Raw genomic sequence first — 56271 nt, 5'->3', positions numbered from 1 at the left:
ATAAGCGAAAACGCGGGCTCGTCAATGGGGTCCCGTGCAAATTGACCCGCCTGTGAAACGGCTCGGTCTCGCGCTACCATAGTACAGTTGAGCGCCCGCCGCCGACGCACCACTATGCGCTGGCAAAGGACGTGCGAGGAGGACGCATGGCTGGCGAACGCGAGCATATACGCGAAATCGAACAGGTATTGTCCGGCGCCCGATCGGCCCGCGACGATATCGTGGTTCAATCCTGGCTGCGCTGCATCGACACGCATCGGCTCGATCCGGCACGGCCGACGGAAGCCTACATCGTTCCCGATACCCAGCTGCGCGAGCACCGCGAGCAGTCGGAGCGGCTGATCGCCATTGCCCGCAGCGGGCTGGAGACATTATTCAAGCAGGTGGCGGGCCAGAACTATGTCTTGCTGCTGGCCGACGCCAAGGGCGTCACCGTCGACTTCCTCGGCGACCCGCTGTTCATGGACCAGTTGCGCACGGCCGGTCTCTACCTCGGCTCCGAATGGTCGGAGAGCCGCACCGGGACCTGCGGAGTCGGTTCCTGCATCGTCACCGGCGAGGCGATGACCATTCACCAGACCGACCATTTCGACACCACCCACACGCCGCTCTCCTGCACCGCCGCGCCGATCTTCGACACCAAGGGCGAATTGACCGCCGTGCTCGACATATCGCTGCTGCGCTCGCCGCAGCCCAAGGTCAGCCAGAACCTTGCCCTTCACCTTGTGACGTCGTCGGCCCGGCGCATCGAGCTCGCCAATTTGATGGCGCAGATGCATTCGGAATGGGTGCTGCGCTTCTCCCGCTCGCCCGAATTCCTCGACGTCGATCCGGAAGCCGCCATCGCGCTCGACGCGTCGGGCCGCATCCTCGGCACCACGCGCGGCGCGGCACTGCTCCTGGCACAGGCTGGCGGTGTCGACTGGCGTCGCTCCTCGCCGGTCGGCCAGCCGATCTCGCGTTACCTCGACATGGATATCGACGACTTGCCGAATTTGACGCGCGGCCGCCCGACCGAGGAGCGGCTGGTGTTCGGCCGCAACGGCAGCGCGCTGTTCGCGCATGCCATCGAACCGCAGCCGTCGAGCGGACGCCGCGCCCCCGTCGAGGTGCTGCCTGGACCGATCGCCGAGCTTTCTGGCGGCGACCCGGTCATGGCGGCAATGCAGCTCAGGGCCGCCAAGCTGGCGCGCACCACAATCCCGATCCTGATCCACGGCGAGACCGGTTCCGGTAAGGAACATCTCGCCCGCGCGCTGCATGACAGCTCCGGGCGCTTCGGCCCGTTCGTGGCCATCAACTGCGCGGCCATCCCGGAACATTTGATCGAGAGCGAGCTGTTCGGGCACGCCGCGGGCGCCTTTACCGGCGCCACGGCCAAGGGACGCAAGGGCCTGATCGAGAGCGCCGACGGTGGCACGCTGTTCCTCGACGAGATCGGCGACATGCCCTACGCGCTGCAATCGCGGCTTTTGCGTGTGATCGCCGAGCGCGAACTGGTCCCGGTCGGCGGTATCGCGCCTCGGCCTGTCAACATCAAGATCATCTCCGCCTCGCATCATGACTTGCGCCAACTGATTGCCGAGGGCCGTTTCCGCGAGGACCTGTTCTATAGGCTGAACGCCGCCTCGCTGAGTTTGCCGGCACTGCGAGAACGCACCGATTTCGAATGGCTGCTGGAACGGCTGGTCGGCGAGCGCGCGCGCCTTGCCGGCCGGTCGGCACGGCTGTCGCCGGCGGCGCGGCTGGCGCTGATCCGCCATGACTGGCCCGGCAACATCCGCGAGCTCGTCAACGCCGTGGATCTGGCGATGGCGCTTTGCGACGATGAGACGATCCAGCCTTCCGACCTGCCTGATTTCGCCACGTTCCGCGCCGCGCCGACGGCCCCATCCGCCAGCCTGGTCGCGCTGCGCGCGCCCTCGCCCGAGGAAGAGCGTGGCGCCCTGCTGGCCGTGCTGGCGGCAACCGGCTGGAACATTTCCGAAGCCGCGCGGCGTCTCGGCGTCGACCGCACCACGGTGCACCGCCGCATGAAGCGCCTGCGGCTGGAAGCGCCCAACTAAGCATGTCGCCCAAAAGTGCGCAGCGGTTTTGGGACAACGACATGCGTCGGAACAGGGACTTAAAGCGCGCCGCCTGAATCCGCTTCATTCGGCGCGCTTTAATATTGCAAGGCTGTGGCGCGCCGTGGCGCCTGCAACAGGAAACGCAACAGGCAAGACAACGCAAGAGCATCCTAACAGATTGATTTCATTGCAATCACGAACAAGCGCCACGGTTGGCACGCCGCTTGCTGCTCATGGCGCACTCTAGCAAGTGGAGGAGAAAAAATGCTCGAGAGAACACCCACCACCAAGGCGCAGGCGCTGCTCGACAAATTCGGCAAGGCGCTGGAAGCCGGCGACATCGGCAGCGCCGTCAACTGCTTCCAGGCCGACTGCTACTGGCGCGACCTCGTCACCTTCACCTGGAACCTGAAGACGATGGAAGGTCAGGGCCAGGTCCGCGACATGCTGCAGGCGACGCTGGCCAGCACCAAGCCGACCGGATGGTCGGTGGCCAAGGGCGAGGAAGCAAGCGAGGACGGCGGCGTCATCACCGCCTGGATCACCTTCGAGACGAGCGTGGCGCGCGGCTTTGGCCTTGTGCGGTTCAAGGGCGACCTGATCTGGACCTTGCTCACCACGATGGCGGAGCTGAAGGACCATGAGGAGAAAGCGGGCTTCAGCCGCCCACTCGGCGCCAAGCATGGCCACGGCAAGGGCCGCAAGACATGGCGCGAGGAGCGCGACGACGAGATCGCCGAGCTCGGCCATTCCAGGCAGCCCTATGTCGTGATCATCGGCGGCGGCCAGGGCGGTATCGCGCTCGGCGCGAGGCTGAAGCAGCTCGGCGTGCCGGCCATCATCATCGAGAAGAACGAGCGTCCGGGCGACTCATGGCGCAAGCGCTACAAGTCGCTCTGCCTGCACGACCCGGTCTGGTACGATCACCTGCCCTATATCGACTTTCCGAAGAACTGGCCGGTGTTCGCGCCGAAGGACAAGATCGGCGACTGGCTGGAGATGTACACCAAGGTGATGGAGCTGAACTACTGGTCCTCCACCACGGCGAAATCCGCCAAGTACGACGAGAAGACCAAGGAATGGACCGTCGTCGTCGAACGCGACGGCAAGGAGATCGTGCTCAAGCCGAAGCAACTGGTGCTGGCGACCGGCATGTCCGGCAAGGCGAACTGGCCGAGATACAAGGGCCAGGACATCTTCAAGGGCGAGCAGCAGCACTCCTCGACCCATCCCGGCCCGGACAAATACCGTGGCAAGAAGGTGGTGGTTATCGGCTCGAACAACTCGGCGCACGACATCTGCGCAGCACTATGGGAAGGCGGCGCCGACGTGACCATGGTGCAGCGCTCCTCCACCCATATCGTCAAGTCCGACACATTGATGGATATCGGTCTCGGCGCGCTCTATTCGGAGCAGGCGGTCGAGAACGGCATGACGACGCGCAAGGCCGACATGATCTTCGCTTCGCTCCCCTACCGCATCCTGCACCAGTTCCAGATCCCGCTCTATGAGCAGATGAAGGAGCGCGACGCGAAATTCTACGCCGACCTGGAAAAGGCCGGCTTCATGCTCGACTGGGGCGATGACGGCTCCGGCCTCTTCATGAAATACCTGCGCCGCGGTTCCGGCTATTATATCGATGTCGGCGCCTGCGACCTCGTCATCGACGGTTCTATCAAGCTGAAGAGCGGACCGGGTGCGACGGTGCAGGAACTCACCGAAACCGGTGTGAAATTCGTCGACGGCACGGAGTTGCCGGCCGACCTGGTGATCTATGCCACCGGCTACGGCTCGATGAACGGCTGGGCCGCGGACCTGATCTCACAGGAGGTTGCGGACAAGGTCGGCAAGGTCTGGGGCCTCGGCTCCGCCACCACCAAGGATCCGGGTCCCTGGGAAGGCGAGCAACGCAACATGTGGAAGCCGACGCAGCAGGAAGCACTGTGGTTCCACGGCGGCAACCTCCACCAGTCGCGGCACTACTCGCAGTATCTGTCCCTACAGCTCAAAGCCAGGCAGGTCGGCTTGCCGACGCCTGTCTATGGGCTGCAGGAGGTCCATCACAAGAGCTGACCCACGGGGCTCGCAGAAGACAGAAGCCCGGCCAACCGGGCTTCTGTCATCTAAGCCGCCTTTTCCGCCGCGAACTTTTTCACGACGCGCTCAAGCAACGGCACATAGTCGCGAAAAGCCCGCGTCTTCATGTCGGCGACCTTGCCGCCCTCGTCCCAGATGCGCACCCGCACCGCTTCGTCGTGGAACGGATTGCTACGGAACTCAGCCACTTCCTCCGCGCTCATCGGTCCGCCCTGCAGCGACAGCGTGTGCACCGAAGCCGGCGACAGCTTGCCGAAATAGCTCGGATCGGTGGCGCAGAGATAACGCTTGGCCGAGACATGCAGCCGCACGCACTCGACGATGACCGGCGGAAAGAACGGCGCAAGCACCTCGCCGCCGGCCTCGTCATGGTGCTTGTCCTCGACGTCGTCGGGCGAATAGGTGCCGAACTCGCTGGTGTAGTGGCCGATGTCGTGCAACAGCGCCGCCGCCACAAGCTCCTCCGGCGCGGCGTCCTGCTCGGCCAGCCACGCGCCCTGCAGCATATGCTGCGACATGGTGACGGGTTCGCCGAGATAGGATTCCGCCCCGCGGCGCTCGAAGATATCGGCGATGAACTCTACGATGTTGCCGGCGTTCAATTCGTTCGGATTCATTCCGCCGCCTCCTTGAAACCATGCTCGATCGCCGCAAGCGTCGACAGCAAGCCATCCTTGTCGGCGTAGCAGCCCTGCAGCCAACGCTTGCCGCTGCCGGAAAACGCCTTGCGCGCATGCATGACGCGGGTGTTGTCGACGATGAAGGATTCTCCCGCCTCGAGCTTGAACGTCACCTCGAAGACCGGATCCTCGATCAATTCGGCGAACCGGCGGTAGGCTGCATAGTATCTGTCCATCTCGGTGAACGGCACGTCGACGATCGGCGCCAGCGAGCGATTGTTGAAGCGGATGCAGATGAGTTCGCCATCGGGTCCGAGCTCGATCATCGGCCGCTTGGACTGGAGCCGCACGCCCGACGAGCCGGCATATTCGAAGCGCGCCGGATAGGAAGAGAGCAACCGGAAGCCGTCCGGGTTTTCCGCCTGCAGTGCCGCCGCCACCGCGAACCCGTCGACGACACTGGATTCGCCGCCATCGACCGTGTTCTCGATGCAGGCGAGGATCTGCAGCGTCGGCACCGGATCGCGGTAGGGATTGTCGGTATGCGCCTGCAGGCCGAGATTGGTGTAGGCGAGATTGTTCGGATTGACCTCGGCGCGCACCTCGAACCAGCGTCCGTAATTGGTCTCCCTGACATAGCCGAAGAGGTCGGCCACCTTGCACAGCGAACCGGATACGGCAGGCAATCCGTCCATGACGGCAAAGCCGTAGCTGCGCACCGCGGCCAGCCATTGCCGCAGCACATTGCTGTCGCGGCTGGCGTCGGCATAGGCCGCGCGCGGCACGGAATTCTGCATCGTGGCTTTCGTCCAGCGCCGTATGTCGCCTGCCGTCCAGCCGAGCTCGCGTGCCTCCTGGCGATCATAGGCATGGCCGCGCAGCCAGCCGGCGGGAAAGCCGACGGTCTTGCCTTCGGGAGCGAACGTGACTTCGAGCAACTCGCCCTTGATCGAGGCGGCGGCGATCCGCGCCTCGGCCGGAATGTCGAGGATGGTGATCAGCCTCTGGCCGTTGCCGGCGCTGCGCGTCTTGTCGTCCAGCGCATTGTCGCGCAGCCACATGGCGTGGAAGCGGCTCACCGTTCCGTCTTTCCAGCCAAGCTCGATCGTTCGTCCGTCGTCGCCCAGCGTTACTGTCGTCAGCATTCCCGAAAGCTCCCATCCTCGACCCGCCACTGCGGACACGGATTGCATGGTGGCTTCGCCGAAGGCATAATTCAAATTATCGTTTTGTGGGTAATGACGCTAGATTTCTGATGGCTGGAAAAGCTTTCGACATGATGCCTCCGCTCGACTGGCTGCGCAGTTTCGAGGCCGCTGCCCGCCTGTCGAATTTCACCGCCGCGGCCGCCGAGCTCGGGCTCACCCAGGCAGCGGTGAGTCAGCACATCCGTTTTCTGGAAGAGCGGCTGAAGACGCGATTGTTCGCACGCCTGGCGCGCGGCGTGGCCCTGTCGCCGGAAGGCGCGGCCTACCTCCCCCACATCCAGTCGGCATTCGCGACCATCGGCAACAGCACGAACGAGCTGTTCGAGCCGCGCGCCGTGCAGTCCGTCAGCATCCGTGTTCCCATCTCCTTCGCGATGCTGGTTCTGGTCCCAGCTCTTCCCGACCTGGCAAAGGCGCTGCCACGGGTGAGGCTCGATCTGGTGACCATCCATCGGCCGACCGACTACGACCAGCCGGGCTCGGCGCTCGACATACGCTTCGGCAACGGGTCGTTTCCCGGGCGAGAAGCCGACCGGTTGACCGTCGAGCGGCTCGTCCCGGTCGCCGCTCCAACACTCGCGCTCGGTGGCGATTGGACATCGTTGCCACTGCTCCTGGTGGCCGGCGCGCGCGAGATGTGGGCGGAATGGTTCGCCGCCGCGGGGCTTGCCGGCCATTCCCGGCGCTCGCATCGCTTCGACAGTTTCGTCGCCGCCCTGGAAGCGGCAAAGACCGGCGCAGGAGCGCTGCTCGGTTCCCGGCCTTTGGTCGACGCCGCGCTCAGGGACAAGGCGCTGGTCAGGCTTTCGGATTTCGAGCTTTCGAGCCCATCGGGCCATTTCCTGACGAGGCCGTCATCGTCGCGACTGTCCGGCGCCGAGCAGGATTTTCGCCGCTGGCTCCTGTCACGCATCGCCAGAGTTTCAGGATAGCGCTCCGGCCGTCGTTCCGATCCGTTTCCAGTAGATAAGGGTGCCGGTCAGCCCGCCATGCGGCTTGAGCGCGAAATCGGGGATCTCACCGGTCAGGGTGAAACCAAGTTTCTCATAAAGCCCGGCCGCGCCTTCCTCGCTCGCCGTGTCCAGCACCAGCAGCGTGCGGCCTTTTTCGACAGCCAGTTCCTCGGCTGCCCGCATCAGGCGGGTCGCGACGCCTTTGCCGCGATGGTCCCGACGGGTCATCAGCTTGGCGATCTCGGCGCGGTGCGGCTGATTGGGCGGAAAGTCGAGAAGCAGCGTGACGGTGCCGGCAAGCGCCCCGCCCTGCCATGCGCCCAGCACCGCCCTTTCGCCGCGCGCGGCCGCGGCAAGCGACTTGCGCCAGAAATCCCGCGCTGCTTCCGGCGACAATGGGTGCATGAAGCTCACCGACCCGCCGGCGGCGACCGTCTCGATCAAGAGATCGCACAGCATGGCCTCGGTTGCCGCGTCGTCGGTCAACGCCCGGATTTCAAGGGGGTTCATGCCGGTGCTCTCCAGAGGTATCGGGAACGAGGTCATTCGAAATGGCTGATGCGCTTGCGTCGTCGCGCCCGCCTGATTTCGGCGACACGGTCGTCATCGTCCTCGCCGAGGTGGCGCCCGCGCTCCAGGATCTCGAGCGTGTATTCCTCATAGGTCAGCCCGAGCCGCTCGGCTCGTTCCAGCCGCATCAGCATGACGGCGTGGCCTGGCGCCTTCCAGGCCTTGTCGTGGGCGGCGCGCCAGGCGAGGAAGACATAGGCGTCGCCCTTGCCCCAGGGCGGGCCGTCATAGTCGTCGAGCGGCGGCCCGCCATTGTGCGAGCGCTTTGGCCGGCGGGACATCAGGGTCATCCCTTAACCAGCGCCACGAGATACTCCGCTGCATCCGGCCCCGGAGCATGAAAGACGCAATCCGACGGCGCGCCGAGCGCCAGGCAGTCGCCGGGTTCGAGCCGGTGCACCACATCACCTTCGGTGAACTCCAGCCTTCCGTCGATCAGCCATATCTGCTGCTTGATGAAAGCGTAGGAGGCGGCCGGAAGGCTGACCTTGGCGCCCGCGGGCAGACTGACCCTGATCAGTTCGAGCGGCATCTGCGATGCCGGCGACAAATGCCGCCTGATGTAACCGGTTGCCGGATCCTGCCAGACCGGCTGCTCGTCCTTGCGCGAAACGCCGCCGCCTTGCATCTCGGCTCGTGCGATCAGTGTCGACAGCGTCATGCCGAAAGCCGCTGCGATACGCACCAGGAGCGCCGCGGTCGGACTGGTCGTGCCGCGTTCGATGGCGCTCAGCATCGCCTTCGAGACGTCCGAGCGCTCGGCCAGTTCGGCCAGCGACCAACCCCTCACCGTCCGTTCGCAGCGTATTCGTCTGCCGATGGTGGCGCTGATGTCATTCGATATATTATCCATTCGTCCAATATATCGGAATTTCGCGAACTGAGAAGAAGCTGTTCGATCGAATTGTCACGGCTGGCTTAACGCTGCCTACACCATCCGACCTCACCTGACTTTAACCCCGATTGGATAGGGTTCCCGCTCCAGGGGAATGGGACCAGGGCATTATGTTTGTTGAACGCGAAGCCTCCGTCGGAGAACCGACCTCGCAGGAACGCCGCAACATCCAGCAGAACGACAAGCGCATTCTGGGCAATGTCGTGCAATGCGACGGCGCGCGCGCCACCATCAGCGCCTATGCCGAAGACGCCGACGGCATCGTCAGCGGTCAGTGGACCGTCGGCAGGATGATCTCCATCAATCTCGGCGCGGCGCGAACTGTCGGCCTTGTCTATGCCATCGGCAAATCGGACCGCGCCTGGAACACCGAAGGGCAGAACCCGATCGAGGTCAGCGTCGAACTGGTCGGCGAAGTGCGCGACGGCGCCGAGCCCGGCTCCAAGCCGGTGTTCGACCGCGGCATCACGATTTATCCGCATATCGGCGCCATCGCTCACCGCATCCGCAGCCGCGACCTGCAGGCGGTCTACGACCTGGCCGGGCGCCATTCGGTGACCATCGGCACGCTGTCGCAGGATGAGTCGATCGATGCCAACATCGCCATCGACGACACCCTGGCGCGCCATTTCGCCATCGTCGGCACCACCGGCGTCGGCAAATCGACCGCGGTCTCACTGCTCTTGCGCAAGACCATCGAGGCGCGCCCGGACCTGCGCGTGCTCATTCTCGACCCGCACAATGAGTTCGCTGCCTCGCTGCCGGAATATTGCGTCAAGGTCGATTCCGCGACGCTCGACCTGCCGTTCTGGATGTTCAGGCTGGAAGAATTCGCCGAGGTCCTGTTTCGAGGGCGCGAGACGGTACCGGAAGAGGTCGACGCCCTGCGCGACCTGATCCCGGCCGCAAAGAACCTCTACCGCAACCCGAATTCCGGGACTTATATCAGGCGCGGCAGCGACGCGCTGACGGCGGACACGCCGGTGCCTTACCGCATCGCCGACCTCATCAAGCAGATCGACGAGCGCATGGGCCTACTGGAGAGCAAGAACGACCGCCCGATCCTGAAATCGCTGAAGACGCGCATCGAATCGGCCGCTGCCGACCCACGTTACCGCTTCATGTTCAATTCGCGCCTGATCGAGGACACGATCCACGAAACGATCGGCAATATTTTCCGCGTTCCGAGCCACGGCCGCCCGGTCACCTGCTTCGAGATGGCGGGCATGCCGTCGGAAGTCGTCAATTCGGTCTGCTCGGTGCTGGCGCGCCTGGCCTTCGACCTGGCCTTGTGGAGCGAGGGCCGGCTGAGGCTGCTCCTGCTTTGCGAGGAAGCCCACCGCTATATGCCGGCCGATCCGCGTCTCGGATTCGCGCCGACCCGGCACGCGCTGTCGCGTATCGCCAAGGAAGGCCGCAAATATGGCTGCTATCTCGGCGTCGTCACCCAGCGCCCGGGTGAGCTCGACCCGACCATTCTGTCGCAGTGCTCGACCTTTTTCGCCATGCGCCTCGCCAACGAGCAGGACCAGGCGATCATCCGCTCGGCGATCGCCGACTCCTCGGCCTCGACGCTGGCCTTCCTGTCCTCCATGGGGCAGCGCGAAGCCATCGCCTTCGGCGAAGGCGTGGCGACGACCATGCGGCTGAAATTCGAAAAGCTGGCGCAGGAATTCATCCCCGGCACCGCAAAGAGGGAGCAGGTAGAACCCTCCGTGGACGGCAACGACGTCGACCTGGCCATGATCGTCGAGCGGCTGCGCAACGTGCCGAAGCCGCAACAGGCCATGGCTTTTGCCGAAGCCGTGGACTCGAGCCGCCAGGCCGGCGACCCGGACTATAAGAAGCCGGCCACCACCGCCGCCCGCGCTCAGCCGGACGACGACTTCGACACACGCTACGGCCTGAAGCCCTCGACCTTCGGCATGCGCCAGCTGAACGATTGAGCCAACGACCTCGAACGGCTGGTAAATCCCGCCAGGAAATTCGTCAGGCTGAGTCGAACGGTGCCGTTTGCGAGAACCGGCCTACGCCGGCCGTAGCCTTCATAGAGCGGAAACACATATGAGGGCTTCGGCCGGCGAAGGCCGGAAGCGCAGCAAACGGCGGCATACGGCCAGCCTCACGAATTTAGTAGCGGGATTTTAGGCGCAGACCCGGTTGCGGCCCTGCTTCTTCGCCTCGTAAAGCTGGCGGTCGGCGCGGCGATAGAAATCCTCCGCGCTCTCCTTGTGGTCCCAGACGGCAAGGCCGACGCTGGTGGTGACCTTCAGCCGCACATTGCCCGACATGATCGACATGTTGGCGATCGCCTTGCGGATGCGCTCGGCGAACCTGGCGAGCAATTCGACATCCATGTTGGGGGTGACGACGGCAAACTCCTCGCCGCCCAGCCGCGCCACCACGTCGTGATAGCGCGTCATGCCCCGCAGGCAGGTGGCGACGGCTCTCAGCACCTCGTCGCCGACGTCATGGCCATGCGTGTCGTTGACCTGCTTGAAATGATCGAGATCGAGGATCATCAGCCCGACCGGCCTGTCGATGCGGCGAAACTCTTGGAGATATTCGCGAAGCGCATCGTCGAAATAGCGGCGGTTCTGCATTCCGGTGAGACCGTCGGTGAGCGCCGCCTGCTCGAGCGTCTGCGAACGGGCGCTGAGCGAAACCGTCATGGCCCTGAGCTTGCCCTCTTCCCGCACCTGGCCGCGGATCAGCGGGTAGATGAAGAAAGTGCCGAAGAACAGCGCGGTCGCCAGCAGCGCGCCGGTGACGAACAGCAATTTGTTGAGATAGACGATTTTGTCGACGCGCGACGCCGCATCGAGATCGGCGGCGATGTCCTGCAATTGGCCATAGGCGTGGAAGGTCACCAGGCCCGCGGCCAGGATCACGAAAATAAAGACAAAGAATGCGGATTCCGCCTTATGGAAACGCATCTACTCCCCGCGGCACTGCAAGCCCTGAGGTTATGGCATGGCGGACCTTACGGACCGTTAACCCGGACAACCTTGGCGAGAATTAGAGCTAGGGATTTTAAGGTGCTGATTGAAAAAGCTTTTCGTCAGTCCGGGAGCGCCGGTTCGTCGCCCGGCCGCAGCCTGCGCCACTCCGCGCCCAGTTGGTGTCTGAACCATGTCGACTGACGCTTGGCATACTGCCGGGTCGCGATCTTGGCGCGTTCGATGGCTTCAGGAAAACCCGACTGGCCGGCCATTGCCGCCTGGAGCTCGCGCACGCCGATCGCTTTCATCGCCGGCAGGTCCGGGTCGAGGCCGAGCGCGATGAGCTGGCGCACTTCGTCGAGTGCGCCCTTGTCGAGCATCTGGTCGAAACGCGCCTCGATGCGCCGCACCAACTGCTCCCGGTCCGGCTCGATCACCAGGAAGCGAGCGCTGTCGCGATCGATCAGCGGGCGGCCGCGCGCCGCCTGCCATTCCAGGATCGAGCGCCCCGAAGTGTCGAGCACTTCGAGCGCCCGCACGATACGCTGGCCGTCGGTCGGCCTGAGCTGCATGGCGACAGTCGAATCCTCGCGCATGAGCAGGCGATGCAGCCTTTCGGCCCCTTGTTCCTTGAGCTCGTAGCGCCAGCGCTCGCGCACGGAGGCAGGGATATCCGGCATATCCGAGATGCCTTCGGCCAGCGCGCGGAAATAGAGCCCGGTGCCGCCGACGAAAACGGCCGGTCGGCCCGACAGCAGGCCGTCTTCCATCAGCTTCGTCACGTCGCGTAGCCAGGCGCCGGTGGAATAGGCCGTAGAGGGATGCACATGGCCGTAGAGGAAATGCGGAACGCGCGCCGTTTCGGCAGCGCTCGGTCGCGCCGTCAGGACATCGAGCACCGAATAGCCCTGCATGGAATCGGTGTTGACGATGACGCCGCCATCGCGTTCGGCGAGATCGAGCGCCAGCGACGACTTGCCGCTGGCTGTCGGCCCGGCTATCAGGATCGCGTTCTTGACGCGGCCTTCGCCCGCCTGCCTGCCGGAATTCTCAATGCCGCTGATCGCCACGCTAGTTTCCCGTCCAGAAGCCCGCGCCGTGCCGGCCTCGCTTGCGAATATGGCCTTGCGGGCCGCCGGCGCAAGCGCCGTTCATTGGCTGGCTGAGGACATTGCCTGCGATCTCGTTTTGCCGCGGACGCCCGATATCGGCGAGATGACCGCCAATCTGCGCGCCGCCTTGGCTTCCGAGCCGGTCGACGTCATCGTCCAGCCCGCCGAAACCAGGCGCAAGAAGATCCTGCTTGCCGATATGGATTCGACCATGATCGACCAGGAATGCATCGACGAGCTTGCCGACGAAATCGGCGTCAAGGACCATGTGGCGGCGATCACCGCGCGCTCGATGAATGGCGAGATCGCTTTCGAGCCGGCCTTGCGCGAGCGGGTGGCCTTGCTCAAAGGCCTCGACACAGCCGTGGTCGATCGCATCATCGCCAACCGGCTGACGCTCGCCGCCGGCGGCCGTGCCCTGGTGCAAACGATGCGCGCCAATGGCGCCTGGACGGCGCTGGTCTCCGGCGGCTTCGACGTCTTCACCAGCCGCATCGCCGCCATGCTGGGTTTCCAGGAGAACCAGGCCAACCGCCTGATCGAGGACGGCGGCGCATTCACCGGCATGGTGGCCGAGCCGATCCTCGGCCGCGCCGCCAAGGCCGAAGCGCTGCTCGACATCGCCAAGAGGCTCGGGCTGACGACCGAGGACGCCATCGCGGTCGGCGACGGCGCCAACGATCTCGATATGATCCGTCTCGCCGGCACCGGCGTCGCGCTTCACGCCAAGCCGGCGGTGGCGGAGCAGGCCCGCATCCGCATCGATCATGGCGATCTGACCGCGCTGCTCTATCTGCAGGGCTATCGCCGGGAGGAGTTCGTCTCGTGAGGTCGCTCGAATGAAGCCGATCCGCACCGAGCGCCTGATCCTGCGCAATTGGGAGGAGCGCGACCGCGAATTGTTCCATCGCATCAACTCGGATGAACGTGTGATGGAATTCTTCCCGTTCCGCCGCGACCGCGCAACTGCGGACGCCAAGATGGACGAGGTCCGCGCCTGGATCGATGAGGATGGCTACGGCTTCGCGGCGGCCGAGATTGCTGCGACCGGCGAATGCATCGGCTTCGTCGGATTATCCGGAACGGAAGACATCGACGTGCTGGCCCCCGGCACCATCGAGATCGGTTGGCGGCTGGCGCCGGAATTCTGGGGCAAGGGCTATGTCACCGAGGCATCTGAAGCCTGGCTCGCATTCGGCTTCGAAACGCTTGCCGTCGACGAAATCGTCTCCTTCGCGGTCGCCGATAATCATCGTTCGATCGCCGTCATGAAGCGGCTCGGCATGCGAGCCGATCCGGGTGCCGATTTCGACCACCCCGCCGTCCCCGACAGCCACCCGCATCTCAAGCGCCATGTCATGTATCGGCTGTCGCGGGAGGATTGGCAGGCACGAAAAGGGTGGCTCGCTAGAGCAATTCCAGGAAAAGTGTAAGCGGTTTTCCGTCCGGAATTGCGTAAAAACAAAGAGATAGGGCGTTTCACCGGTTCCGTGAAACGGTGAAACGCCCTAGCCGCCCTATTCACTGAACCATCGATCGGCGATGGACGATCCGGACTCAATCCATCCGGATCGTCACGAAGCGCAGTTCGCCGGTCTTCGAGGCCAGCATCAAAAGCGCGTTCTTGCGGCCCTGCTCCTTCAGCGCGCCGATCCGGTCCATCACGTCCTTCGGCGTGCCGACCGATTCCTGCGCGATCTCGGTGATCACCTCGCCGGGCTGGATGCCACGCTCGGCCGCGGCCGAATCCTTGGCGACATCGGTGACGACCACGCCGGACACATCCGCCGCGATGCCGAACTTCTGCCGCGTCTGGTCGTTGAGCTCGCCGATCGTCATGCCGAGCACCGAAGCCGTCGATACCGGAGGCGTTGCCTTGTCGCCCTTGTCCTGGTCAGTGTTGCCGTTCTCGCCGCTGGCGAGCTTCTCACCGTCCTCGAGCCGGCCGAGCGTCACCTTGACGGTCTGCTCGACGCCCTTGCGCACGATGACGACGTCGACCGCCTTGCCGACCGGGCTTTCGGCAACGACGCGCGGCAGGTCGCGCATTTCGTGGATGTCCTTGCCGTCGAATTTGATGATGACGTCGCCGGCCTGCACCGTACCGTTGTCGACCGGCCCGCCCTTGATGACGCCGGCCACCAGCGCGCCCTTGGCGGTCGCCATGCCGAGGCTTTCGGCGATGTCGTCGGTCACCGGCTGGATGCGCACGCCAAGCCAGCCGCGCCGCGTCTCGCCATACTGGCGAAGCTGGTCGACGACGCCGGCGGCAAGCTGCGAGGGGATGGAGAAACCGATGCCGATCGAGCCACCCGACGGCGAGATGATCGCCGTGTTGATGCCGATGACTTCGCCTTGGGCGTTGAACAGCGGGCCGCCTGAATTGCCGCGGTTGATGGCGGCGTCGGTCTGAATGAAGTCGTCATAGGGGCCGGAATTGATGTCGCGGTTGCGCGCCGAGACGATGCCGACCGTAACCGTGCCGCCGAGGCCAAACGGATTGCCGATCGCCATCACCCAGTCGCCGACGCGCATCTTGGTGGAATCGCCGAATTTCACCGCCGTCAGCTTGTGGCCTTTCGGATCGACCTTCAGCACCGCGACGTCGGTCTTGGTGTCGGTGCCTACCAGCTTCGCCTTCAACGTAATGCCGTCGGAGAAATTGACCTCGATATCGTCCGCGTCAGCGATGACGTGGTTGTTGGTCACCACGATGCCTTGCTCCGCGTCGATGACGAAGCCGGAGCCGAGCGACTGCACTTTCTGGGCGGCACCGCCCTTGTCGCCGCCACGGTTCTTGAAGAAATCGTCGAAGAAGTCCTGGAACGGCGAGCCCTCGGGCAGTTGCGGCATCGGCACCGCGCCCGGCCCTTCCGTGCCTTTGACCGTCTGCGAGGTCGAGATGTTGACCACCGCGCCGAGCAGACGCTCGGCCAGATCGGCGACCGAAGGCGGTCCGTCGGAGGCGATCGTCGGCGTGACGAAGGACGGAACGGCAACAATGCCAACCACGAATGCCGTGGCGCCGGCGAAGAAGGTGCGGCGCGCCGCGCGCAACAGGGTGTCGGATATCATCGTGGCCTCCCGGCGTTTTCAGAAAAGGAAAGGCGCTTACGCAAAGACGCCTGTCCCGTTCATGTTGGCAAGAAATACGGCACGTTTGCGGCTACAGCTATCGACCAAGGATAAATCGTCAATCGCTTCGGCACCAAGGAATTCTTCAGCCGCGGACCAGCCAGACGATGGCAACGCCGACGGCGATCGCCACCAGCCCGCCGATCCGCAGCACATTTTCCGGCACCGACAAAACCTCTGTGGCGAGCTTCCGGGCCAAAGCCGGAAACCCTCCATAGACCAGCCCTTCGATCACGAGGACCAGGCCGATTGCCGCCACAAAATCCTGCACCGCCCGCTACTGGGCGGTGCTGGGTTGCGCGGCCGGAGCGGCTGGCGCCGCCAGCTGCCCGGGCTGAGGCTTGCTGTCCGGATCGCGGAAGTAGCGGAAGAACTCGGACTCGGGCGAGAGCACCATCGTCGTTCCGGTGCTGTCCAGCGCCGTGCCGTAGGCGTTCATCGAGCGATAGAAATCGAAGAAGGCCGGATCGCGCTTATAGGCGTCGGCGAAGGTCGCGCTGCGCTGCGCCTCGCCCTCGCCGCGCAGGATTTCCGATTCCTTTTGCGCCTCGGCGACGATCTCGACGACCTCGCGGTCGGCTCGTGCTCGGATGCGCTGCGCCGCCTCGTTGCCGCGGGCTCTCAGACGCTCGGCTTCCGCCAGGCGCTCGGCCTTCATGCGGTCATAGGTCTGCTGCGAGACCTCCGCCGTCAGATCCGTCCGGCGGATGCGCACGTCCTCGATGTCGAGGCCGAGCGAGGTCGCATCGGGGCGAAGCTGGTCGCGCACCTCGCGCATCATGACGCCGCGTTCCTCGGAGAGCGCGGCCTCGAAGTCGCGCAGGCCGTAGACACGGCGCAGCGCCGCATCGAGACGCGTCCTTAGCCGAGCTTCGGCCAGTTCGACCTGACCGGATACTGCCGCGCGGAAGGTGCGCGGATCCGAAATGCGGTAGGCGATGAAGGCATCCACCTCGTAGAACTTGCCGCCCGAGACTTGGACGCGGATGTTGTCGAGGTCGAAGCGCATCACCCGCTTCTCGACCATTTGCACGCTGTCGGCATCGAAGAAGGCGAACGGCGCCTTGAAGTAGATGCCGGGCTCGTTCTTGACGTCGATGATCTCGCCGAACCTGAGCACGATCGCCTGCTGGCCGGCACTGACCACGAACACCGAGGAGTAGAGCAAGAACAGAAGGACTGCCGCGATGACGGCGATGATGGGAAGACGGTTGGCCATCACTGGTTACCTCCCGTCGTGCCGCCGCCCAGGGCCGGCGCCGGCTGCGCTTTCGGCTGCAATGCCGGCAGCGGCAGGTAAGGCAGCACGCCCTGACCGTTGCCTTGCTCGACGACGACCTTGTTCGAGTTCTTCAGGATCTTCTCCATGGTTTCGAGATAGAGACGCTTGCGCGTGACGTCGGGCGCCTTGGCGTATTCGCTGTAGACGGAGATGAAGCGCTGCGCCTCGCCTTCCGCCTCCTGCACGACGCGGTTCTTGTAGGCCGCCGCATCCTCGCGGACCTGCGCCGCCTGGCCGCGTGCCTGGCCGAGCTTCTGGTTGGAATACTGGTTGGCCTGCTCGACGAACTTGTCCTCGTCCTGCTCGGCGCGCTGCACCTCGTCGAAAGCGTCGGCCACCTCACGCGGTGGTGCTGCATCCTCGATCGAGACCGCGTTGACCTGCAGACCGGTCTTGTAGCCGTCGAGCGTGCCCTGGATGATCTCGCGCACCCCGGTTGCGATCCCCTGGCGGTCGTCGCGGAAGATGTCCTGCGCCGGACGCCGACCGACGACTTCGCGCATGGCGCTTTCGGCGACCTGGGCCAGCATGCCGTCGGGATCGGAAACGTTGAACAGATAGGCCTTGGGATCGGACACCTGGTAGGCGACCGAGAACTGTACGTTGACGATATTCTGATCGCCGGAGAGCATCAGCCCGGAGCCGCTGCTCGAGCCACCGCCGACGCTGACGAGCTGCTCGGATATCTTGGCCGTTTCGACCGTCTCGATCGGCCACCAGTGGAAATGCAGGCCAGGCTGCGAAAGCTCTGCTTTCGGCTGGCCGAAGCGCAATTCGACCGCAACCTCGTCGGGCTGCACGGTGTAGATCGCCTTGAAGGCCCATAGCACGACGAGGGCCAGCGCGATCAGCCCGAGCACGGCCGGGCTGGTGCCGCCGCCGCCCGGAAGCGCGCGCCGCAGCCTGTCCTGGCCGCGGCGGATGATATCCTCAAGATCGGGAGGCGAGCCTTGCGGGCCGCTCGGCCCTTTCGGTCCCTGCCCCCAGGGCCCCTGATTGCCGCCGCCGCCCCATGGGCCGCCGCCGCCGCTCTTGTCGTTCCAGGGCATGAATGTCCTTTCGCTCCGGTTCCCTCAGGCCTTGCGGCGCAATCCTAGCGCATGACCCTGAAAACCCATATCGGTTTTCGAAAAGGGAATCATGCGCCAAAATCAAAGTATTACGGCGGCCTCCTGTGCGTCCGGTTGGACGCGAGCCGCTGCAACACTGTTCTTCTATAGGGACGCCTTGACCCGCTTTCAACGCGATGCGCCATCGTCACCGTGCGATTTGGATCGGTAGCGACCCTTTGTCGTCGTCAACGATCGTCGCGTCGGCGCTCGTAAACCGTATAACGCGTGGCGTGGCTGTCCTTCTCGCCGGCGGGAAAACCCTCGGCGCTGACGACTTGCCAGGTGTTCGGGTCGATCGGCGGGAAATGCGCGTCGCCATCGACGCTGGCCAGCACATGCGTCACATGCAGCCGGTCTGCGAGCGGCAAGGCCTGGGCATAGATCTCGCCGCCACCGACCACGCAGATCTCCCGTGCTCCCGCCATGCAGCGGCCGCGAACCTTGGCCAGCGCGATCGCGTCATCCAGCGAGTGGGCCACTTCTATGCCCTCGGCACGCCAGGTCTTGTCGCGCGTCACCACGATGTTGAGACGACCGGGCAGCGGCCGGCCGATGCCTTCATAGGTCTTGCGGCCCATGACGATCGGCTTGCCCATCGTGTCGGCCTTGAAGCGCTTGAGATCGGTGGAAAGCCGCCACGGCAGGCCACCTTGGCGGCCGATCACGCCGTTTTCGGCAATGGCGACATAGATGGCGACGTCCATCAGTTGGCGTCTCCACCATTGTTGTCCGAAGGCTCCAGCAGCAGAATGTCGATGTCGTGCTCGGGATAAAAATCCTTGGCCGTCACCTCGAACGTGGTGGCGCCGACTTTTTTGACATTGTCACCGCAGAAGGAAACCAGGCTGTTGGGGTTGCCCTTGTCGATGGTCAGCTTGAAATTGCCGATCGTCCCGGCCGCCCAGTTGCCGCCGGTGGTCAGGATATAGGCGATGCGGCTCTCGTAATATTTCGGATAGCCGTCCGGATTTGCCTTGGCCGCCTTGCGCACCGCGTTGTCGAACGTCTCGTCCATGCAATAGCGGGTCTTGTAGGTATCGTATTGCGGGCTCTGGAACTGGCCGTCGGAGAAGAAGCTGACCGAAGAGGTGCCGCCGACGCTCGGCTTGTAGCGGTGCGAAACGTGGACCTCCTTCTTGGCCGGGAAGGTCGAGCGCCACCAATAGGTCGAGCGCAACTGCCAGAACGGCGAGTATCCGGGGTTCAGGCCGGATCCGTTATCCGCTTCCGGGTCCTCGATGATGATGCCGCGGTTTTCCCAGTCCTGAGCGACCTCTTTCGGCAGTTTCGCCAAAGCCGCCTTGGCGGCATCGCCGAACGGGTTGAACGGCACATTCTGCGCTTTCAGGTCGGCGCTGATGTCGATACCCAGCGCGAAAACCTTCTGTTCGAGCTGCGGTTTGGCCGCGACGCCATCGATCGTCACCTCGAAACCGAGGAAATTGTCGCTCTGGTTTTCCGGGATAGCCGGCATCTCTTCGGGATCGCCCGAAATGTCGGGCATCGGGAAGGCGACAATCGCGTCGACATCCTTGTCGGTGTTGTTGCGGAAGACATAGTCAACCGTCACCTTCTCCGGCGAGATGAAGAGATCCTCGCTTTGCATGGCGACAGCATCGCTGCGCGACAGGATCAGCCCGCCGGTGCCAAGCTCGGCCACGGAATCATTGGCGAAGGCCGGAGCGGCGATGACTGCCAGCGCTGCGGTCAGTGCGGTGCGTAACATGGAGCCCTCCTCTGTGCCGCGATACCGGAACCAGCCGGATGCGCGCTCCCATCTAGCCGTTTAAAGACGGCGTTTCAAAGCCCTTCATCACCGGATACGGGTACTTCTGGACACCGCGCCGCCGATCGGGCAGGAGAGCGCCATGCGCAAGCTTCTCGTCATCGGCATCGGCGCCGGCAACCCCGACCACATGACGGTTCAGGCCATCGATGGCCTGAACCGCGCCGACGTGCTGTTCATTCCCGACAAGGGAGCGAAGAAGAACGATCTTGCCGATTTGCGCCGCCAGATCTGCGACCGCTTCGTCACCAATCCGAAATCGCGCCGCGTCGAGTTCGATGTGCCGGTTCGGGCCGAGCCGACATCGTCTTACCGGATAACCGTCGACGACTGGCACGAGGCGATCGCCGAAATCTACGAGACCTTGATCCGCGACGAGCTTGCCGAAGACGGCTGCGGTGCGTTCCTGATCTGGGGCGATCCGTCGCTCTATGACAGCGCGCTGCGTATCCTCGAGCGTGTGCGCCTGAGGGGCAATGTCGGTTTCGAGCTCGAAGTCATCCCCGGCATCACCGCGATCCAGGCGCTGGCCGCCGCCCACGCGACCGCGCTCAACCGCATCGGCGATTCGATCCTGGTCACCACCGGCCGGCGGCTGACCGAGGAAGGCCTGGCGGCCAATGCCGGCTCGACGGTGGTCATGCTCGACGGCAAATGCGCCTTCAACACGCTGGCCGACCAGGATGTCCTTATCCAGTGGGGCGCCTATCTCGGCACACCCGACGAGATCGTCATCTCCGGTCGCCTGGGGGACGTAGGGGCCGAAATCGAGAAAGTCCGCGAGGAAGCCCGGCTAAAGAAGGGCTGGATCATGGACACTTATCTGCTGAGGAAGGCGGAGTGAGTAGCGAGTAGTGAGTAGTGAGAGCACCGCAAGCTTGTGACGCCCACTATTCACTATTCACTATTCACTATTCACTACCCAGCATCGATCTCCGACTGCAGCGCCTGCATATGCACCGCCGCCGCCGAAGCCGCCGCGCGCTCTATAGCGCGAAACCGGCTGACGACCGCCAAACCCACCGATGTCAGTTGCGCGCCGCCGCCTTTGCGGCCGCCGGTCTGCGCCGCGACCAGCGGCTTGCCGAACACGCGGTTCATGTCTTCGACCAGGTCCCAGGCATGCTTGTAGGACATCTCCATGCCGCGCGCCGCGGCCGAGATCGAGCCGAAGGCGGCAATCTGCTCCAGGAGTTCGATCTTGCCCGGGCCGATCCGGCCGTCGGGGTCGAGATTTATCCGCAGGCTGAGCGACGGCATGTCCTGTCCTCCGCAATCATGTCGAGGTTAGCCCTTTTGCGGCCAAAGCGCTATTCCAAAGCAACATAGCGACATACGCATCCGTCATCCATCGGCCTCCGCCGGCAGTCCCACGCCTGTCGTCGCGCTGTCGAAGCTCACCGTCTTGATCACCGCGAAGACCTTGTGGCCAAGCGCAAGGCGCAGGGTTTGCTTTGACTGTTCGGTGATGCGCGCCAGCACGGTCGCGCCATTGCAATCGATGGCGATTTCCACCGTAGGCCCGATACCCGGCCTGACGGCGGAAATCGTTCCCGACAAAATGTTGAGCGCGCTGAGGCCTGTCGGCTGCTCGGTCGCAACCATGACGTCGCGGGCCCGGACGCGCAGCCGCACCGAAGCTCCGACCGGATGCGCAAGGCGCGGCACGCGGATTTCGCCGGCCTGCGAGCCAAGCACCGTCATGCCGAAGGCCTCATCGTGGCGCATGACCTTTGTGTCGAGCACGGCACCACCCTCGCCGCGCTCCTCCGCCGGCAACAGGTCGAGCCGCTGCATGATTGCCACCGTCGGGCCCGAGGCCGCGACCTTGCCTTGCGAAAGCACCACGACGTCGCTTGCCAGCCGCGCCACCTCGGCGACGGAATGGCTGACATAGCCGATCGGGATATTCGTCTCGTCGCGCAACCGCTCGATATAGGGCAGGATCTCGGCCTTGCGCGCCTCGTCGAGCGAGGCGAGCGGCTCGTCCATCAGAAGCAGCTTCGGACTGGCAAGCAGCGCGCGGCCGATCGCGACGCGCTGTTTTTCGCCGCCCGACAGTTTCGCCGGCCGCCGGTCGAGCAGGTGACCGATGCCGAGCAGGTCGACCACCGCATCCATCTTGGCGTAGCGTTCGGAGGCCGGCGTGAACCAGCGGCCGTAGCGCAGATTGCCGGCAACGCTCATATGCGGGAACAGCCGCGCATCCTGGAACACCATGCCGATGCGCCGCTTGTGCATGGGCACGAAGATCCGCGCGGCGGTGTCGACCAGCACGTTGCCGTCGACAGAGATGCGGCCCTTGTCCGGACGGATCAGGCCCGCGATCAGGTTGATCAGCGTCGACTTGCCCGAGCCGGACGGCCCGAACAGCGCAGTCAGCCGGCCGGCGCTCTCGAAACGCGCTTCCACGGCGAAATCGCCAAGGCGATGGCTGATGTCGACCGAGAGCGTCATTCGATGTCCATCCGCCGGCCGACCCGCCGCGCCAGCACTTCCGAGGCAACCAGCGCAACCATCGAGATGACGATCGAGATCAGCGTCAGCCTCAGCGCGCCTTCATCGCCGCCGGGCACCTGCGTGAAGGTGTAGATCGCCGAGGGCAGCGTCTGCGTCTCGTTGGGGATGTTGGAGACGAAGGTGATGGTGGCGCCGAATTCGCCCATCGCCTTGGCGAAGGAAAGGATCGCGCCCGCGATCAGGCCGGGCAGGATCAGCGGCAGCGTGATGGTGGCGAACACCCAGAGCGGATTGGCGCCCAACGTGCCGGCCGCCGCCTCGATTCTGCGGTCGACAGCCTCGATCGAGAGCCGGATGGCCCGCACCATCAGCGGAAAGCCCATGATCCCGCAAGCCAATGCCGCGCCAGTCCAGCGGAACGAAAAGACGATGCCGAAATGCTCGGCAAGGAAGGCGCCGGCCGGCCCGCGCCGGCCGAAGGTGAGCAACAGCAGATAGCCGGTCACCACCGGCGGCAGGATCAGCGGCAGGTGCACCAGCCCGTTGAGCAGGGTCTTGCCCCAGAAACGCCCCCGCGCCAGCAGGAGCGCGATCAAGATGCCTGGCGGCAGGCTGGCGATCATCGCCACCGTCGCCACCTTGATGGACAGCCGGACCGCATTCCATTCGTCGGGAGTGAGGTCCAGCAGCCAGTTCATGGTAGCGTTGCGCGGTCTTTCTCAGTTGCTGGGCGCGAGCACCGTGAAACCCTGCTCCTTGAAGAGCTCGGCGGCCTTGGCCGACTCGACGCATTTCAGGAAGGCAGCCGTGTCCTTGTCCTTCGAATCCGCGGTCTGGGCAATCGGGTAGATGATCGGCGGATGCGAATCTTCCGGGAAGGTGCCGACGACCTTGACGCCCTTTTCGGCATGCGCGTCGGTGGCGTAGACGATGCCCAGCGCCGCCTCGCCCGTCGAGACCAGCTTGAGTGCCGCACGCACATTCTCGGCCTGCGCGACCTTGCCCTCGACCGACGACCAGACGCCCAGCGATTCCAGCGCCGCCTTGCCGTATTTGCCGGCGGGCACGGCCTTGAAATCGCCCATGGCAAGCTTGCCGTCGCCGATCAGCCTGGCGAGGTCGAAGCCCTTCTCGATCTTGGTCTCAACCGTGGAATCCTTGGGCGCCACCAGCACGATCTGATTGCCGAGCAGCTTCACTTCGGTATCCGGCTTGGTCAGCTTCTTGTCGGAGAGATACTTCATCCAGTCGAGGTCGGCAGAGACGAAGATGTCGGCCGGCGCGCCGCCTTCGATCTGCTTGGCGAGCGCCGAGCTCGCCGCGTAGGAAATGGTGGCGACCTCGCCGACTTCCGGCTCGCAGGCCCTGTTGACCGCGTCGAGCGCGTCCTTGAGGCTTGCCGCGGCAAACACGACCACCTTGGCGTCGGCATGGGCCGCCGGCACCGCGGCCATCAGCATTGCCGTAAAACCTCCAACAGCGATCGCCTTCAAACCAAAACCCTTGCGCGTCATGAAAATCTCTCCCTGGTTTCAAAATCCGTATGGCCCAAAGCCTCGGACCGATATATCCGCATGAACATAACAAGGGAAGGGTTTTCGCCTGCGATAGCATTGTGCGCCGTCGTGGTCTCAGCCTACGGTGAATGCGAAACGGAACGGCGAAGTTCAAAGGAGAGACGCATGAAGATCAGCGCCCGCAACATCCTCAAGGGCAAGGTGACCGAGATCGTCAAGGGAGCCACCACTTCGCATGTCAGGATCGACATCGGCGGCGGCGTCATCGTCACCTCCTCGATCACCAATGAAGCGGTCGCCGACCTCGCGCTCGAAAAAGGCAAGCAGGCCTATGCGGTGATCAAGGCCTCGGACGTCATGGTCGGCATCGACTGAGAGAGCTAGACGGCGATCGGCGCCTTGATGCTCGCATCCGCGAAGTAGTTTTCGAGGCGGAAATCCTCGAAGCGGAAGGCGAACAGGTCCTTCACCTCCGGATTGATCCACATCGTCGGCAAGGCCTTGGGCGTGCGCCGCATCTGCTCGCGCGCCTGCTCGAAATGGTTCGAATAAAGATGCGCATCGCCAAGCGTATGGACGAAGTCGCCGGGCTTCAGCCCGGTCACCTGCGCCACCATCATAGTGAGCAAGGCGTAGGACGCGATGTTGAATGGCACGCCGAGGAAGATGTCGGCCGAGCGCTGGTAAAGCTGGCACGAGAGCCGGCCTTCCGAAACATAGAACTGGAACAGGCAGTGGCAGGGCGGCAGCGCCATCGCCTCGACTTCGGCCGGATTCCAGGCCGAGACGATCAGCCGGCGCGAGTTAGGATTCCTGCGTATCTCCTTCAAAAGATTCGCGATCTGGTCGATCCCGCCGCCATGTCCATCCGGCCATGAGCGCCACTGCTTGCCATAGACCGGGCCGAGATCGCCATTCTCGTCGGCCCACTCGTCCCAGATGGAGACGCCGTTGTCGTTGAGATATCTGATGTTGGTGTCGCCGGCCAGGAACCACAAAAGCTCGTGGATGATCGACTTCAGATGCAGCTTCTTGGTGGTCGTGACCGGAAAGCCGCGCGAAAGATCGAAGCGCATCTGGTAGCCGAACACCGAGCGCGTGCCTGTTCCGGTACGGTCGCCGCGGTCGGCGCCGTTCTCCAGCACATGCTTCAACAGGTCGAGATATTGGCGCATCGGCTCTGCCTCGATTCGGGTAACAGGCAATCATACCCGACCGGCAGCCGGTCGAACACCGCAAAGCGGGCGGCAAATGTGGACCGCGCCGGAAATCCACGGTGCCGGCACGGTTTCGTGCCGACTGCCGGGTGGCCGTGCCTTACAGGGAGCCGAGTTTGCCGAGGTCCTTCGCGACCAGGTAATAGAAGGTCACGCGGCTCTTGGTGTTGTCGGCATGCATCGCCTTGCAGGTCTTCTCGATCGAGGCGTTGGCCTTGGCGGCATCCGCGATGCCGAGCTTCTTGCCGATCCAGTTCTCCCGCACGCGGTCGAGTTCCTTCGGGTCCGTGCAGGACACCAGCGAGGAATCGCGGTTCCTGAGCGCAATGCCCAGATGCTTGACGATCTTATCGACAGCGTCGGCGCTGGCGCCGGCATCGTATTTCTTCACATCCGCAAGATAGTCGGCCATCGAACTTCCCCTCGTCGGCGCCACGGATCCGGTCGATGAGGGTTGTGGCGCGCCGCGCAACCTGTGCGCTAGGTCAGAGACTCCTCACCGGGGAGCGAGATTTGATTGTGTGGGCGCGCAAGTCAACCCTTGGCTGTGCAGTTTGGCATAACCGGATAAGCACCGGTTTGGCCTTTCTTTTTCCGTTATCGATCCCTATATTCGCTTCGTCGGCTTGACCGACTATGGCGATAAACAGGCGATGAAATAAGCCGTTCGGACCCGGGGGCGGTACCCGGCGCCTCCACCAAAAACCGCTCTGGTTGACGGAGCGGCTTTTGCTGGGGGCGAAATAGGATCGACGAAGGTGTAAAGATCGTACTTTTGCCCGGCATTGTACCACCGTCATCGGGCTAAACTTATAGTTGCCAACGACAACTATGCGGAAGCTCGTCTCGCTGCTTAATGCGGCGCGAACGCTTCAAATCAAGTCCTAGCGGTTCGCACTTCTAGGCGGGGTTCGGAGGTACCTGGCAACAGAAACCTCCACTTTCCTCCCCCTTTTCTTCTCATTCGATCGAACGGCCAAGGCTCGTCCGGCGCTCGATGCGCGGCGCGCAGCCTTGCCGCTCATTCTCCAGGGACAAGCGATGCAAGACGATTGCGACCGATTTTTCGTGCTGACCGGCGGCCCCGGCTCGGGCAAGACCACCTTGGTCGAGGCACTGCGGGCCCAAGGCTTCGCCACGGCCCCTGAGGCTGGGCGCGGCATCATCCGCGACCAGATGGCCATCGGCGGCCCTGCCCTTCCCTGGCAAGACCGCACGCTCTTCGCCGAGCTGATGCTGTCGTGGGAGCTGCGTTCCTGGCACGCCGCACGTGCCGAACCGCCTGGCCCGATCTTCTTCGACCGCGGCGCGCCCGACACGATCGGCTATCTTAGGCTCTGCGGCCAGCCGGTGCCGGACCACATCACAAGCGCGGCTGAAAAATTCCGCTACGCGCGCCGCGTCTTCGTCGCGCCGCCCTGGCCGGAGATTTTCATCCAGGACGAAGAGCGCAAGCAGACGCTCGACGAGGCCGAGCGCACATTCCGCTCGGTGACGGGCGTCTATGCGGAGCTCGGTTACGAGCTGGTGCCCTTGCCTCTCGTGCCGGTCGGGGAACGGGTCCGTTTCGTCCTCGATCAAGCGGGCCTGCGAGGCACATGAAAAAGGCCGGGCAAACCCGGCCTTTCCTGTTTCGTCTGCGATTACCTATTCCGCCGGCGCTTCGGCCGCCTCGCGTGCGCGGCCGAGCGTCAGCTTGGCCAGCGTGAACGAGATCACTGCGCAGAGCGAGATGCCGGCCACCATCGGCAGCGGCGTGCCGTCGAAGAAGATGCCGGCGACGCCCATCGCCAGCGCGCCGATGGCGAAGTGCAGCGTGCCCATCAGCGCCGAGGCCGTGCCCGCGATCTCGCCATGCTCTTCCATCGCCAGCACCGAGGTGGTCGGGATGACGAGGCCAAGGAAGCCGTAGCCGACGAACAGCACCGCCGCCATCACGTCGAGCCGGTCGACACCGGAGGCCATGATGGCGAACAGCGCCACCATCACCGTGGCATAGCCGGTGACCGCCACCCAGACGACGCGCTTCAACCCGAAGCGGTCGGCCAGCATCCCGGTCAGCTGCGACATGCCGATGAAGGCGACCGCGTTGATCGAGAAGAACACGCTGTAGACCGACGGCGACAGGCCGTAATGGTCGATCAGGATGAAGGACGAGCTCGACAGATAGACGAAGAAGCTCGCAATGCCGAAGCCCGCGATCGCCACGAGGCCGAGGAAGTTGCGATCGCCCATCAGGTAGCGATAGCCGGCAAGTGCCGTGCCGAAGGACGAGCCGGCGCGCTCCTCGACCGGCCGCGTCTCCTTGAGCGAGGTGGCGAGCAGGATGGTGGCCAGGGCGGCCGCGCCCGTCACCGTCCAGAACACGGCGCGCCAGCCAAAACTCTCGATGATCTGGCTGCCAGTCAGCGGCGCCAGGATCGGCGACACCGAGAACACCAGCATCAAGAGCGACATCAGCTTGGCGGCCTCGTTGCCGGTGTGCAGGTCGCGCACGATGGCACGCGGCACCGCCATGCCGGCGCTGGCGCCAAGCCCTTGCAGGAAGCGGAAAGCGATCAGCCACTCGATGGTCGGCGCCATCGCAGAGCCGACGCCGCCGACCATGAACAGCGCGAGACCGGCATAAAGCGGCGTCTTGCGGCCGACCATGTCGGAGATCGGGCCGACGACGATCTGCCCGAAACCCATCGACAGGAAGAAGATCAGCAGGCTCATCTGCACGGCGGCTGTGCCGGCATGCAGGTCCTGGCCGATCGACGGCAGCGCGGGGAGATACATATCGATCGCAAACGGGCCGATCGCGGACAACAAGCCGAGCACGACCGCGACGCGGAGGAATTTGGGACTCATGATAAAGGCTCTTTCAGATCTGGTTGCCGCCGAGAATACCGGCGTCTGAACCAAGGACGTTCCATCCCACGGGAAATCCGACATCCACGAGCGAACTTGTTCGTCTCGGCAGCTCGGACTCCCTTTGTTGTGTCCACAAATTTAGACAGGCTTGTCCAATTCGTCAATCACCGCTATATAGATTTTCATGAAGCACGGCGTTTCTCCTGACACTTTCCCGCCACGCAGCCACGAGGCCAAGCGCGTGTCGGTGGTGGATGCCGCCGCTTCCGTCTTTTGCCGGGAAGGCTATGCCGGCGCCAATATCGACCTGATCGCGGCCGAGGCCGGCGTTTCACGCCAGACCGTCTACAACCATCACGGCGACAAGGAAAAGCTCTTCGTTGCCGTCGTGCGCGACCTGACGGAGCGCTGCAACGCCGGCATCTTCGCCACATTCGCCACATTCCCCGACCAGCCTACGAACCTCGAAGCCGACCTGGTCGCCTTCGCCGTGCGCATGAACCGCAATTGCATCTGCAACCGCGACGGCCGTTTCCTGCGCAAGCTGATCCAGGCCGAAGGCGAGCGTTATCCGGAACTGTTTGCCGAATGGCGCGAACAAGGTCCGGGCCGCACCTGGTCGGCGCTTGCCGCGCGCTTTGCCCGGCTTGCCTTTGCCGGTCATCTGTCGATCGGCGACCCAGACGTCGCGGCGCGTCAGTTCCTCGCCCTCGTCAACGCCGAGCTTCAGATCACTTTCATGCTGGGCGGCGTGCCGACCGAGGAAGAGGTGCTGCGTTCCGCCACCAACGGCGTGCGGACCTTTCTTGGCGCCTTCGGCAGGAAGAAGTCGCCAGCCGGCAAACAGGCGGCGCTCGTTCACGCCTGAGCGATCAAATCGCCGACACCCCTCTTGGCCTCACGGCTTTGCGCCTATATGCGGTTTACGCCGCGCTCAAGCTTGATTACAGCTATGCGGACGATTCAACGGAACCCGACCATCAGATGGCCGACGACCACATCCGCTACGACATTCTGGCCCAGGAGGCTCTGCGCGGCGTCATGCGCAAGGTCCTGGCCGAGGTCGCGCGCACCGGCCTTCCGGGCAATCATCATTTCTTCATCACCTTCCTGACCGGCGCGCCGGGCGTGCGCATCTCGTCCAGGCTGCGCGAGCGCTATCCGGAGCAGATGACCATCGTCATCCAGTTCCAGTACTGGGACCTCAAGGTGACGGATGCCGGCTTCGAGGTCGGGCTTTCCTTCTCCGACGTGCCGGAAAAGCTCGAAATCCCCTTCTCCGCCGTGCGCGGCTTCTACGATCCGTCGGTCAATTTCGAGCTCGAATTCGACGTCAAGACGGAGAATGCGGAAGAAGAGGCGGCCGCTCCGGCACCCGAGCCGATCGCCGTCGTCCCCGAGAAGAAGGCGGAAACGAAGAAGAAGGCCGCCGAGGCCGAAAAGAAGCCGGCGGTCGCCGAAACCGGCGGCAAGGGCGCGGACGTCGTTTCGCTCGACGCCTTCCGCAAGAAGTAGCGCTGCGCCATGGGCGAGGTCGTCAATCTCCGCCAGGCCCGCAAGCATAAAGCGCGCATCGAGAAAGAACGCCAGGCGAGCGAGAACCGGGCACTGCACGGCCGCCCGAAGACGGAGCGCGAGCGTGACCGGCTCGCATCGGAAAAGGCCGAGAAATTCGTGGCCGGCCATCGCCGGGAAAAACCCGACGACCCCGGCGAGCGCTGAGTCCCTGCAATGGCCGCGGTCGAAAAACGTTCGGTAACGATCCGCGGTCACCGCACCAGCTTTTCCCTGGAACAACCCTTCTATGACGACCTCATCGCCATCGCTGCGCAGCGTTCGCTGTCGCTCGCGGCTCTGGTCGCGGAGATAGACGATACGCGCACCCGCGACGCGAACCTCTCATCCGCGCTGAGGCTCTATGTGCTGGCCTGGGCGAAGGGCGGCGCCGCCGCGCCCTAAGCCGGATCGCCGACGCTTTGCCCAGCCTTGCGCTTCGCGCCGAAGCTGAGCAATGCAGTGCGGTCGCGCTCCTCCGCCTGCTTTTTCGATCTCACCCGCATCATGTCTTTCCAGCCGATATAGCCGACGAGCCGTTCACCCTCGCGTGAGACCACAGGCAGATGCGACACATTGGCGGTGAGCAGCTTGTCGGAAAGCGCCTCCAGATATTCGTCCGGATAAGCGAGCGTGATCTTGCTGCCGGCGAGGAGTTCGCCGAGCGTCGCCTTGCGGTGCTTCCCGGCGCGCCGCCAGCGCAGGATCGCGGGCGGATCGATGACGCCGAGCACATGCCCCTCCCCATTGATAACCGGGAAGCTCGGGTGCCGCGTGTCCGGCGCGGTCAGGAAGGCTGCCGCGCCATGCAGCGTCATCGTCGATGGCACGCTCTCGACCTTGGTCGTCATCACCTCCTTGACCCTGGTCAGGGCGAAAGGATCGACACGATATTCGCGAACGAGGTGATGCCCGCGCCGCGCCACTTTCTCGGTCAAGATCGAGCGCTTCATCAACAGCACGGTGACCGCATGCGCGGTAGCGCAGGCGGCAATCAGCGGTACCAGAACATGCGTGTTGCCGGTAAGCTCGGTGGCAAAGAAGGTCGCGGTCAGCGGCGCGCGCATGGTGCCGCCCATGGTCGCGGCCATCGCCAACAGCGGCCAGAAGCCGGGGCTCGCCGCGGGCAGGATGCCCGAGAGCACCGCTCCCATCGCGCCGCCCATGATAAGCAGCGGCGCCAGCACGCCTCCCGAGGTCCCGGACCCCAGCGCAACCGACCAGATGACGGCCTTCACCACCAGAAGCAGCAGCGCGGCGGTCGCGACGGTGCGGCCGTCGAGCATGTTGGCGATGTTGTCGTAGCCGACGCCAAGCGCGTGCGGCTCGACAAGTCCGCCGATGCCGACCACCAGGCCGCCGATCATCGGCCACCACATCCAGTGTATCGGCAGCTTCAGGAAGGCGTCCTCGCAGGCATAGACCAATTGCGTCAGCAAGCCCGAAAGCAGCCCGGCGGCAATGCCGACCAGCACCCAGCCGCCCAATCCTGCGAGCGATGTCTCCATGGTGCCTGAGAACGGAAAGATCGGACCTGGCAAGTGCAGCAAGGTGCGCTCGACTTCCGCGACGATCGCGGCGACGGCGACAGGGATGAAGCTGCGCGGCGTCCATTCGAACAACAGTAGCTCGACCGCGAGCATGATGGCGGCGATCGGCGTCCCGAACACCGTCGTCATGCCGGCCGCAGCGCCCGCCACCAGCAGCGTCTTGCGCTCATTGTCGCTGACCGGCAGCATCTGCGCGATCAGCGAGCCGATGGCGCCGCCGGTCATGATGATCGGGCCTTCGGCGCCGAACGGTCCGCCCGAGCCGATCGAGATCGCCGACGACAGCGGCTTCAGCACCGCGACCTTGGCGTCGAGCCGCGAGCGCCCGAGAAGGATCGCCTCGATGGCTTCGGGAATGCCGTGGCCGCGGATCTTCTCGCTGCCGAAGCGCGCCATAAGGCCGATGATCAGCGCGCCGATCACCGGCACGATCACGGCGGCATAGCCCAGCGGCGAGTCCTCTAGCTTGAGTTCGGCCAGCGAGAACTGGCCGAAATAGGCGATGTTGGTGGCGAGCCGGATGAGCTTCAGGAGCACGATGCCGGCGAAGAGCCCGGCGGTCGCCACCACCACGGCGATTGCCGCGATGATCAGCACGCGCGGATCGGTCGTGAAGTCGCGAAGATGGCCGTTGCCGGCGTGAGCGGATTTCATTTCGGGAGCCTGAACTTTCTGGCGGCGCGAAGGCCGTCCGGTTTCAGGTGGGTTAATATCGTAATACGATATAAATCTTCAAGCCGTTTTCGATCCTTGCGCCGCGTCATTTTGGACAGGGATCGCGGCCGCCTGTTGAGCTTTTGCAGGAAAGGACCATAAGTCGGGGAATGACGCCGCCGAAACCACGCCCCGCCATCAGCCAGGCCGACTACCAGCGGCTCTCGCAGTTTCGCTACCTGATCCGCCGCTTTCTCGAATTCAGCCAGGTCCAAGCCAATGACGCAGGCCTCACGCCGCGCCAGCACCAGGCGCTGCTGGCGATCAAGGGATTTCCCGGCGGCGGACCGGTGGCGGTGGGCGATCTTGCCGAGCGGCTGCGCATCCGCCATCACAGCGCGGTCGAACTGGTCAACCGCCTTGCCGAGGCAGGCCTGGTCATACGCGATCAGGACAAGGGCGATCACCGCCGAGTCTTGCTGCAGCTCACCCCTCTGGCGGACGACCACCTTGCCGACTTGTCGGCCGCGCATCTCGACGAGCTTTCGCGCATCGAGCCGATGCTGCGGCGCCTGCTCTCGCGCCGGGAAGAATCCTGAGCGCTAAGATATTCGACCAGTTCCCCGATAAGGGATGAAAGGTTGCCGTTTGTCTTGGTGCAAGATTTTCCGTTCATGTCCGTGAAATCAGCACAAGCGCCGGGGATTGGTTGAAGCCGCCCCAACCTCGTCATTCTATGGCGGAGCAAGGAGCGAAGCGACGCGGCGCAGACCATAGAATCCATGCCGTGACTTGGAAGCGCCGCCACGGTGCTGAATTTTGCTCCGTTGCACGCCTTGGCGAAGGTAACGGCATGGATTCTAGGGTCTTCGCGACGGAGCTTCGCTCCTGCTCCGCCCTGGAATGACGATCGCGATGGACGTTTCGGCTAATCTCCAACGCATGCCACCTGCCAACGCAAACAGAGCCGACCGGTCAAATCCGTGTGCCGGGCAACTGGTCCGCCGCCCGCGCAGCGTGAAGCTCAGCCGCCGTCGAGCGACTTCAACAGATTGTCTATCGTGAACGGGTTGGCCTTCGGCTTCGCCGGCGTCGAACCGTCATTGACGCCGGGCAGCGACCCCTCGGCCTTTGGCGTTTGCTCGGCCGCCTTGCGCGCCGCTTCCAGCTTCGCCTGCTCCGCCCTCTTGCGATCGGCCTCGGCCTGCGCCTTGGCCGCCTCGTCCGCGGCCCGCTGCTCGGCCTCGGCTTTCGCCTGTGCATCGGCCTTCGCCTTGGCGTCCGCTTCGGCCTGCGCCTTGGCGTCGGCTTCCGCCTTGGCCCTCGCCTCTTCGTCGGCCTTGGCTTTTGCCTCGGCTTCCGCCTGCGCCTGGGCTTCCGCTTCGGCTTTGGCCTTGGCTTCCGCCTCGGCCTTCTGCCGCGCCTCTTCCTCTTGCCGGCGCAACTCCTCGGCCGCGTTGTCGCGCTCCGTCTGCAGCGCCGCGTAATAGCGCACTTCGCGCCGCAGCCGCTGCTTCTCCAGGAGCGCCGCCTGCATCGCCTCGACCCGCTGCTGTTCCTTCTCCAACGCGCGCTGCGTCAGGAACTGCGCCAGCGGGCCGCTGTCGAACTGCGGCGCGGCCGCCCCGAGCGGGCCGGTCAGGCTGAAATTGACGGTTGGTTCGGAACCCACCAGCGCCTCGTCGCCGGGACGATAGGTCAGCGCCCCCTTTGCCGTGACGGTGCTCGTGTTGAGATCGGCCGTCACGTCCGCGGACAAGGTCGCGCCGGGATTGTCGAGGCTGATCGGCGGCGCCCGCAACGTGCCGTTCGCCACGGTGAAGGCCACATCCGCGTCGCCGACGGCAAAGCTGCCCTCCCCGGCGATCTGCGGCGCGAACTCCGCCGTCTTGGCCGTGTCGATATCGCGTCCGATCGCATCGGCCTTGGCGATCATCGCGGCAAAGCCATCCGGATTGATGCCGTCCACTTTCAATCCCTTCAGCGCCGCCGTGCCCGATCCGGAGAGAGCCGCAATCATGGCGTCGACGGATTTGCCGCTGGTCGACAGCGCCGCCGAAAGATCGCCGCTGCCGCCGATACCGGCGCCGGGCAGAACGGCGGAAAGGTCGCCGCCGGCCAGCCTCATCTGGCCGGAGAACAGACCGGTGCCTTCCGTGTTCTTCAAGTCGAACAGGCCGGTCAGATCGCCGCCATAAAGCTTCGCCTTGAGGTCGGAGACGTGGATGCCTTCGCGGTCGAGCTTCAACGAGAATGAAGCGTCATGCGCCGTGGCGAACGGCCCGGCGGCAAGCGCCGACGTGTTGAGATCGAGGTCTGCGTTGAACGGAAGCGTCGACTTCTGGCTGAACGGCGTCGTCGGCCATCCGCTCTTGGCGGGCGCGAAGGACTGGTCGCCGAACAGCGAGACCGCCAGCGGATCGAGGTCGAGTTCGTCGAGCGCCAGCGCCCCTGCAAGATGCGGCAGTCCATCCTTGGCATCGATGTTGATGTCCCCGGACACCGCCGCCTTGTTGATCGAGCCTGTGAGTCCGCTCAGCACCAGGAGCCCGTTGCCGAAATCGGCATCGGCCGCCAGCGACGTCGACGTGCCCGCTCCCATGCCGGGCAGGCCGACCCCGGTCGTCATCAGCCACGGCTCGATATCGGCGGCCTCGAGATTGACCTTGCCTTTGGCGGTGGCGCCTTGCGCCGTCTCGGCGACGGTTCCGTCGAAGCTTGCCCTGAAATCGTCGGACGTCAGGTTGAAGCTGGCCGCGAGACCGCCGACGACCGAGCCCTTCGCCGAGACTTCGGTGTTGGCGTGGCCGAGCATGCCGAGCGGCAGCGCCGGCAGGCCGTAAAGCGCAAGCAGCGTGGTGGCATTGTCGTTGCGGGCGTTGAAGGTGATCGATACCGGCGCCTCGGAGAGCTTGTCCGCGGTTCCCTTGCCGGAAAGCGAAGCCGAGAAGGCCGAGCCGCCGGCATTGCCCTGGGCGGAGAGCGCCAGGCCCGTGGTGCCGTCGCCATTGTCGGCGGCGCTGGTCAAAAGATCGATGCGCGCGTCCTGAAACAGTTCGGGATAGGCCGCCGCGCGGGTGGCCAGGCCTTTGAGCACGCCATTGTTGGGATAGTGCTGCGCCGCGACATCGATCAGCGGCTTGAGGTCCACCGCCACCACGGAAGCGTTGAGCTTGCCTGTCGGGCTCTGAGGGAAGTCCTTGACACGGCCCGTGGCGCTGATCGAGGCGCCGGCCAGGCCGCCGATCGAAAGCCGGTCGATCTCGAGCAGGCCCTCACGCAGCCGCAGCGCCGTGTCGACGGTGTCGGCGCTCAAGCCGCCGGCGCTGACCGGCCCCGCCTTGATCTGGAAATCGAGATCGCGATCCGAAAAGCGGTTGGCGCCCTTGTCGCTGATGAAGATAGAGGCGAAGGCCGCGAGCCCGTCCAGGTCCATCTCGCCGCCCGTCAGCCGCATCAGCACCGATGGCCTGGCGCCGTCCGGCTGGCTGGAATCGATGCTGCCCGAAAACTTCGCCTTGCCGAGGATAAGTTCGAGATCGCTGAAGGACTGCCGGTTCTCGCTGAGATCGACCTTGGCCTTGAAGCCTGCCGCGGGCAGCCGGCGGATCGCCTCGTCGACATCCTTCGACAGCCAGGCGGCAAAGCCGGAAGGCTGTCCGACGGCGAGCAGCAACGAGCCGGTGAAGCCGAAATGGTCCTCGACGCTCATCATGCCGTCGGCTTCGAGCGTCGTGCGGCCAGGCAGCGTCGCGGCAAGCGACTTGACCGACCAGCCCCCTTCGACGGGCTCGGCCGACAGCCGCACGTCGCGCACCGTGGTATCGCCCGCCACCACCGCCGGCAGCCTGACCTCGACCGTGCCCGGTATCGTCGGCTTCGGCATATGCTGCAGCGTCTGCTCGAATGCGGCGATGCGCTGGTCCAGCGTGAAGCCGGCGCCGGCGGCACCACCCACGGCCTCGTCGAATTGCACCTGCGCGCCGCTGGCCTCGACCGAGAAATGCGGCTTCAGGCCGAGATCGACCGATGCCTTGCCGTCGGCGGTATAGGGATTGTCGAGCGGCCCGGTCTCGAAGCGGAACTCATCGACATTGAGCTTCTGGTGGTCGAGCGCGAACTTGCCGTTCAGCCGGAAGCCCGGGTCGGGCTTGCCGGTGCTGATCTTGACCGGCTCGCCGTCATTGCCGCGCAGCTCGGCCGAGTTTTTGTCCGCACCTGAGATCTTGAACAGGCCGGAATAGACCGCGGCGCCCTTGACGATGCCGGCATTGCCGTCGGCTTCGATGACCAGCGGATAGGCATCGGGATCTGCTTTCAGCCTGAGCCGCATCTGCCCGTCCGGTTCCACCTTGCCGGTAGAAGCCGAGACGTCGGCGCGCAAGCCGTCGAAGCGCAGCGTTCCATCCATGCGCCATGGGCCGGTGAGCGCCTTGGCCGAAATCGTCGAGTTGATCTCCGAGATCAGGTGGCTGCGTCCGCCGGCGGCGTGACGAAGCTCGATCTGCCCCTCGGTTACCGACAGCTTCTCGATGGCGATCTGGCCGGGGTCGAGGGGTGTCGAGGGCCGCAGCGTCCAGTCGACGGTGCCGTCACCGGCGACATTGATGATGGCCTTCGGGTGGACCAGCCGCATGTCGAAGATCAGCACCTCGCCACGCAGAAAGGGCGCCAGTTCCGCATCCATGGAAAAGGTCTCGACCTTCATCGCCGGCTGGCCTTGCGGCCCGCCCGCGACCTCGACATTGGAGAAGGTCACCGACGGAAACGGCAACAGCCGCGCCGTCGCATCGCCCTTTACCGTCACCTTGCGGCCGAGGATGGCGCTCGCCTCGCGCTCGAAATCGCCCCGGTAGCCTGTCCAGTCGATGAAATACGGCACCACCAGCGCCGCGCACAGCACCAGCACGAACAGGCCACCGAAGATCACGAACAGGCGGGCGAGCATCTGTTTCCCGGGTTGAAAGTCAGCCGCACTCTACCCGCATCCGCGTGTCGATAAAGAGGCAATTCAGCGGCGCAGCAACGGCCGACCTCTCCAGTTGCGCGATGGCTCGCGGTCGGGATATCTCTTTTGCCAATTCCTGCCCTTCCGGCCATGCCCCTGGTCGCCACAGATCTGAACCCAACACGGAGCGTTCCCGATGTCAGGCAAGAACTGGGATAGAGTGCCGATCGATGCGCAGAGCGTCGACGCTCCGCTATCGCAGGCCGCGATTTTCCTCGTCGTCACGGTCGGCACCGACAGGGCCGCGCTTGCGACCGTCGCATCGGTGCTGGGCGAGCTGGACGATCTCGTCAAGAATGTCGGCTTCCGCGACCTGTCGGGCCGGCTGTCCTGCATCGCCGGCATCGGCGCCGGACTCTGGAACCGTCTGTCGCCCAACCGGCGGCCGCGCGAGTTGAAACCCTTCGCGCCGATTGAAGGAGCGGCGCATTCGGCGCCCTCGACGCCCGGCGATCTCCTCTTCCACATCCGCGCCGAGCGGCCCGATATGTGCTTCGAACTCGAGCGCATCTTGCTGAACAGCCTCGGCGACAGCGTGAGCGTTGCCGACGAGGTTTCGGGCTTCCGCTATTTCGACGCGCGCGATCTTCTCGGCTTCGTCGACGGCACTGCAAATCCGACCGGCCTCGACCTGCCCGCCTCGGCGCTGGTCGGCGACGAGGACGGCGACTTTGCCGGCGGTAGCTATGTGGTCGTGCAGAAATACCTGCACGACATGGCCGCCTGGGGCAAAACACCGACGCATGTCCAGGAAGAAATCATCGGCCGCACCAAGATCGACAACATCGAGATCGATGACGACGACAAGCCGCGCAAATCGCACAAGTCGCTGGCCACGATCGAGGACGACGCCGGCAACGAATACGACATCCTGCGCGACAACATGCCGTTCGGCCGCCCCGGGCAGAACGAGTTCGGCACCTATTTCATCGGCTACACGCGCTATCTGTGGGTGATCGAGAAAATGCTGCAGCGCATGTATGTCGGCGAGCCGCCCGGCGCCTACGACCGGCTGCTCGACTTCTCCACGCCGCACACCGGCACGACCTTCTTCGCGCCGACGCGGCCGACGTTGCAGAAGCTTGTCGAAGGAGTGGGCGAATAGCCTCTGGCCGATGGGTTATCCCGCCGCCGGCAGAATCTTGCCCGGGTTCATGATGTTGAGCGGATCGAGCGCCTGCTTGATCGTGCGCATGACATCGACGCCATGGCCGAGCTCATGGCGCAGGAAGCCGACCTTGCCCTGGCCGATGCCGTGCTCGCCGGTGCAGGTTCCCTCCATCGCGATGGCACGCATGTTGAGCCGGGCGACGAATTTCTCGGCGAGCGCGATCTCTTGCGGGTTGTCGACGTCCATCAGCACCAGCACATGGAAATTGCCGTCGCCGGCATGACCGACGATGGGTGCCACCAGCCCCATCTCGGCAATGTCGGCCTCGGTCTCAGTGACGCATTCGGCAAGCCGCGAGATCGGTACGCAGACATCCGTCGAAAGCCCCTTGGCGCCGGGCCGCAGCGTCAGCGACGACCAATAGGCGTCGTGCCGCGCCTTCCAGAGCTTCGTCCGCTCTTCCGCGACGCTGGTCCACAGGAACGGCCCTCCTCCATTCTCCTCGGCGATCATGCCGAACGTCTCGGCCTGTTCGGCGACGCCGGCGTCACTGCCGTGGAACTCGACGAACAGGCATGGGCTCTCCGGATAGTCGAGCTTGGAATAATTCTTCATCGCCCGCATCTGCAACGCGTTGACCAGTTCGATGCGCGCCACCGGAATGCCCATCTGGATGGTCGCGATCACTGTGTTGCAGGCCGCCTCGAGGCTCGGAAACGGACAGACCCCTCCTGAAATTGCCTGCGGAATGCCCTGGAGCCTCAGCGTCAGCGAAGTGATGACGCCGAGCGTGCCTTCGGAGCCGACCAGAAGCCGCGTCAGGTCATAGCCGGCCGAGCTTTTCTTCGCCCGCTTGCCGGTCGTCACCGTCTCGCCGTCGGCCATGACGGCGGTGAGCGACAGCACGTTCTCGCGCATCGTGCCGTAGCGCACGGCGTTGGTGCCGGAGGCGCGGGTCGCCGCCATGCCGCCGAGCGAGGCATTGGCGCCGGGATCGATCGGGAAGAACAGGCCGGTGTCGCGCAGATGCCGGTTGAGGTCCTCGCGCGTCACCCCTGGCTCGACCGTGCAGTCGAGGTCCTGCGGATTGACCGAAAGGATGCGGTTCATGCGCGAGGTGTCGATGGAGATGCCACCGCCCGGCGCATTGGTGTGGCCTTCCAGCGAGGAGCCGACGCCGAAGGCGATGACCGGCACACGATGCTCAGCACAGGCGCGCACGATCTCCTGCACCTCTACCGTCGTCTCGGCAAAGGCGACGCCGTCCGGCGCCTGCGTCGGGATATAGGTAGTGGTGTGCGCGTGCTGGCCGCGGATCGCCTCGCCGGTCTGGAAGCGTTCGCCTAGCCGCTGCTTGAGGATGCCAAGTACCGCGGCGATGCCCTCCTCGTTGCGTTCGACGGGGTTGAGGTCGCTCAAAGCCATGAATTCCTCCGCGAATGGACCAGCGGCCACGCTTGTTATGCAGTTATGGATGCGTAGTCTCACAAACCAGGCCATGTCCAGCGACGATCGAGGAAACCACGATGACCATCCCCGCCCCCTTCATTTCCGACCCGATGGACATCGAGAAGGACTGGATCGACTATAACGGCCACCTCAACATGGCCTATTACAACGTGCTGTTCGACCGCTGCTCGGATGTCGCCTTCGAGATGATGGGCATGGGGCCGAACTATGCCAGGGACCGCCGCCTGACCATCTACACGGCCGAAGTCCATGTCTGCTACGTGCAGGAACTGCATCTCGACCACAAGGTGAAGGTCTCCTTCCAGCTCATCGATTCGGATGAAAAGCGCCTGCGCGCCTATCAGGAAATCCGCCACGTCGATGGCTGGCTGGCCGCGACCTCCGAGCAGCTTGCGCTGCATGTCGACATGGCCGGGCCTAGGGTCGCCCCCTTCCCAGCCGACGTGATGGAAAAAGTTGAAGCTATGCGCGCCGCCCATGGGGCGCTGCCCATGCCGGAGCGCGCCGGTCGCTCCATCGGCATCAAGCGCAAGACCGCTTGAAGCACCCGGACGCCCGCGTTAACCTTACCAAGGTTTTAACGTGAACAAGTCGGTTGAGTCCGTTGAACGACTCACTGGCGCGTTCGAAAACCGCCGTACCGGGTTGCGCGCGGGCGGCTGGCGGATGCGGTGCGAGGACAGTGCATGAAAACCGACATCAAGGTCGAAGTGGAACGGTTGGCGGCCGATCCACGCATCACCGACTATGATTTCTGGCGATCGTTGAAGAACGTCAACAACGAGATCTTCCACATCGCCAACAACAACGAGCCCATCCCGTTCGACATGATCCGCTGGCGCGCGATTCTGAAGCAGGCGCGCATGAGGCGCGGCCACGCCTAGTTCCCTGGCACAGAAATCTGACAGGTTGGCTATGTTTGCCTTGGCGGGCGGCATGCCTTGGAGATTGGCCGAGACGCCGACCCCGTCGTCATCCACGGGCGGAGCGGGAGCGAAGCGGACGCGCAGACCCGAGGATCCATTCCGTGACGTCCGAGCGCTGCTGCGGTGCAGAATTCTGCACCGCCGCGTTCTCCGATCACGGTCACGGAATGGATTCCAGGGTCTCCGCGACGCCGCTTCGCGGCTGCTCCGCCTTGGAATGACGAGGTTGAGAGGCTTCCGCCAATCTCCAGCGTCTGCGCTGATTTCACGGAAATGAACGGTGGAAATCTTGCTGCCGACAACCCCGCTCTGATCCCCTCACCGGGCCTTGAACCCGCCGAGCGGCGAGCGCGGCTCGACCGGTGACGACTGGATGATGGCGGTGTTGGTCATCGCATAGGGAATGATCCGGTCGATCACGCGCTCGAGCTCGCTCACCGAGCCGACATGGGCGAGCGCGATGAAGCAGTCCTCGCCGGTCACCCGGTCGCATTGCGCGATTTCCGGCAGCTCGCGGATGATGTCCGCCACCACGGAAAGCTGTCCCGGCACCGGCCTTATTCTCAGCCATGCCGACAGCTTCATGCCGAGAGCGGCTGGATTGATCCTCACTGTATAGGCCTCGATCACGCCGTTCTCCTGCAGCTTGCGGATGCGCTCCGCCACGCTCGGCGCCGACAGCCCGACCGCGCGCGCCAGTTCCGCCGTGCTGATGCGCGCGTCCTTTTCCAGGAGCCGCAGCACCTTCAGATCGATCGCGTCCAGATCGACATTTTCACTTCGAAGGTTTTTCAACTTTTTTCTCTTCTTCTGAAAGCCAATAAATCAATATGGCCGCCGATCACGCATATAGATCACGCATTTCGCCTGCGATAATGCGCTCGTGACCAACCAAACGCAAATTCCAGCTGCAAATCCGGCCACCGGTGATACGGATGCGCGCCCCGCCCTCGCCCGCCCCACGACACTCGCTGGAAGGGCCAACGCTTTGCCGCCGCATGTCTGGTTCTGCGTCAGCGCCGTATTCCATTATCTCGGGCCGGCCTTCGCCGTGCTGCTTTTCGCTCAGGTCGGCGTGCTCGGCATGGCTTGGCTGCGCATCGCCACCGCCGCCCTCGTCTTTGCCCCGCTGACCAGGCCCTGGCGCGTCTTCGCCCGCGCGGATCGCGCTCAACGGCTCCTGCTGCTGGCCTTCGGCATCTGCCTGGCGGTGATGAACTGCTCGTTCTATCTGGCGCTCGACCGCCTGCCGATCTCGTTGGTGGCGGCGATCGAATTCGTCGGCACGATCGCGGTGGCGCTGGTCGGCCTGCGCAGCCGGCGCAACTTTGCCGCGCTCGCTGTTGCCGTTGCCGGCACCTTGCTTCTCATCGACGTGAAGTGGTCCAGCGATCCCGTCGGCCTGTTCTGGGCCTTTTTGAACGGCGCCCTGTTCGTCGGCTACATCGTGATCGGTCACCGCGTCGCCCAGGCCGGCATCGGCATTGCCGGCCTCGGCACCGCCATGGCGATCGCATTCCTCATCGTGTTGCCCATCGGCTTCCACGAGGCGCTGCCCGCCTTCTCATCGCCGCAACTGCTCGCCGCCGCGATCGGCGTCGGCGTCTGCTCCTCGGTCATCCCCTACATCTGCGACCAGCTTGCCATGGCGAGGCTGCCGCGCGCGAGCTTCGCATTGATGCTCTCGCTTCTGCCGCTGACGGCAACGCTGATCGGCGTCGTCGTGCTGCGCCAGGTGCCAAGCCTCACCGACTGCATCGGCATTGCGATGGTCATCGCCGGCGTCGCCTTCCACAAGCCCGCGGCAAATATCTAGCCTGCTCGACTATGCCAGCTTCTCTTTCAGGAAAGCGACAGTGCGCCCCCAGGCCAGATCGGCGGCCTTCTTGTCATAGCGCGCGGCCGAGGTGTCGTTGTTGAAGGCGTGGTTAGCGCCATCATAGACATAGACCTTGTATTCGACATGCGCGGCGTCGAGGGCCTTCTTATAGGCATCGATGCCGGCATTGGTGCGCGTATCGAGCCCAGCATAGTGGAGGAGTAGCGGCGCCTTGATTTTCGCAGCGTCCTCCGCCTTGGGCTGCATGCCGTAATAGGCGACGCCGGCGTTGAGATCCGGCGCATGGACGGCCAGCTGGTTGAGCGCGCCACCGCCCCAGCAGAAGCCGACCGCCCCGACCTTGCCGTTGCCGTCCTTGAGGCTCTCGAGGTAGGCGATCGTCGCCACGCCGTCGGCCGTGACCTGTGCGGCGTCGAGCTTGGTGAACATGTCGCGCGCCTTGTCCTCGTCGGGCGGCGTGCCGCCGAGCGGCGACAGGAAGTCAGGCGCCAACACGACGAATCCCTCCAGCGCCACACGCCGGGCGACATCGCGGATATGCGGGTTCAACCCCCGGTTCTCGTGGATGACTATGACGGAGCCGAGCTTGCCTGACCGGTTCGCGGGCTTGACCAGATAGCCCTTCATCTCGCCGGTGCTGCCGGGATAGGTGATGTCCTCGCCCTTGATGCGGCTGTCGTCCTCGGCGACGATCGCCGCTTGGGCGGAATTGGCCGCCAGCATCGGCGCGATCGCGGCCGCCGCGGCGCCCGAGCCCGCCAGCTTCGTCAATTGCTCCATGAAGCGGCGGCGGTCGAGCGTCAGATGCGTGTATTCGTCATAGGCATCGATCATGGCCTGCGTGATGGCAGGCTGCGTGATGACGGGCTTGGCAACGGGTTCGGTCATGGCTCTCTCGACGACAATCGGGGAGATTGGCAGGTCGATCCGCAAGATAGGGTCGAGATTTATACGTTCCAGTCACGCTTGGATGACGATCCGGCGAGGTGCAGCTCGCCCATCACATTTTGGTCATTTCCGAAAGCCTTGATGGTGCTGTCACATTAGGGCGCGAAGTTGCCGAGGCCGCCGCACCGATACGAACGACGAAAGGGGAATGCCATGAACGTCCAGGACATCGTCAACACCGTTTCCGCCAAGGCCGGCCTCGACGAGCCGACCACCGAGAAGGTTGTCGGCACCATCTTTTCCGTGCTCGAGCACGAGGCTGAAGGCACCAGCGTTTCGTCCTTCTTCGACCAGATCCCCGGCGCTGATGCGCTGGCGCAGAAATATGACGTGATGGCCGCCGGCGCGACGGCCAATTCGGGGGGCGGCCTTCTGTCGTCGCTGCAGGGCGCGCTTGGCGGCGTGCTGGGCGAAAAGGCCGGCGCGCTCATCAACGGCGTCGCCGTGCTCAAGGCGTCCGGCCTCGACATGGCTCAGATCCAGAAGGCAGGCACGACGCTGATCCAGCAGGCGGAAGCCGCCGCCGGCCCTGACCTGACCAACCAGGTGCTGGACCAGGTACCGAGCCTGAGGGGCCATCTCGGACTTTGAAGCCTCGCGCTGCCCTCTCTTATTTCGGTAGCGTGTAGGCCATCACGTAATCTCCCGGCTTGGTGCCGACCGAGCCGTGGCCGCCGGCGACGATGACGACGAACTGGCGGCCGTCGGCCACCGTGTAGGTCATCGGTGTCGACTGCCCGCCCGCCGGCAGCCGCGCCTGCCAGAGCTGCCGGCCGGTGGTGAGGTCATAGGCGCGCAGATAGTCGTCGACCGCGGCGCCCAGGAAGGCGACGCCGCCCCCCGTGATCATCGGCCCGCCGATGCCTGGAACGCCGACCTTGAGCGGCAGAGGCAGCGGCGTCATGTCGTAGACCGTGCCGTTGCGATGCTTGTAGGCGATGTTTCCTGTCTTGAGGTCGACGCCGGCGACATAGCCCCAGGGCGGCGCCTGGCAGGGAACGCCGAGCGGCGACAGGAACGGTCCCATCACCACCGCGTAAGGCGCGCCTTCGTTGCGGTTCAGCCCCTGCTCGCTGCCCTTGGTGTTGTCGCCCGGCGCCGGCACGTCCGCGCGCGGGATGAGCTTCGAGGTGAAGGCGAGATAGGTCGGCATGCCGAACATCACCTGCCGCACCGGATCGACCGCGACGCCGCCCCAGTTGAAGACGCCGAAATTGCCGGGATAGATCAGCGAGCCCTGCAGCGAGGGCGGCGTGTAGCGTCCCTCATAGTGCAGCTTCTTCAATTCGATCCGGCACGCCAGCTGGTCGAACATGGTGATGCCCCACATGTCGGCGCCGGTCAGCGGCTTCGGATTGAAGGACAGGTCCGAGGCCGGCTGCGTCGGCGAGGCATGATCGCCCTCGATCGCGCCGCCGGGTGCGGGCACTTCCTTCACCGGGATGATCGGCTCGCCGGTGCGCCGGTCGAGCACGTAGAGATCGCCCTGCTTGGTCGGTCCGACCAGTGCCGGCACGACTCCGTTCGCCGTGGTGATGTCGACCAGCGTCGGCTGCGCCGGCACGTCCATGTCCCACAGATCGTGATGCACGGTCTGCCTCACCCAGCGCAATTGTCCGGTGTTGAGGTCGAGCGCGGTGATCGAGGAGGAGAACTTCTCGACATTGGCGCTGCGGCCCATGCCGAGCTGGTCCGGCGTCTGGTTGCCGAGCGGCAGATAAAGCAGCCCCAGCTTCTCGTCGGCGCTCGCCGTCGACCACATGTTGGGCGAGTTGTGGGTGTAGGTCTGCCCGGCGGGCAACGGCGTCGTCACATCCGGATTGCCGGAATCCCAGTTCCACAGCAGCGCGCCGGTGTCGACATCGAAGGCGCGGATGACGCCGGACGGCTCCTCGGTCGAGTAATTGTCGTTGACCGCGCCGCCGACGATGATCTTGCCGCCGACGATCAGCGGCGCCGATGTCGAATAGTAATAGCCCGACTTCGGATAGGGCATGTTGGCCATCAGGTTCAGCGTGCCGCCCTCGGCGAAGGACGCACACACCTGCCCGTTCGCGGCGTCGAGCGCGATCAGCCGGGCGTCCGACGTCGGCAGGTAGACGCGCTGCGCGCAAGGCTGGCCGGCGGCGATCTTGGCGTCGGCATAATAGGAAACACCGCGGCAGGTCTGGTGCTGGCGGTTGGGGTCGAGCTTGACCTTCGGGTCGTAGCGCCATTTCTCCTGGCCGCTCGCGGCATCGATGGCGATAGCGAAATTATGCGGCGTGCAGATGTAGAGCGCATCGCCGACTTTTAGCGGTGTCACCTGATAGGTCGTCTCGCCGATGTCGTCGGGGCCTTTGACGTCGCCGGTGCGATAGGTCCAGGCCGGCTGCAATTTGGCGACATTGTCGGGCGTGATCTGGTCGAGCGGTGAATAGCGCTGGCCAAAGGGCGTGCGGCCGTAGAAATGCCATTCGCCGGCCGGCATGTCGCCGCCGAGATTGGCCGCCGTCGCCACCTTCTCGGTGCCCAGCGTGCCGCCGATGTCGTGAGGGTCGACGGTCATCGAATAGCCGGCGACCGCGAGCGAGGCGAGCACGGCCAGGATCAGCGGCGCCCGCGCGTCCGGCCCCAGCAAGCCGCGCCTTGCCCATGGCGTCAAAAGCCACAAGGCGATAAGCACGATGACGCCGCCGCGCGGACCGAGCTGCCACCAGTCGAAGCCGATTTCCCAGACCGCCCAGCACAAGGTGGCGAGCACGAACAGCGCGTAGAGCCAGAGCGACGTCGACCTGCGTCGCAGCAACAGCCAGGCGGTGATCAGGAAGACCAGGCCGGCGATCAGGTAGTACCAGCTGCCGCCCAGCACCGCGAGCCAGATGCCGCCGCCGCCGAGAACGAGACCGATGAGGAAGAGGACGAGGGACGTGATGGTGACAGCCAAGACGGTGCTCCTTCGACTGTTGCGCGCTTTCAAACGAAGAGGCGGCTTTCAGGCGACGGCGAGCCGTCCCTGCCCTGCCGGCAGCTTTCCCTCACCCGCTCCGGCTGTCAAGTTGGGGCCAGACACGCGAAACTAGAACAAAACGTAGACAGTTCTGGTCTTTCGCTGCCGAATCACTACATTCGGGAGCGATGTCGGGCTTTTCCGAGGACATGCCTTTTTTCGATGAACCGAATGCGCGGCCGGCGGCGGCACCATCCGGCATAGCCGCGCGCGCCATGGCCGCCCGCAGCGGCCAGAACGGCGCGCCCGATTATCTGAAGGGCCTGAACCCCGAGCAGCGGCTCGCGGTCGAGACGACCGAGGGCCCGGTTCTGGTGTTGGCCGGCGCGGGCACGGGCAAGACGCGGGTGCTCACCACGCGCATCGCCCACATCCTTGCGACCGGCAGGGCAAGACCGTGGGAGATTCTCGCCGTTACCTTCACCAACAAGGCGGCGCGCGAAATGAAGCAGCGCATCGGCCATCTGATCGGCGAAGGCGATGTCGAAGGCATGCCCTGGCTCGGCACCTTCCACTCGATCGGCGTGAAGCTGCTGCGCCGCCACGCCGAGCTTGCCGGGCTGAAATCGGGTTTCACCATCCTCGACACCGACGACGTCGTGCGGCTGATCAAGCAGCTCATCCAGGCCGAAGGGCTGGACGACAAGCGCTGGCCGGCCAAGACCTTCGCCCAGATGCTCGACAACTGGAAGAACAAGGGCCTCGGCCCCGACGAGATTGCCGAAGGCGATGCGCGCAGCTTCGGCAACGGCAAGGGCCGCCAGCTCTACAAGGCCTATCAGGAGCGGCTGCAGACGTTGAACTCCTGCGATTTCGGCGACCTGCTCTATCACCCGATCCGCATCTTCCGCGCTTATCCGGACGTGCTGAAGGAATATCACCGCAAGTTCAAATACATACTGGTCGACGAGTACCAGGACACTAACACCGCGCAATACATGTGGCTGCGCCTATTGGCGCAACGGCCCAACGGCGGGCGCGGTGCATCGGCCGAAGGCCGCAAGCCCGACCGGGCGTCGGCCGGTCAGGCCGCCCCCGCGGAGGCCAGCGAGCGGAGCGAGCGCGCGGCCGTGAGCGAGAACAAAGTCAACATTTGCTGCGTCGGCGACGACGACCAGTCGATCTATGGCTGGCGCGGCGCCGAGGTCGACAACATCCTGCGCTTCGACAAGGATTTCCCGGGCGCCACCATCATCCGGCTGGAGCGTAACTACCGTTCCACCGCGCATATCCTGGGCGCCGCTTCTCACCTCATCGCCCACAATGAGGGCCGCTTCGGCAAGACGCTGTTCACTGACCGCGACGACCCCGAGGACGACAAGGTGCATGTCCATGCCGCTTGGGACTCCGAGGAAGAAGCCCGAGCCGTCGGCGATACCATCGAGGCCTATCAGCGCCAGAAGCACCGGCTTAACGACATGGCGATCCTGGTGCGCGCGTCCTTCCAGATGCGCGCCTTCGAAGACCGCTTCATCACGCTGGGCTTGAACTACCGCGTCATCGGCGGCCCGCGCTTCTACGAGCGGCTGGAAATCCGCGACGCGCTCGCCTTCTTCCGCGTTGTTGCCAATGGCGGTGACGACCTCGCCTTCGAGCGCATCGTCAACACCCCGAAGCGCGGGCTCGGCGAAGCCACCATCCGCCAGATCCACGACACGGCGCGTGCCATGCGCGTCCCGATGCTGGAAGCGGCCGCGACGCTTGCCGAAAGCGACGAGCTGAAGCCGAAGCCGCGCGCGGCGCTGCGCGAGGTCGCGGCCAATTTCGAGCGCTGGCAGAAGGCGCTGGAAACCACCCCGCACACCGAGCTCGCCGAGACCATCCTGGAGGAGAGCGGCTACACCGACATGTGGAAGAACGACCGTTCGGCGGATTCGCCCGGACGGCTGGAAAACCTCAAGGAGCTGATCCGCTCCATGGAGGAGTATGAATCGCTGCGCTCCTTCCTCGAGCATGTCGCGCTGGTCATGGACGCCGAGCAGAATGCCGACCAGGACGCCGTCAGCATCATGACGCTGCATTCGGCCAAGGGTCTCGAATTCGAGACCGTGTTCCTGCCTGGCTGGGAGGAAGGCCTCTTCCCGCATCAGCGCGCGCTGGATGAAGGCGGCCGCTCCGGCCTGGAGGAAGAGCGGCGCTTGGCCTATGTCGGCCTGACGCGCGCCAAGAAGAACCTGCATATCTGGTTCGTCTCCAACCGCCAGATTCACGGGCTTTGGCAATCGACCATCCCGTCGCGCTTCGTCAACGAACTGCCGGAAACCCATGTCGATGTCGCCGAGGGCGGCAACAGTTACGGCGGCTACGGCAACCCTTACGGCGGCGGCTCATTCGCCTCCGGGCGCGGTGGCGGTGGCCGGCAGAATCCCTATGGCGCCTCGCGCTTCGACAATGTCGGCGCCAAGGACCAGGGCAGCTTCTCCAACACCTATGCGACGCCCGGCTGGCAGCGCGCCCAGGCGAACCGTACCGAAGCGACCGACCGCAACTGGGGTACCCGCTCCGGCCATCAGGTCGAGCGCATCGGCTATGGCGAGACAGACTCCGGCTACGGCGCCGGCCGCACTAGCGTGAAGGGCCGTACCATCGATGGCGAGCTGGTCGCCAAATCGGTTGCCGACACGCCCTCCGCCTTCAATGTCGGCGACCGCGTCTTCCACCAGAAATTCGGCAACGGCAACATCGCGGCGATCGAAGGCAACAAGCTCACCATCGACTTCGACAAGGCCGGCCAGAAACGCGTGCTGGACGGGTTTGTCGCGCCGGTTTGACCAGCCCCCTCACCTGTACCTTGCCTGGTTCCACTTATGACCCAGCAGCGACAGGATGATGATCAGCCCGTTGAAGAACTGCACGTAGAAGCCGCTCAGGCCCGCCGCCACCACGCCGGTCTGGATGAACGACACCGTGACCGCGCCGATCGCGCCGCCGACCACGGTGCCGATGCCGCCCCATGTCGGCGTGCCGCCAACGAACACCGAGGCCAGCACCGGTAAGAGATAGCCGTCGCCCGCCGTCGGCCACCAGGTGAAGTTGATCATCACCGAGAAGCAGCCGGCGATCGCGGCACCTATGCCGACGAAGACGAACACCTTCACCCGAACCCATTTGACGTCGATGCCCATCTGCCTGGCGCTGTCCGGGTTGTCGCCGACCACTTTCACCTGCGCGCCGAAGCGGTGGCGGTTGTAGAGCAGCGCCGCAAAGACGACGAAGGCGATCGCCCAGAAGATCTGCACCGGGATGCCGAAGACCTGGCTGGAGAAGATCTTGTAGGCCGAGCTGTCGGCAAGGCCCGTCAGCGCCATCGACTTGCCCTCGTTGACGATCTGGATCAGGCCGCGCAGCAGGAAATTCATGCCGAGCGTGGCGATCAGCGACGATAGTCCGCCATAGACGACCAGCGAGCCGACCAGGAAGCCGAGCAGCGTGCCGGTGACCAGTGCGGCCACGATGCCGATGAACGGATCGTAGCCGGCCTGCACCACCAGCGCGAAAACCCATGAGGCAAAGCCCATCGTCGCCGGGAAAGACAGGTCGATCTCGCCGCAGGTGACGACGAAGACCAGCGGCACCACCACGAACAGCGCCACGGGAAGCGTCGTCAGCACCGAACTGTAGAGATACCAAGTGGTGAAGACGGTCGGGTTGGCGATCATGAAGACCGCCATCATCACGATGAACACGGCCAGCGTGCCGAGCGCCGCGCGGTTGTCGAGGACGAAGCCGCGCAGCCAGTGGTTGGATGGGTGGCTCCACTCCTTGGTCGCCTGGCCGCTTGCCCTTCCGAGAGGTGTTTGCAGATCGGGTTCCATGGCTTTGCTCATCACGCTCTCTGCTCCGCTTCCCCATGCAAACCGGGCAATCCGCCGGGATGCGCCACGTCTTCCATGAAGTTGATGAGATCCTCGGCCGACTTGACCTCGGTGCGGTCGGCGGTCAGCGCCACCTTGCCGCGGTCGAGCACCACGAAACGGTCGGCGATGTCGAAGACATGGTGGATGTTGTGGCCGATGAACAGGATCGAGCGGCCACTCGCCCGCACCTGGCGCACGAAATGGAAGACCTTGGCGGTCTCGGTCAGCGACAGCGCCGTCGTCGGCTCGTCGAGGATGATCAGCTCCGCCTGCTTGTAGATGGCGCGCGCGATCGCCACGCCTTGCCGCTCGCCGCCCGAAAGCTGGCCGACGATCGACTGCGGCGTGAACACTTTCGAGGTGAAGCCGATCTCGCGCATCAGCCGGCTAGCTTCCGCGACTTCCTTGTTGACCTTCAGCCAGCCCATGAAGCCTGTGAGCTCGCGACCCATGAAGATGTTGCGCACGATGGTCTGCTGCACGGCCAGCGCCCGGTCCTGGAACACGGTCTCGATGCCGGCGTCGCGCGAGCGCGCCGCGCTCCATCCGCTCACCGGCTTGCCGCGCACTAGGATGTCGCCGCTGGTCGGCTTGACCACGCCGGACAGGATCTTGATCAGCGTCGACTTGCCGGCGCCGTTGTCGCCGATCAGGCCGACCACCTCGCCGCGATCGACGCTGAGATTGACGCCGCCCAGCGCATAGACCTGGCCGTAGGACTTCTTGATGTCGCGCAGTTCGATGATGCGTTCGCTCATGCGATCCTCGCTTGAATTGTCTGTTGTGCCTGCCTCGTCCGCAGGCGGTCCCGCCGGCCGGGTTGGGTCCGGCCGGCGGCCTGGGAGGTCAGCGCAGCGCCTGCTTGGCGAGCTCTGAGACGATCTCGTAGTTCTGCGGCGTCACGAAGCCGGCGCCGGTGTCGACATTCATGGGGGCAAGACCGAGCACCACCTGCTGGCAGAGACTGAGGATCGGCAGATAGCCCTGCATGAACGGCTGCTGGTCGGCCGTCAGCTGCACCCAGCCGCCCTTGAAGGCCTCGACGATCTGCGGGCTGGTGTCGAAGCCGAAATTGAAGATGTCGCCGGGCTTCCTTCCCGCCGCCTGCATATAGGTGGCGACATTGCCGAGCATCTGTCCGCCGGGATAGCCGACCGCCTTGACGCCGGGATTGTTGAGGAGCGCGGCAGTGATCGGCGGGATCGCGAGATTGGGATCGGCTGCCCATTCGGTTTGCGAATTGATCTGAACGACATCGACGCCGGCCTCCTTCAGCGCGGCGACCGTCCCACGCTCGCGCGCACCGCGGCTCTCATTCTCGAACGGGCCGATCATGATCGCCTTGTCGCCAGCCTTCAGCCCGGCCAGCTTGAACGCCTCGGCGCCGAGCGCGCGCCCCTGCTGCTCCTGTTGCGCGCCGACATAACCGCCGCCGAACGCCGCCACCACGGTCGGCACCGGAACGTTCTGGTACATCATCTTGATGCCGTCCTTATGCGCCTGTTCGGCCAGCGGCATGATCGCCGCGTCGCCCGGATGGCCCATCATGGCGATGCCCTGGGGCTTGACGGCGACCGCCTCGCGCAATTGCTGCACCATCTTTTCGACATCCCAACCGGAAAAGATGTAGTCGACCTTCGGCCCGAGATCGGCCGCCGCCTGCTTGGCGCCATTATAGACGATGGTGCCGAAGGCGTCGCCCTCGGCGCCACCGACGAAGAAGCGGATGTGCACGTCCTTGCACCATTGCGCGTCGAGCGCCTGCGCCGGCAAGGTGGAGATCGAGGCGCAGAGCGCCGTGGCGGCCGCCACGACGGTCGAGCGCAGAACAGTCCTTCTGGTCGTCATGCTCATGCACGTTCCTCCCTTTTGGTTCCCTCACGATCAAGGGTTTACGACAATGATTTTGGATCGGCCGGCTCCTCCCGCCGGCCGGCACTCAAGTCGGCCAGTACTCAAGTTGGATTGGGCAGGTAGCTCTTCCCTCCCCGGCATTGCTTCAGATACTCCAGGCCACGGACCTGGCCGGTGATCTCGAGGTCGCCGCGATAGACAGGGTCGTGCCAGCCCTCGATGTCGATGGCGCCCTTGTAACCGGCTAGCCGCAACTCGCTGATCACCCGCGTCCAGTCGCTGTCGCCGAAGCCCGGCGTGCGCATCTGCACGAAAGGCAGGCGCCCGAACACGCCATGCTGGCGGATCACGTCCCAGCGCACCGTCGCGTCCTTGCCGTGGACGTGGAAGATGCGCGGCGCCCATTTGCGGATCTGCGGCATCGGGTCGATCAGGTAGACGAGCTGGTGGCAGGGCTCCCATTCGAGCCCGAGATTGTCGTTGGGCAATTCGTTGAACATCAGTTCCCAGGCGTCCGGGTTGTGCGCGATGTTCCAGTCGCCGCTCGCCCAGTTGCCGTCCATGGCGCAGTTCTCGAAGGCAATGCGCACGCCCTTGTCGGCGGCGCGTTTGGCCAGCGGCCCCCAGACCTCGCGGAAGCGGGGCAGGCTATCGGTCAGCTTCTTGCCGCGCAGGCGGCCGGTGAAGCCGCTGACTATCGAAGCGCCGAACAGATGCGCATGGTCGATGACGGTCTCCCAGGCCGCGAGCACGCCGCGATCGACTTCGCCGCTCTCCAACGGATTGCCGAACACGCCGATCGAGGACACGGTGACGTCGGCGTCGCCGATCGCCTCCCTTATTTGGCCGGCGAGCCGCGGCAAATCCTTACCGCCCAGCGTCTGCCAGAAGAAGGGCTGGATGCTCTCGAAACCGAGCGGCAGGATCTGCCTGATATAGGCCGCCGGGTCGTCGAGATTGGCCCGCACCATGGTGCCGATCCTGATATCGAGAAGCGGGTTCGGCATCATTGTGGCTCCTGTGCGATAGCGATGCGGCGCCCGGTCTCGGCGCTCTCGATGGCGCCGAACACCATGGCCAGACTGCGGATATTGTCGGTGCCGCGCGTTTCCGGTTCCGTGCCGGTCTCGATCGCGTGCATGAAATCCTTGATGATGCCGAGATGGCCGTCGACGCGATCGGCGGGATCGAGCGGCGGCACCTCGATCGGCCGGGTCTTGTCGATGATACCGTCGCGGCCGGACGCAACCACTTCCGCCTTCAGCCCGTCATGGCCATCCCACAACAGGGAGCCGTGCTGGGCGACGATGCGCCAGCTGCCTTCCCAACTGGTCCTGAAACCGTCTGCGCACCAGGAGCCGGCATAGGTAAAAACCTTGCCGCCGCCGAAGTCGAAGACCGCACTTGCCGACGATCCCTGCCGGTACCACGAACTGACCGGCTCCCATTCCTGGCAATAGACGCCGGCAGGCTCGCCGGCCACCATGTAGCGGGCGGCATCGAAGGTGTGGATCGCCATGTCGAGCAGCAGCACATGCGCCATCTCCTCGCGAAAACCGCCGAAATGCGGGGCGACGAAGAAGTCGGCGTGGATGCTTGTCGGCGCGCCGATCGCGCCGGAATCGAGGAACCGCCGGATGCGCCGGACATTGGCGACGTAGCGGCGGTTCTGGACCACGGCATGGATGCGCCCGGCAGCCCGCGCCGCGGCGATGATGGCGCGCGCATTGTCCGGGCTGTCGGCCAGCGGCTTTTCCGTGAGCAAATGGCAATGATGGGCAAAGGCAGAAAGCGCGACCCCGCGGCGCGCTGCCGGAACCACGACGTCGAACACAGCGTCAGGTTTGGTTTGATCGAGGACGGCATCGATGCTGGTGCCGATGACCGCGCCGGAAAGCTCGTATTCGCGCGCCCTTGCCTGTGCCCGGTCGGCATCGAGGTCGACAAGGCCGACAATGGCAAGCCCGTCGATCTGCCTCGCGGCATCGAGCCATTGCCTGCTCATGGCTCCGCACCCGACCAGGACGACCTTCATCATCCAGCGCTCCTCCTCCGCCCGGTCCCTCCAGACCGGTCGTCACGGCATTCACGGCGAGACCGTAAACGTTTTTCCGTAAACGTTTACGAGAACACACCCGATGGCGCAGAATGTCAATCACCCGCTCGCGAAAATCGACATCCACTGCTTGGCCTGAAGGGCGGCCGGTGCTAGCGAAGACAGGGGAGAATCGGCCTTGGCGTCCAGCATTCACGACCTTGCGCGTCATCTGAACATTTCGATCGGCACCGTGTCGCGCGCGCTGAACGGCCGTGCCGACGTCAATGCCGATACGCGCCGGCGCGTGCTCGATGCGGCCAAAGAGCTGAACTATTCACCCAACCAGTCCGGCCGCAGTCTCAGGCAAGGCGCCACCCGCTCGATCGCCTTCATGCTGCAGCCGCATCCGGGCGACCAACAATATGGCGAGCCGTTCTTCATCCCGTTCCTGATCGGGCTGCAGGCGAAGCTCGCCGAGCATGACCTCGATCTGATGGTCGTCATGGGAGAGCCCGGCCAATATCAGCAGGAGCGGTTGCGCCGCGTGGTCGAGACGCGCCGGGCCGACGCGGTCGTGTTGGCCAATACGCGAAGGGAAGACGACCGGATCGACTATCTCAGCAAGGCCGGCTTTCCCTTCGCCACGCTTGGCCGAAGTCGGTCCGGCGGCGACACCTATCCTTCGCTCGATATCGATTTCGAGAGGGCGGGTGATGAAGCCGTCGAGCGGCTGGTCGCGCGCGGCCACCGCCGCATTGCCGCCATCCGCCCTTCGCTTGATCTCAACTTCGGCTACCTGTTCCTCGACGGCTACCGCAAGGCGCTGAAGCGGCACGGCATCGAGGTCGACCCCGACCTGATCGCCGACGGCTTCATCAACGAGACCGGCGGCTACCAGGTGACGCCGCAAGTCATGCGCTCCAAGGACCCACCGACGGCCATCATCTTCAACAACGACGCCATGGCGCTTGGCGGCTGCAAGGCGCTGGCCGAGATGGGCATCAGGCCGGGCCATGACATGGCCGTGATCGTCATCGTCGACACGCCGCTCTGCCGCTACTTCTCGCCGACGCTGACCGCCTTCCGTCCGGCACTGGAGGCCATGGGCCGGCGGCTGGCCGAGATGCTGCTCGCCTCCCTTCCCGCCTTCGCCGGACCCGAAGGCACGCGCATCATACGCGAAGTCTGGCCGCTGGAGCTGATCGCGCGCGAGAGCGATTGAAGCGCCTTTCCTTCTCCCCTTGTGGGAGAAGGTGGCCGAGCGAAGCTCGGTCGGATGAGGGGTGTTCCAGGGAAAGCCGGCGTCTCACTCCGCTGGACCACCCCTCATCCGTCTCGGCGCTGCGCGCCGATCCACCTTCTCCCACAAGGGGAGAAGGTAGAACTGCCCTCCTGTCACGCAACCATCACGTTGGCGTCCTAGACCGCTTGGCGGAAGCTGCTGGCGGCTTTTGATGCGACGCCTGCTCCAATCTGCTCGTCACGAAGGGGATATCCATGAAACGTCTCAACCGAACCGTCGCGCTTGGCGCGGCACTCGCCCTGTTTACCACGCTGACCCCGGCGCTCGCCGACGGCGTCGCCTATGTCAACAAAGGGCTCGTCGGCATCGGTCGCATTCCGGCCAGCCAGAAGGACAAGTTCGGCGAGACGTTCGGTTCGGGTTCCGGCATGGCGATCGACACCAAGGGCTGGACACGCGACGGCGCGGGCTACAAGGGTTCCCTCTGGCTGCTGCCGGATCGCGGCTACAATGTCGTCGGCACCACCGATTATCGCGCTCGCGTCAACACCATCGCGATCGAGCTGACGCCGACCGCTCCTGGCGCGGCGCCGGCCGCCGGACAGGAACAGACCGGCGTCAGGGCGACGCTCGCCGACACGATGCTCTTGGCCGACGACAAGGGCACTGATTCCACCGGCCTTGATCCGCTCGACGGCGTGCGCGCAGCGGCCGGCGGCATGCCGATCCTGCCGCAGGCCGAAAACGGCAAGCTGGCGCTGGACGACGAAGCGATCGTGCGGCTGCCCGACGGCACGATGTTCATCTCCGACGAATATGGCCCCAACATCTATCGCTTCTCGGCCGAAGGCCGCCTGATGTCGGCGACGCAGCCGCCCGCGGCCCTGGTGCCGATGCGCCACGGCAAGCCGAACTTCGCCTCCGACAACCCCGGCCCGGGCGCAGCCGAGCCCAGTCCGAAGGATCCCGAGACCGGCCGCCAGAACAACCAGGGTCTCGAAGGCATGTCGATGACGCCTGACGGCAAGTTCCTGATCGCCGTGCTGCAGTCGGCGGCCCGCCAGGACGGCGGCGATTCCGGCTCGACGCGCCAGAACACCCGCGCGCTGGTCTATGACGCTTCCGACCTCGCCCACCTCAAGCTGGCGCACGAATATGTCGTTCCGCTGCCGATGTTCAAGGACGCCAAGGGCAAGACCAAGATCGCCGCCCAGAGCGAGATCGTCGCGCTCTCCGACAAGAGCTTCCTGATGCTGACGCGCGACTCGGGCAACGGCCAGGGCCTCAAGGGCGACGAGTCGCTCTATCGCAAGATCCAGATCGTCGACCTCTCCCCCGCGACCGATATCGCCAACGGCCCGTTCGACGCCGCCGACAAGCCGGTCGCGTCCAAGGGCG

53 protein-coding genes and 1 other RNA gene (1 of these 54 running past the window's edge) are annotated in these 56271 nt (G+C 64.6%); 23 read left to right on the top strand and 31 right to left on the bottom strand.

The genetic code is table 11. The annotated features are described in order from the left end of the window. Positions 1-146: 146 nt before the first annotated feature. Together RFM52_RS03710 and RFM52_RS03705 are read left to right on the top strand one after the other, a co-directional pair. On the top strand, positions 147-2066 hold the full coding sequence (locus RFM52_RS03710) for a sigma-54-dependent Fis family transcriptional regulator (protein WP_320295192.1): 1920 nt from the start codon (positions 147-149) through the stop codon (positions 2064-2066). A 267-nt stretch (positions 2067-2333) separates the two neighbouring features. Next, positions 2334-4142 carry an NAD(P)/FAD-dependent oxidoreductase gene (locus tag RFM52_RS03705; protein WP_320295191.1) on the top strand — a complete coding sequence of 603 codons (1809 nt, stop codon included), beginning with the start codon at positions 2334-2336 and terminating at the stop codon, positions 4140-4142. Positions 4143-4192: 50 nt separating this feature from the next. Here RFM52_RS03705 and tmpB read toward each other — a convergent pair whose 3' ends face one another. After that, complete coding sequence (tmpB, locus tag RFM52_RS03700; protein WP_320295190.1) at positions 4193-4783, bottom strand: (R)-1-hydroxy-2-trimethylaminoethylphosphonate oxygenase; 591 nt, start codon at positions 4781-4783, stop codon at positions 4193-4195. Further along, a complete protein-coding gene (gene tmpA, locus RFM52_RS03695; RefSeq protein ID WP_320295189.1) occupies positions 4780-5931 on the bottom strand; it encodes a 2-trimethylaminoethylphosphonate dioxygenase in 1152 nt (383 codons plus the stop codon). The genes tmpB and tmpA overlap by 4 nt, the downstream gene beginning before the upstream one ends. A gap of 110 nt (positions 5932-6041) precedes the next feature. Here tmpA and RFM52_RS03690 point away from each other — a divergent pair, with 110 nt between their 5' ends. Further along, positions 6042-6926, top strand: a complete 885-nt coding sequence (locus tag RFM52_RS03690) for a LysR family transcriptional regulator (RefSeq protein ID WP_320295188.1) — start codon at positions 6042-6044, stop codon at positions 6924-6926. Here RFM52_RS03690 and RFM52_RS03685 read toward each other — a convergent pair. The 3 genes from RFM52_RS03685 to RFM52_RS03675 are packed head-to-tail and all read right to left on the bottom strand — an operon-like array spanning position 6918 to position 8370. Then, positions 6918-7457 (bottom strand): GNAT family N-acetyltransferase, encoded by a 540-nt coding sequence (locus RFM52_RS03685; RefSeq protein WP_320295187.1) that lies wholly within the window; start codon positions 7455-7457, stop codon positions 6918-6920. The two genes, RFM52_RS03690 and RFM52_RS03685, sit on opposite strands and share 9 nt — an antisense overlap. 32 nt (positions 7458-7489) lie before the next feature. After that, a complete protein-coding gene (locus RFM52_RS03680) occupies positions 7490-7798 on the bottom strand; it encodes a hypothetical protein (RefSeq protein WP_320295186.1) in 309 nt (102 codons plus the stop codon). 5 nt (positions 7799-7803) lie between these two features. After that, on the bottom strand, positions 7804-8370 hold the full coding sequence (locus RFM52_RS03675) for a helix-turn-helix domain-containing protein (protein ID WP_320295185.1): 567 nt from the start codon (positions 8368-8370) through the stop codon (positions 7804-7806). Between the two features lie 152 nt (positions 8371-8522). Here RFM52_RS03675 and RFM52_RS03670 point away from each other — a divergent pair, with 152 nt between their 5' ends. Next, the gene (locus RFM52_RS03670) at positions 8523-10358 is read left to right on the top strand and encodes an ATP-binding protein (protein ID WP_320295184.1); all 1836 of its coding nucleotides are present in this window, start codon (positions 8523-8525) and stop codon (positions 10356-10358) included. A gap of 198 nt (positions 10359-10556) precedes the next feature. On the opposite strand, the gene RFM52_RS03665 is transcribed toward RFM52_RS03670, so the two are convergent. Both RFM52_RS03665 and miaA read right to left on the bottom strand, forming a co-directional pair. Beyond that, positions 10557-11348 carry a GGDEF domain-containing protein gene (locus RFM52_RS03665; RefSeq protein ID WP_320295183.1) on the bottom strand — a complete coding sequence of 264 codons (792 nt, stop codon included), beginning with the start codon at positions 11346-11348 and terminating at the stop codon, positions 10557-10559. 125 nt (positions 11349-11473) lie between these two features. After that, positions 11474-12418 (bottom strand): tRNA (adenosine(37)-N6)-dimethylallyltransferase MiaA, encoded by a 945-nt coding sequence (miaA, locus tag RFM52_RS03660; RefSeq protein WP_320295553.1) that lies wholly within the window; start codon positions 12416-12418, stop codon positions 11474-11476. Between miaA and serB the strand changes: the two genes are divergently transcribed. Next, the gene (gene serB / locus RFM52_RS03655) at positions 12408-13295 is read left to right on the top strand and encodes a phosphoserine phosphatase SerB (protein WP_320295182.1); all 888 of its coding nucleotides are present in this window, start codon (positions 12408-12410) and stop codon (positions 13293-13295) included. The two genes, miaA and serB, sit on opposite strands and share 11 nt — an antisense overlap. A gap of 10 nt (positions 13296-13305) precedes the next feature. Further along, a complete protein-coding gene (locus RFM52_RS03650) occupies positions 13306-13899 on the top strand; it encodes a GNAT family N-acetyltransferase (RefSeq protein ID WP_320295181.1) in 594 nt (197 codons plus the stop codon). Between the two features lie 124 nt (positions 13900-14023). Here RFM52_RS03650 and RFM52_RS03645 read toward each other — a convergent pair whose 3' ends face one another. The 6 genes from RFM52_RS03645 to RFM52_RS03620 all read right to left on the bottom strand — a co-directional run bounded on the left by RFM52_RS03645 (position 14024) and on the right by RFM52_RS03620 (position 19721). Then, positions 14024-15541 carry a DegQ family serine endoprotease gene (locus RFM52_RS03645; protein ID WP_320295180.1) on the bottom strand — a complete coding sequence of 506 codons (1518 nt, stop codon included), beginning with the start codon at positions 15539-15541 and terminating at the stop codon, positions 14024-14026. A gap of 145 nt (positions 15542-15686) precedes the next feature. After that, complete coding sequence (locus RFM52_RS03640; RefSeq protein WP_320295179.1) at positions 15687-15872, bottom strand: DUF2065 domain-containing protein; 186 nt, start codon at positions 15870-15872, stop codon at positions 15687-15689. Positions 15873-15878: 6 nt separating this feature from the next. After that, on the bottom strand, positions 15879-16820 hold the full coding sequence (gene hflC / locus RFM52_RS03635; protein WP_320295178.1) for a protease modulator HflC: 942 nt from the start codon (positions 16818-16820) through the stop codon (positions 15879-15881). Beyond that, on the bottom strand, positions 16820-17932 hold the full coding sequence (gene hflK, locus RFM52_RS03630) for an FtsH protease activity modulator HflK (RefSeq protein WP_320295177.1): 1113 nt from the start codon (positions 17930-17932) through the stop codon (positions 16820-16822). The genes hflC and hflK overlap by 1 nt, the downstream gene beginning before the upstream one ends. Before the next feature lie 248 nt (positions 17933-18180). After that, positions 18181-18699 (bottom strand): dihydrofolate reductase, encoded by a 519-nt coding sequence (locus tag RFM52_RS03625; RefSeq protein WP_320295176.1) that lies wholly within the window; start codon positions 18697-18699, stop codon positions 18181-18183. Then, entirely contained in the window at positions 18699-19721 is a 1023-nt protein-coding gene (locus RFM52_RS03620; RefSeq protein ID WP_320295175.1) for a DUF4424 domain-containing protein, read from the bottom strand. The genes RFM52_RS03625 and RFM52_RS03620 overlap by 1 nt, the downstream gene beginning before the upstream one ends. 142 nt (positions 19722-19863) lie before the next feature. Here RFM52_RS03620 and cobF point away from each other — a divergent pair, with 142 nt between their 5' ends. Then, positions 19864-20625: a precorrin-6A synthase (deacetylating) gene (gene cobF / locus RFM52_RS03615; RefSeq protein ID WP_320295174.1), complete on the top strand. Its 762-nt coding sequence runs from the start codon at positions 19864-19866 to the stop codon at positions 20623-20625. A gap of 74 nt (positions 20626-20699) precedes the next feature. On the opposite strand, the gene RFM52_RS03610 is transcribed toward cobF, so the two are convergent. From RFM52_RS03610 to modA, 4 genes are all read right to left on the bottom strand, one after another. Beyond that, entirely contained in the window at positions 20700-21041 is a 342-nt protein-coding gene (locus tag RFM52_RS03610; RefSeq protein ID WP_320295173.1) for a winged helix-turn-helix domain-containing protein, read from the bottom strand. A gap of 84 nt (positions 21042-21125) precedes the next feature. After that, on the bottom strand, positions 21126-22238 hold the full coding sequence (modC, locus tag RFM52_RS03605; RefSeq protein ID WP_320295172.1) for a molybdenum ABC transporter ATP-binding protein: 1113 nt from the start codon (positions 22236-22238) through the stop codon (positions 21126-21128). Further along, the gene (gene modB / locus RFM52_RS03600) at positions 22235-22939 is read right to left on the bottom strand and encodes a molybdate ABC transporter permease subunit (RefSeq protein WP_320295171.1); all 705 of its coding nucleotides are present in this window, start codon (positions 22937-22939) and stop codon (positions 22235-22237) included. The genes modC and modB overlap by 4 nt, the downstream gene beginning before the upstream one ends. A 21-nt stretch (positions 22940-22960) precedes the next feature. Next, positions 22961-23755, bottom strand: coding sequence for a molybdate ABC transporter substrate-binding protein (gene modA, locus RFM52_RS03595; RefSeq protein WP_320295170.1), 795 nt, complete (start codon positions 23753-23755; stop codon positions 22961-22963). A gap of 168 nt (positions 23756-23923) precedes the next feature. Between modA and RFM52_RS03590 the strand changes: the two genes are divergently transcribed. Then, a complete protein-coding gene (locus tag RFM52_RS03590; protein ID WP_040995706.1) occupies positions 23924-24133 on the top strand; it encodes a TOBE domain-containing protein in 210 nt (69 codons plus the stop codon). A gap of 5 nt (positions 24134-24138) precedes the next feature. On the opposite strand, the gene RFM52_RS03585 is transcribed toward RFM52_RS03590, so the two are convergent. Both RFM52_RS03585 and RFM52_RS03580 read right to left on the bottom strand, forming a co-directional pair. After that, positions 24139-24933: a thymidylate synthase gene (locus tag RFM52_RS03585; RefSeq protein WP_320295169.1), complete on the bottom strand. Its 795-nt coding sequence runs from the start codon at positions 24931-24933 to the stop codon at positions 24139-24141. Between the two features lie 142 nt (positions 24934-25075). After that, positions 25076-25387, bottom strand: a complete 312-nt coding sequence (locus RFM52_RS03580; protein WP_140644165.1) for a DUF2853 family protein — start codon at positions 25385-25387, stop codon at positions 25076-25078. A gap of 169 nt (positions 25388-25556) precedes the next feature. Between RFM52_RS03580 and ssrA the strand changes: the two genes are divergently transcribed. Both ssrA and RFM52_RS03570 read left to right on the top strand, forming a co-directional pair. Then, positions 25557-25917, top strand: a transfer-messenger RNA (tmRNA) gene (gene ssrA / locus RFM52_RS03575). A 99-nt stretch (positions 25918-26016) separates the two neighbouring features. Beyond that, on the top strand, positions 26017-26577 hold the full coding sequence (locus RFM52_RS03570) for an AAA family ATPase (RefSeq protein WP_320295168.1): 561 nt from the start codon (positions 26017-26019) through the stop codon (positions 26575-26577). Between the two features lie 45 nt (positions 26578-26622). On the opposite strand, the gene RFM52_RS03565 is transcribed toward RFM52_RS03570, so the two are convergent. After that, positions 26623-27828: a multidrug effflux MFS transporter gene (locus tag RFM52_RS03565; protein ID WP_320295167.1), complete on the bottom strand. Its 1206-nt coding sequence runs from the start codon at positions 27826-27828 to the stop codon at positions 26623-26625. Positions 27829-28015: 187 nt separating this feature from the next. Between RFM52_RS03565 and RFM52_RS03560 the strand changes: the two genes are divergently transcribed. The 4 genes from RFM52_RS03560 (at position 28016) to RFM52_RS03545 (ending at position 29790) form a co-directional block, all read left to right on the top strand. Then, complete coding sequence (locus RFM52_RS03560; RefSeq protein WP_320295166.1) at positions 28016-28699, top strand: TetR/AcrR family transcriptional regulator; 684 nt, start codon at positions 28016-28018, stop codon at positions 28697-28699. A gap of 116 nt (positions 28700-28815) precedes the next feature. Beyond that, positions 28816-29346, top strand: a complete 531-nt coding sequence (locus RFM52_RS03555; RefSeq protein WP_320295165.1) for an SspB family protein — start codon at positions 28816-28818, stop codon at positions 29344-29346. 9 nt (positions 29347-29355) lie between these two features. After that, complete coding sequence (locus tag RFM52_RS03550; RefSeq protein ID WP_320295164.1) at positions 29356-29553, top strand: DUF4169 family protein; 198 nt, start codon at positions 29356-29358, stop codon at positions 29551-29553. Positions 29554-29562: 9 nt separating this feature from the next. Further along, on the top strand, positions 29563-29790 hold the full coding sequence (locus RFM52_RS03545) for a ribbon-helix-helix domain-containing protein (protein ID WP_320295163.1): 228 nt from the start codon (positions 29563-29565) through the stop codon (positions 29788-29790). Here RFM52_RS03545 and RFM52_RS03540 read toward each other — a convergent pair. After that, positions 29787-31589, bottom strand: a complete 1803-nt coding sequence (locus RFM52_RS03540) for a chloride channel protein (protein WP_320295162.1) — start codon at positions 31587-31589, stop codon at positions 29787-29789. The genes RFM52_RS03545 and RFM52_RS03540 overlap by 4 nt on opposite strands. Positions 31590-31759: 170 nt before the next feature. Between RFM52_RS03540 and RFM52_RS03535 the strand changes: the two genes are divergently transcribed. Beyond that, the gene (locus RFM52_RS03535; RefSeq protein ID WP_320295161.1) at positions 31760-32188 is read left to right on the top strand and encodes a MarR family winged helix-turn-helix transcriptional regulator; all 429 of its coding nucleotides are present in this window, start codon (positions 31760-31762) and stop codon (positions 32186-32188) included. A 425-nt stretch (positions 32189-32613) separates the two neighbouring features. Here the strand turns inward: RFM52_RS03535 and RFM52_RS03530 are convergent, their stop codons facing one another. Beyond that, positions 32614-36537 (bottom strand): AsmA family protein, encoded by a 3924-nt coding sequence (locus RFM52_RS03530; RefSeq protein WP_320295160.1) that lies wholly within the window; start codon positions 36535-36537, stop codon positions 32614-32616. Positions 36538-36733: 196 nt separating this feature from the next. Between RFM52_RS03530 and RFM52_RS03525 the strand changes: the two genes are divergently transcribed. Next, the gene (locus RFM52_RS03525) at positions 36734-37702 is read left to right on the top strand and encodes a Dyp-type peroxidase (RefSeq protein WP_320295159.1); all 969 of its coding nucleotides are present in this window, start codon (positions 36734-36736) and stop codon (positions 37700-37702) included. Positions 37703-37717: 15 nt separating this feature from the next. On the opposite strand, the gene RFM52_RS03520 is transcribed toward RFM52_RS03525, so the two are convergent. After that, entirely contained in the window at positions 37718-39133 is a 1416-nt protein-coding gene (locus tag RFM52_RS03520; RefSeq protein ID WP_320295158.1) for an FAD-binding oxidoreductase, read from the bottom strand. A 101-nt stretch (positions 39134-39234) separates the two neighbouring features. Between RFM52_RS03520 and RFM52_RS03515 the strand changes: the two genes are divergently transcribed. Both RFM52_RS03515 and RFM52_RS03510 read left to right on the top strand, forming a co-directional pair. Beyond that, positions 39235-39720: a thioesterase family protein gene (locus tag RFM52_RS03515; RefSeq protein ID WP_320295157.1), complete on the top strand. Its 486-nt coding sequence runs from the start codon at positions 39235-39237 to the stop codon at positions 39718-39720. Between the two features lie 144 nt (positions 39721-39864). Continuing rightward, positions 39865-40062, top strand: coding sequence for a hypothetical protein (locus RFM52_RS03510; RefSeq protein WP_140674600.1), 198 nt, complete (start codon positions 39865-39867; stop codon positions 40060-40062). Between the two features lie 360 nt (positions 40063-40422). Here RFM52_RS03510 and RFM52_RS03505 read toward each other — a convergent pair whose 3' ends face one another. Then, positions 40423-40899 (bottom strand): Lrp/AsnC family transcriptional regulator, encoded by a 477-nt coding sequence (locus tag RFM52_RS03505; protein ID WP_320295156.1) that lies wholly within the window; start codon positions 40897-40899, stop codon positions 40423-40425. A gap of 193 nt (positions 40900-41092) precedes the next feature. Between RFM52_RS03505 and RFM52_RS03500 the strand changes: the two genes are divergently transcribed. Then, positions 41093-41920, top strand: a complete 828-nt coding sequence (locus RFM52_RS03500; protein ID WP_320295155.1) for an EamA family transporter — start codon at positions 41093-41095, stop codon at positions 41918-41920. Positions 41921-41929: 9 nt separating this feature from the next. Here the strand turns inward: RFM52_RS03500 and RFM52_RS03495 are convergent, their stop codons facing one another. Beyond that, complete coding sequence (locus RFM52_RS03495; RefSeq protein ID WP_320295154.1) at positions 41930-42832, bottom strand: dienelactone hydrolase family protein; 903 nt, start codon at positions 42830-42832, stop codon at positions 41930-41932. Between the two features lie 213 nt (positions 42833-43045). On the opposite strand from RFM52_RS03495, the gene RFM52_RS03490 reads away from it, so the two are divergent. Then, entirely contained in the window at positions 43046-43483 is a 438-nt protein-coding gene (locus RFM52_RS03490; protein WP_320295153.1) for a hypothetical protein, read from the top strand. A 19-nt stretch (positions 43484-43502) separates the two neighbouring features. Here the strand turns inward: RFM52_RS03490 and RFM52_RS03485 are convergent, their stop codons facing one another. Then, positions 43503-45818 carry a glucose/quinate/shikimate family membrane-bound PQQ-dependent dehydrogenase gene (locus RFM52_RS03485; protein ID WP_320295152.1) on the bottom strand — a complete coding sequence of 772 codons (2316 nt, stop codon included), beginning with the start codon at positions 45816-45818 and terminating at the stop codon, positions 43503-43505. Positions 45819-46009: 191 nt separating this feature from the next. On the opposite strand from RFM52_RS03485, the gene RFM52_RS03480 reads away from it, so the two are divergent. Then, positions 46010-48652 carry an ATP-dependent helicase gene (locus RFM52_RS03480; RefSeq protein WP_320295151.1) on the top strand — a complete coding sequence of 881 codons (2643 nt, stop codon included), beginning with the start codon at positions 46010-46012 and terminating at the stop codon, positions 48650-48652. A 9-nt stretch (positions 48653-48661) separates the two neighbouring features. Here the strand turns inward: RFM52_RS03480 and RFM52_RS03475 are convergent, their stop codons facing one another. The 5 genes from RFM52_RS03475 to RFM52_RS03455 form a co-directional block, all read right to left on the bottom strand. Next, the gene (locus tag RFM52_RS03475) at positions 48662-49708 is read right to left on the bottom strand and encodes an ABC transporter permease (protein WP_320295150.1); all 1047 of its coding nucleotides are present in this window, start codon (positions 49706-49708) and stop codon (positions 48662-48664) included. Next, positions 49708-50496 (bottom strand): ATP-binding cassette domain-containing protein, encoded by a 789-nt coding sequence (locus RFM52_RS03470; protein ID WP_320295149.1) that lies wholly within the window; start codon positions 50494-50496, stop codon positions 49708-49710. The genes RFM52_RS03475 and RFM52_RS03470 overlap by 1 nt, the downstream gene beginning before the upstream one ends. Positions 50497-50584: 88 nt before the next feature. After that, complete coding sequence (locus tag RFM52_RS03465) at positions 50585-51592, bottom strand: substrate-binding domain-containing protein (protein WP_320295148.1); 1008 nt, start codon at positions 51590-51592, stop codon at positions 50585-50587. Positions 51593-51693: 101 nt separating this feature from the next. After that, positions 51694-52599 (bottom strand): sugar phosphate isomerase/epimerase family protein, encoded by a 906-nt coding sequence (locus RFM52_RS03460; RefSeq protein WP_320295552.1) that lies wholly within the window; start codon positions 52597-52599, stop codon positions 51694-51696. Next, entirely contained in the window at positions 52599-53630 is a 1032-nt protein-coding gene (locus RFM52_RS03455; RefSeq protein ID WP_320295147.1) for a Gfo/Idh/MocA family protein, read from the bottom strand. The genes RFM52_RS03460 and RFM52_RS03455 overlap by 1 nt, the downstream gene beginning before the upstream one ends. Before the next feature lie 196 nt (positions 53631-53826). Here RFM52_RS03455 and RFM52_RS03450 point away from each other — a divergent pair, with 196 nt between their 5' ends. Next, a complete protein-coding gene (locus RFM52_RS03450) occupies positions 53827-54852 on the top strand; it encodes a LacI family DNA-binding transcriptional regulator (RefSeq protein WP_320295146.1) in 1026 nt (341 codons plus the stop codon). A 275-nt stretch (positions 54853-55127) separates the two neighbouring features. After that, positions 55128-56271: the 5' portion of an esterase-like activity of phytase family protein gene (locus RFM52_RS03445; RefSeq protein WP_320295145.1), read on the top strand. The gene runs 338 nt beyond the window's last position; 1144 of the gene's 1482 nt are visible here — the first part of the coding sequence; the start codon lies at positions 55128-55130; its stop codon lies beyond the right edge, outside the window.

Origin of the sequence: Mesorhizobium humile, from assembly GCF_033977215.1 — a bacterium.
In the GTDB taxonomy this organism is placed as follows: domain Bacteria; phylum Pseudomonadota; class Alphaproteobacteria; order Rhizobiales; family Rhizobiaceae; genus Mesorhizobium; species Mesorhizobium humile.
Note: the sequence above shows the minus strand (reverse complement) of the source record. Positions and strands in the feature narration are given on the sequence as shown.

Coding starts and splice junctions, on each gene's coding strand:
- RFM52_RS03670 (WP_320295184.1), top strand. CDS start 8,523: ATGTTTGTTGAACGCGAAGCCTCCGTCGGAGAACCGACCTCGCAGGAA.
- serB (WP_320295182.1), top strand. CDS start 12,408: ATGCCGCTGATCGCCACGCTAGTTTCCCGTCCAGAAGCCCGCGCCGTG.
- RFM52_RS03540 (WP_320295162.1), bottom strand. CDS start 31,589: ATGAAATCCGCTCACGCCGGCAACGGCCATCTTCGCGACTTCACGACC.
- RFM52_RS03460 (WP_320295552.1), bottom strand. CDS start 52,599: ATGCCGAACCCGCTTCTCGATATCAGGATCGGCACCATGGTGCGGGCC.
- RFM52_RS03535 (WP_320295161.1), top strand. CDS start 31,760: ATGACGCCGCCGAAACCACGCCCCGCCATCAGCCAGGCCGACTACCAG.
- RFM52_RS03675 (WP_320295185.1), bottom strand. CDS start 8,370: ATGGATAATATATCGAATGACATCAGCGCCACCATCGGCAGACGAATA.
- modA (WP_320295170.1), bottom strand. CDS start 23,755: ATGACGCGCAAGGGTTTTGGTTTGAAGGCGATCGCTGTTGGAGGTTTT.
- RFM52_RS03645 (WP_320295180.1), bottom strand. CDS start 15,541: ATGATATCCGACACCCTGTTGCGCGCGGCGCGCCGCACCTTCTTCGCC.
- RFM52_RS03680 (WP_320295186.1), bottom strand. CDS start 7,798: ATGTCCCGCCGGCCAAAGCGCTCGCACAATGGCGGGCCGCCGCTCGAC.
- hflK (WP_320295177.1), bottom strand. CDS start 17,932: ATGCCCTGGAACGACAAGAGCGGCGGCGGCGGCCCATGGGGCGGCGGC.
- RFM52_RS03710 (WP_320295192.1), top strand. CDS start 147: ATGGCTGGCGAACGCGAGCATATACGCGAAATCGAACAGGTATTGTCC.
- RFM52_RS03665 (WP_320295183.1), bottom strand. CDS start 11,348: ATGCGTTTCCATAAGGCGGAATCCGCATTCTTTGTCTTTATTTTCGTG.
- RFM52_RS03515 (WP_320295157.1), top strand. CDS start 39,235: ATGACCATCCCCGCCCCCTTCATTTCCGACCCGATGGACATCGAGAAG.
- RFM52_RS03570 (WP_320295168.1), top strand. CDS start 26,017: ATGCAAGACGATTGCGACCGATTTTTCGTGCTGACCGGCGGCCCCGGC.
- RFM52_RS03560 (WP_320295166.1), top strand. CDS start 28,016: ATGAAGCACGGCGTTTCTCCTGACACTTTCCCGCCACGCAGCCACGAG.
- RFM52_RS03565 (WP_320295167.1), bottom strand. CDS start 27,828: ATGAGTCCCAAATTCCTCCGCGTCGCGGTCGTGCTCGGCTTGTTGTCC.
- RFM52_RS03580 (WP_140644165.1), bottom strand. CDS start 25,387: ATGGCCGACTATCTTGCGGATGTGAAGAAATACGATGCCGGCGCCAGC.
- RFM52_RS03550 (WP_320295164.1), top strand. CDS start 29,356: ATGGGCGAGGTCGTCAATCTCCGCCAGGCCCGCAAGCATAAAGCGCGC.
- RFM52_RS03690 (WP_320295188.1), top strand. CDS start 6,042: ATGGCTGGAAAAGCTTTCGACATGATGCCTCCGCTCGACTGGCTGCGC.
- RFM52_RS03620 (WP_320295175.1), bottom strand. CDS start 19,721: ATGTTACGCACCGCACTGACCGCAGCGCTGGCAGTCATCGCCGCTCCG.
- modC (WP_320295172.1), bottom strand. CDS start 22,238: ATGACGCTCTCGGTCGACATCAGCCATCGCCTTGGCGATTTCGCCGTG.
- RFM52_RS03650 (WP_320295181.1), top strand. CDS start 13,306: ATGAAGCCGATCCGCACCGAGCGCCTGATCCTGCGCAATTGGGAGGAG.
- RFM52_RS03705 (WP_320295191.1), top strand. CDS start 2,334: ATGCTCGAGAGAACACCCACCACCAAGGCGCAGGCGCTGCTCGACAAA.
- RFM52_RS03585 (WP_320295169.1), bottom strand. CDS start 24,933: ATGCGCCAATATCTCGACCTGTTGAAGCATGTGCTGGAGAACGGCGCC.
- hflC (WP_320295178.1), bottom strand. CDS start 16,820: ATGGCCAACCGTCTTCCCATCATCGCCGTCATCGCGGCAGTCCTTCTG.
- cobF (WP_320295174.1), top strand. CDS start 19,864: ATGCGCAAGCTTCTCGTCATCGGCATCGGCGCCGGCAACCCCGACCAC.
- RFM52_RS03685 (WP_320295187.1), bottom strand. CDS start 7,457: ATGAACCCCCTTGAAATCCGGGCGTTGACCGACGACGCGGCAACCGAG.
- RFM52_RS03610 (WP_320295173.1), bottom strand. CDS start 21,041: ATGCCGTCGCTCAGCCTGCGGATAAATCTCGACCCCGACGGCCGGATC.
- tmpA (WP_320295189.1), bottom strand. CDS start 5,931: ATGCTGACGACAGTAACGCTGGGCGACGACGGACGAACGATCGAGCTT.
- RFM52_RS03555 (WP_320295165.1), top strand. CDS start 28,816: ATGGCCGACGACCACATCCGCTACGACATTCTGGCCCAGGAGGCTCTG.
- RFM52_RS03530 (WP_320295160.1), bottom strand. CDS start 36,537: ATGCTCGCCCGCCTGTTCGTGATCTTCGGTGGCCTGTTCGTGCTGGTG.
- RFM52_RS03475 (WP_320295150.1), bottom strand. CDS start 49,708: ATGAGCAAAGCCATGGAACCCGATCTGCAAACACCTCTCGGAAGGGCA.
- RFM52_RS03490 (WP_320295153.1), top strand. CDS start 43,046: ATGAACGTCCAGGACATCGTCAACACCGTTTCCGCCAAGGCCGGCCTC.
- RFM52_RS03590 (WP_040995706.1), top strand. CDS start 23,924: ATGAAGATCAGCGCCCGCAACATCCTCAAGGGCAAGGTGACCGAGATC.
- RFM52_RS03495 (WP_320295154.1), bottom strand. CDS start 42,832: ATGACCGAACCCGTTGCCAAGCCCGTCATCACGCAGCCTGCCATCACG.
- tmpB (WP_320295190.1), bottom strand. CDS start 4,783: ATGAATCCGAACGAATTGAACGCCGGCAACATCGTAGAGTTCATCGCC.
- modB (WP_320295171.1), bottom strand. CDS start 22,939: ATGAACTGGCTGCTGGACCTCACTCCCGACGAATGGAATGCGGTCCGG.
- RFM52_RS03525 (WP_320295159.1), top strand. CDS start 36,734: ATGTCAGGCAAGAACTGGGATAGAGTGCCGATCGATGCGCAGAGCGTC.
- RFM52_RS03510 (WP_140674600.1), top strand. CDS start 39,865: ATGAAAACCGACATCAAGGTCGAAGTGGAACGGTTGGCGGCCGATCCA.
- RFM52_RS03625 (WP_320295176.1), bottom strand. CDS start 18,699: ATGGACGTCGCCATCTATGTCGCCATTGCCGAAAACGGCGTGATCGGC.
- RFM52_RS03470 (WP_320295149.1), bottom strand. CDS start 50,496: ATGAGCGAACGCATCATCGAACTGCGCGACATCAAGAAGTCCTACGGC.
- RFM52_RS03520 (WP_320295158.1), bottom strand. CDS start 39,133: ATGGCTTTGAGCGACCTCAACCCCGTCGAACGCAACGAGGAGGGCATC.
- RFM52_RS03465 (WP_320295148.1), bottom strand. CDS start 51,592: ATGAGCATGACGACCAGAAGGACTGTTCTGCGCTCGACCGTCGTGGCG.
- RFM52_RS03545 (WP_320295163.1), top strand. CDS start 29,563: ATGGCCGCGGTCGAAAAACGTTCGGTAACGATCCGCGGTCACCGCACC.
- RFM52_RS03480 (WP_320295151.1), top strand. CDS start 46,010: ATGTCGGGCTTTTCCGAGGACATGCCTTTTTTCGATGAACCGAATGCG.
- RFM52_RS03455 (WP_320295147.1), bottom strand. CDS start 53,630: ATGATGAAGGTCGTCCTGGTCGGGTGCGGAGCCATGAGCAGGCAATGG.